The organism is Vibrio sp. TRT 1302 (assembly GCF_050113875.1).
GTDB lineage: Bacteria > Pseudomonadota > Gammaproteobacteria > Enterobacterales > Vibrionaceae > Vibrio.
The window spans coordinates 115,343-173,013 of the sequence record NZ_JBNJOF010000006.1 but is presented as its reverse complement, the minus strand read 5'-3'; the positions used below and the strand labels follow the sequence as shown (position 1 = coordinate 173,013).

At 44.6% G+C, this 57,671-nt stretch carries 53 protein-coding genes (2 of these 53 running past the window's edge); 20 read left to right on the top strand and 33 right to left on the bottom strand.

The window, feature by feature from the left end:
* The 3 genes from ettA to ACQEXP_RS10915 form a co-directional block, all read left to right on the top strand.
* Positions 1 to 19 carry the 3' portion of an energy-dependent translational throttle protein EttA gene (gene ettA / locus ACQEXP_RS10925; protein WP_269377369.1) on the top strand. It extends 1,649 nt beyond the left edge of the window, so only the last 19 of its 1,668 coding nucleotides appear in the window; the start codon falls outside the window, past its left edge; its stop codon occupies positions 17 to 19.
* 169 nt (positions 20 to 188) lie between these two features.
* Positions 189 to 560 (top strand): PilZ domain-containing protein, encoded by a 372-nt coding sequence (locus ACQEXP_RS10920; protein ID WP_269377370.1) that lies wholly within the window; start codon positions 189 to 191, stop codon positions 558 to 560.
* 12 nt (positions 561 to 572) lie between these two features.
* Positions 573 to 1,577 carry a peptidoglycan DD-metalloendopeptidase family protein gene (locus ACQEXP_RS10915; RefSeq protein WP_426969838.1) on the top strand — a complete coding sequence of 335 codons (1,005 nt, stop codon included), beginning with the start codon at positions 573 to 575 and terminating at the stop codon, positions 1,575 to 1,577.
* A gap of 49 nt (positions 1,578 to 1,626) precedes the next feature.
* On the opposite strand, the gene tyrA is transcribed toward ACQEXP_RS10915, so the two are convergent.
* Positions 1,627 to 2,754, bottom strand: a complete 1,128-nt coding sequence (gene tyrA / locus ACQEXP_RS10910; RefSeq protein WP_269377372.1) for a bifunctional chorismate mutase/prephenate dehydrogenase — start codon at positions 2,752 to 2,754, stop codon at positions 1,627 to 1,629.
* Between the two features lie 24 nt (positions 2,755 to 2,778).
* Positions 2,779 to 3,852, bottom strand: coding sequence for a 3-deoxy-7-phosphoheptulonate synthase (locus ACQEXP_RS10905; RefSeq protein WP_138971369.1), 1,074 nt, complete (start codon positions 3,850 to 3,852; stop codon positions 2,779 to 2,781).
* A gap of 240 nt (positions 3,853 to 4,092) precedes the next feature.
* On the opposite strand from ACQEXP_RS10905, the gene ACQEXP_RS10900 reads away from it, so the two are divergent.
* Both ACQEXP_RS10900 and btsR read left to right on the top strand, forming a co-directional pair.
* A complete protein-coding gene (locus ACQEXP_RS10900) occupies positions 4,093 to 5,769 on the top strand; it encodes a LytS/YhcK type 5TM receptor domain-containing protein (protein WP_426969836.1) in 1,677 nt (558 codons plus the stop codon).
* Positions 5,770 to 5,778: 9 nt separating this feature from the next.
* The gene (btsR, locus tag ACQEXP_RS10895; RefSeq protein WP_269377374.1) at positions 5,779 to 6,498 is read left to right on the top strand and encodes a two-component system response regulator BtsR; all 720 of its coding nucleotides are present in this window, start codon (positions 5,779 to 5,781) and stop codon (positions 6,496 to 6,498) included.
* A 41-nt stretch (positions 6,499 to 6,539) separates the two neighbouring features.
* On the opposite strand, the gene nagZ is transcribed toward btsR, so the two are convergent.
* Positions 6,540 to 7,526, bottom strand: coding sequence for a beta-N-acetylhexosaminidase (gene nagZ / locus ACQEXP_RS10890; protein ID WP_426969834.1), 987 nt, complete (start codon positions 7,524 to 7,526; stop codon positions 6,540 to 6,542).
* A gap of 99 nt (positions 7,527 to 7,625) precedes the next feature.
* Here nagZ and ACQEXP_RS10885 point away from each other — a divergent pair, with 99 nt between their 5' ends.
* Both ACQEXP_RS10885 and murQ read left to right on the top strand, forming a co-directional pair.
* A complete protein-coding gene (locus tag ACQEXP_RS10885; protein ID WP_426969832.1) occupies positions 7,626 to 8,741 on the top strand; it encodes an anhydro-N-acetylmuramic acid kinase in 1,116 nt (371 codons plus the stop codon).
* Positions 8,742 to 8,749: 8 nt separating this feature from the next.
* The gene (gene murQ, locus ACQEXP_RS10880) at positions 8,750 to 9,676 is read left to right on the top strand and encodes an N-acetylmuramic acid 6-phosphate etherase (protein ID WP_269377377.1); all 927 of its coding nucleotides are present in this window, start codon (positions 8,750 to 8,752) and stop codon (positions 9,674 to 9,676) included.
* Between the two features lie 61 nt (positions 9,677 to 9,737).
* Here the strand turns inward: murQ and ACQEXP_RS10875 are convergent, their stop codons facing one another.
* Positions 9,738 to 10,079: a DUF2799 domain-containing protein gene (locus ACQEXP_RS10875; RefSeq protein ID WP_269377379.1), complete on the bottom strand. Its 342-nt coding sequence runs from the start codon at positions 10,077 to 10,079 to the stop codon at positions 9,738 to 9,740.
* A 205-nt stretch (positions 10,080 to 10,284) separates the two neighbouring features.
* Here ACQEXP_RS10875 and ACQEXP_RS10870 point away from each other — a divergent pair, with 205 nt between their 5' ends.
* Positions 10,285 to 11,769: a carbon starvation CstA family protein gene (locus ACQEXP_RS10870; protein ID WP_269377380.1), complete on the top strand. Its 1,485-nt coding sequence runs from the start codon at positions 10,285 to 10,287 to the stop codon at positions 11,767 to 11,769.
* Positions 11,770 to 11,875: 106 nt separating this feature from the next.
* Here ACQEXP_RS10870 and ispH read toward each other — a convergent pair whose 3' ends face one another.
* The 6 genes from ispH to murJ form a co-directional block, all read right to left on the bottom strand.
* Entirely contained in the window at positions 11,876 to 12,841 is a 966-nt protein-coding gene (ispH, locus tag ACQEXP_RS10865) for a 4-hydroxy-3-methylbut-2-enyl diphosphate reductase (protein WP_426969830.1), read from the bottom strand.
* Between the two features lie 24 nt (positions 12,842 to 12,865).
* The gene (gene fkpB / locus ACQEXP_RS10860) at positions 12,866 to 13,297 is read right to left on the bottom strand and encodes an FKBP-type peptidyl-prolyl cis-trans isomerase (protein ID WP_138972108.1); all 432 of its coding nucleotides are present in this window, start codon (positions 13,295 to 13,297) and stop codon (positions 12,866 to 12,868) included.
* Positions 13,298 to 13,438: 141 nt separating this feature from the next.
* Complete coding sequence (lspA, locus tag ACQEXP_RS10855) at positions 13,439 to 13,948, bottom strand: signal peptidase II (RefSeq protein WP_426969829.1); 510 nt, start codon at positions 13,946 to 13,948, stop codon at positions 13,439 to 13,441.
* 74 nt (positions 13,949 to 14,022) lie between these two features.
* Positions 14,023 to 16,851 (bottom strand): isoleucine--tRNA ligase, encoded by a 2,829-nt coding sequence (gene ileS, locus ACQEXP_RS10850; protein WP_426969827.1) that lies wholly within the window; start codon positions 16,849 to 16,851, stop codon positions 14,023 to 14,025.
* A gap of 55 nt (positions 16,852 to 16,906) precedes the next feature.
* Positions 16,907 to 17,851, bottom strand: a complete 945-nt coding sequence (gene ribF, locus ACQEXP_RS10845; protein WP_426969825.1) for a bifunctional riboflavin kinase/FAD synthetase — start codon at positions 17,849 to 17,851, stop codon at positions 16,907 to 16,909.
* A gap of 85 nt (positions 17,852 to 17,936) precedes the next feature.
* Complete coding sequence (murJ, locus tag ACQEXP_RS10840; protein WP_269377388.1) at positions 17,937 to 19,505, bottom strand: murein biosynthesis integral membrane protein MurJ; 1,569 nt, start codon at positions 19,503 to 19,505, stop codon at positions 17,937 to 17,939.
* Positions 19,506 to 19,752: 247 nt separating this feature from the next.
* On the opposite strand from murJ, the gene rpsT reads away from it, so the two are divergent.
* Complete coding sequence (gene rpsT / locus ACQEXP_RS10835) at positions 19,753 to 20,013, top strand: 30S ribosomal protein S20 (protein WP_004744855.1); 261 nt, start codon at positions 19,753 to 19,755, stop codon at positions 20,011 to 20,013.
* A 77-nt stretch (positions 20,014 to 20,090) separates the two neighbouring features.
* On the opposite strand, the gene ACQEXP_RS10830 is transcribed toward rpsT, so the two are convergent.
* Both ACQEXP_RS10830 and nhaR read right to left on the bottom strand, forming a co-directional pair.
* A complete protein-coding gene (locus ACQEXP_RS10830) occupies positions 20,091 to 20,408 on the bottom strand; it encodes an ArsR/SmtB family transcription factor (protein ID WP_269377542.1) in 318 nt (105 codons plus the stop codon).
* Positions 20,409 to 20,583: 175 nt separating this feature from the next.
* Positions 20,584 to 21,474, bottom strand: a complete 891-nt coding sequence (gene nhaR, locus ACQEXP_RS10825) for a transcriptional activator NhaR (RefSeq protein WP_269377390.1) — start codon at positions 21,472 to 21,474, stop codon at positions 20,584 to 20,586.
* Between the two features lie 410 nt (positions 21,475 to 21,884).
* Here nhaR and ACQEXP_RS10820 point away from each other — a divergent pair, with 410 nt between their 5' ends.
* Together ACQEXP_RS10820 and ACQEXP_RS10815 are read left to right on the top strand one after the other, a co-directional pair.
* On the top strand, positions 21,885 to 23,030 hold the full coding sequence (locus tag ACQEXP_RS10820; protein WP_426969823.1) for a Na/Pi symporter: 1,146 nt from the start codon (positions 21,885 to 21,887) through the stop codon (positions 23,028 to 23,030).
* Positions 23,031 to 23,152: 122 nt separating this feature from the next.
* Entirely contained in the window at positions 23,153 to 24,301 is a 1,149-nt protein-coding gene (locus tag ACQEXP_RS10815; RefSeq protein ID WP_426969821.1) for a flavohemoglobin expression-modulating QEGLA motif protein, read from the top strand.
* Positions 24,302 to 24,363: 62 nt separating this feature from the next.
* On the opposite strand, the gene ACQEXP_RS10810 is transcribed toward ACQEXP_RS10815, so the two are convergent.
* Genes ACQEXP_RS10810 through rppH form a run of 5 tightly spaced genes read right to left on the bottom strand, consistent with a single transcriptional unit; the run spans position 24,364 to position 29,672 of the window.
* Positions 24,364 to 25,215 (bottom strand): thymidylate synthase, encoded by an 852-nt coding sequence (locus tag ACQEXP_RS10810; protein ID WP_138972116.1) that lies wholly within the window; start codon positions 25,213 to 25,215, stop codon positions 24,364 to 24,366.
* Positions 25,216 to 25,224: 9 nt separating this feature from the next.
* The gene (gene lgt / locus ACQEXP_RS10805) at positions 25,225 to 26,046 is read right to left on the bottom strand and encodes a prolipoprotein diacylglyceryl transferase (protein WP_426969820.1); all 822 of its coding nucleotides are present in this window, start codon (positions 26,044 to 26,046) and stop codon (positions 25,225 to 25,227) included.
* A 58-nt stretch (positions 26,047 to 26,104) separates the two neighbouring features.
* The gene (locus ACQEXP_RS10800) at positions 26,105 to 26,869 is read right to left on the bottom strand and encodes a sulfite exporter TauE/SafE family protein (RefSeq protein WP_419723652.1); all 765 of its coding nucleotides are present in this window, start codon (positions 26,867 to 26,869) and stop codon (positions 26,105 to 26,107) included.
* A 35-nt stretch (positions 26,870 to 26,904) separates the two neighbouring features.
* Positions 26,905 to 29,151, bottom strand: a complete 2,247-nt coding sequence (gene ptsP, locus ACQEXP_RS10795; protein ID WP_426969818.1) for a phosphoenolpyruvate--protein phosphotransferase — start codon at positions 29,149 to 29,151, stop codon at positions 26,905 to 26,907.
* A 2-nt stretch (positions 29,152 to 29,153) separates the two neighbouring features.
* The gene (gene rppH / locus ACQEXP_RS10790; protein ID WP_138972120.1) at positions 29,154 to 29,672 is read right to left on the bottom strand and encodes an RNA pyrophosphohydrolase; all 519 of its coding nucleotides are present in this window, start codon (positions 29,670 to 29,672) and stop codon (positions 29,154 to 29,156) included.
* Between the two features lie 632 nt (positions 29,673 to 30,304).
* Between rppH and mutH the strand changes: the two genes are divergently transcribed.
* Positions 30,305 to 30,970: a DNA mismatch repair endonuclease MutH gene (mutH, locus tag ACQEXP_RS10785; protein WP_269377399.1), complete on the top strand. Its 666-nt coding sequence runs from the start codon at positions 30,305 to 30,307 to the stop codon at positions 30,968 to 30,970.
* Here mutH and ACQEXP_RS10780 read toward each other — a convergent pair.
* The gene (locus tag ACQEXP_RS10780; RefSeq protein WP_426969816.1) at positions 30,967 to 31,278 is read right to left on the bottom strand and encodes a DUF6482 family protein; all 312 of its coding nucleotides are present in this window, start codon (positions 31,276 to 31,278) and stop codon (positions 30,967 to 30,969) included. The two genes, mutH and ACQEXP_RS10780, sit on opposite strands and share 4 nt — an antisense overlap.
* Positions 31,279 to 31,406: 128 nt before the next feature.
* On the opposite strand from ACQEXP_RS10780, the gene ACQEXP_RS10775 reads away from it, so the two are divergent.
* Positions 31,407 to 32,441 carry an NADP(H)-dependent aldo-keto reductase gene (locus ACQEXP_RS10775; protein WP_426969814.1) on the top strand — a complete coding sequence of 345 codons (1,035 nt, stop codon included), beginning with the start codon at positions 31,407 to 31,409 and terminating at the stop codon, positions 32,439 to 32,441.
* Positions 32,442 to 32,478: 37 nt separating this feature from the next.
* On the opposite strand, the gene ACQEXP_RS10770 is transcribed toward ACQEXP_RS10775, so the two are convergent.
* The 5 genes from ACQEXP_RS10770 to brnQ all read right to left on the bottom strand — a co-directional run bounded on the left by ACQEXP_RS10770 (position 32,479) and on the right by brnQ (position 39,004).
* On the bottom strand, positions 32,479 to 32,730 hold the full coding sequence (locus tag ACQEXP_RS10770; protein ID WP_138972123.1) for a DUF1127 domain-containing protein: 252 nt from the start codon (positions 32,728 to 32,730) through the stop codon (positions 32,479 to 32,481).
* Between the two features lie 502 nt (positions 32,731 to 33,232).
* Positions 33,233 to 34,567, bottom strand: a complete 1,335-nt coding sequence (vpsR, locus tag ACQEXP_RS10765) for a cyclic-di-GMP-binding transcriptional regulator VpsR (protein WP_269377402.1) — start codon at positions 34,565 to 34,567, stop codon at positions 33,233 to 33,235.
* A gap of 307 nt (positions 34,568 to 34,874) precedes the next feature.
* Positions 34,875 to 36,392 carry a lysine--tRNA ligase gene (gene lysS, locus ACQEXP_RS10760; RefSeq protein ID WP_426969812.1) on the bottom strand — a complete coding sequence of 506 codons (1,518 nt, stop codon included), beginning with the start codon at positions 36,390 to 36,392 and terminating at the stop codon, positions 34,875 to 34,877.
* A gap of 38 nt (positions 36,393 to 36,430) precedes the next feature.
* Positions 36,431 to 37,529, bottom strand: a protein-coding gene (gene prfB / locus ACQEXP_RS10755) for a peptide chain release factor 2 (protein ID WP_138972126.1) whose coding sequence is annotated in 2 segments (ribosomal slippage) — positions 36,431 to 37,453 and positions 37,455 to 37,529 — 1,098 coding nt in all. Because the reading frame shifts where the segments join, the coding sequence is not laid out codon by codon here.
* 161 nt (positions 37,530 to 37,690) lie between these two features.
* On the bottom strand, positions 37,691 to 39,004 hold the full coding sequence (gene brnQ / locus ACQEXP_RS10750; RefSeq protein WP_138972127.1) for a branched-chain amino acid transport system II carrier protein: 1,314 nt from the start codon (positions 39,002 to 39,004) through the stop codon (positions 37,691 to 37,693).
* Between the two features lie 307 nt (positions 39,005 to 39,311).
* On the opposite strand from brnQ, the gene ACQEXP_RS10745 reads away from it, so the two are divergent.
* Positions 39,312 to 40,028: a tRNA1(Val) (adenine(37)-N6)-methyltransferase gene (locus ACQEXP_RS10745; protein ID WP_426969852.1), complete on the top strand. Its 717-nt coding sequence runs from the start codon at positions 39,312 to 39,314 to the stop codon at positions 40,026 to 40,028.
* 89 nt (positions 40,029 to 40,117) lie between these two features.
* A complete protein-coding gene (gene srmB / locus ACQEXP_RS10740; protein WP_426969810.1) occupies positions 40,118 to 41,353 on the top strand; it encodes an ATP-dependent RNA helicase SrmB in 1,236 nt (411 codons plus the stop codon).
* Positions 41,354 to 41,537: 184 nt separating this feature from the next.
* Here srmB and prfC read toward each other — a convergent pair whose 3' ends face one another.
* The gene (gene prfC / locus ACQEXP_RS10735) at positions 41,538 to 43,127 is read right to left on the bottom strand and encodes a peptide chain release factor 3 (RefSeq protein WP_269377407.1); all 1,590 of its coding nucleotides are present in this window, start codon (positions 43,125 to 43,127) and stop codon (positions 41,538 to 41,540) included.
* 211 nt (positions 43,128 to 43,338) lie between these two features.
* Here prfC and ACQEXP_RS10730 point away from each other — a divergent pair, with 211 nt between their 5' ends.
* Positions 43,339 to 45,390: a putative bifunctional diguanylate cyclase/phosphodiesterase gene (locus ACQEXP_RS10730; RefSeq protein WP_426969808.1), complete on the top strand. Its 2,052-nt coding sequence runs from the start codon at positions 43,339 to 43,341 to the stop codon at positions 45,388 to 45,390.
* A gap of 7 nt (positions 45,391 to 45,397) precedes the next feature.
* On the opposite strand, the gene rimI is transcribed toward ACQEXP_RS10730, so the two are convergent.
* Entirely contained in the window at positions 45,398 to 45,841 is a 444-nt protein-coding gene (rimI, locus tag ACQEXP_RS10725) for a ribosomal protein S18-alanine N-acetyltransferase (RefSeq protein ID WP_426969806.1), read from the bottom strand.
* Positions 45,842 to 45,843: 2 nt separating this feature from the next.
* Positions 45,844 to 46,242 (bottom strand): DNA polymerase III subunit psi, encoded by a 399-nt coding sequence (locus tag ACQEXP_RS10720; protein WP_426969805.1) that lies wholly within the window; start codon positions 46,240 to 46,242, stop codon positions 45,844 to 45,846.
* A 55-nt stretch (positions 46,243 to 46,297) separates the two neighbouring features.
* Here ACQEXP_RS10720 and ACQEXP_RS10715 point away from each other — a divergent pair, with 55 nt between their 5' ends.
* Positions 46,298 to 46,747, top strand: a complete 450-nt coding sequence (locus tag ACQEXP_RS10715; RefSeq protein WP_426969803.1) for a hypothetical protein — start codon at positions 46,298 to 46,300, stop codon at positions 46,745 to 46,747.
* Positions 46,748 to 46,805: 58 nt separating this feature from the next.
* Here the strand turns inward: ACQEXP_RS10715 and glmM are convergent, their stop codons facing one another.
* The 4 genes from glmM to rlmE all read right to left on the bottom strand — a co-directional run bounded on the left by glmM (position 46,806) and on the right by rlmE (position 51,776).
* Positions 46,806 to 48,146 (bottom strand): phosphoglucosamine mutase, encoded by a 1,341-nt coding sequence (glmM, locus tag ACQEXP_RS10710; RefSeq protein WP_269377414.1) that lies wholly within the window; start codon positions 48,144 to 48,146, stop codon positions 46,806 to 46,808.
* A gap of 30 nt (positions 48,147 to 48,176) precedes the next feature.
* Positions 48,177 to 49,007 (bottom strand): dihydropteroate synthase, encoded by an 831-nt coding sequence (gene folP, locus ACQEXP_RS10705; protein WP_269377415.1) that lies wholly within the window; start codon positions 49,005 to 49,007, stop codon positions 48,177 to 48,179.
* A gap of 66 nt (positions 49,008 to 49,073) precedes the next feature.
* The gene (gene ftsH / locus ACQEXP_RS10700; protein ID WP_269377416.1) at positions 49,074 to 51,038 is read right to left on the bottom strand and encodes an ATP-dependent zinc metalloprotease FtsH; all 1,965 of its coding nucleotides are present in this window, start codon (positions 51,036 to 51,038) and stop codon (positions 49,074 to 49,076) included.
* 108 nt (positions 51,039 to 51,146) lie between these two features.
* Positions 51,147 to 51,776 (bottom strand): 23S rRNA (uridine(2552)-2'-O)-methyltransferase RlmE, encoded by a 630-nt coding sequence (rlmE, locus tag ACQEXP_RS10695; RefSeq protein ID WP_138972137.1) that lies wholly within the window; start codon positions 51,774 to 51,776, stop codon positions 51,147 to 51,149.
* Positions 51,777 to 51,889: 113 nt separating this feature from the next.
* Here rlmE and yhbY point away from each other — a divergent pair, with 113 nt between their 5' ends.
* Complete coding sequence (yhbY, locus tag ACQEXP_RS10690) at positions 51,890 to 52,186, top strand: ribosome assembly RNA-binding protein YhbY (protein WP_138972138.1); 297 nt, start codon at positions 51,890 to 51,892, stop codon at positions 52,184 to 52,186.
* An 88-nt stretch (positions 52,187 to 52,274) separates the two neighbouring features.
* On the opposite strand, the gene greA is transcribed toward yhbY, so the two are convergent.
* Complete coding sequence (gene greA / locus ACQEXP_RS10685) at positions 52,275 to 52,748, bottom strand: transcription elongation factor GreA (RefSeq protein WP_138972139.1); 474 nt, start codon at positions 52,746 to 52,748, stop codon at positions 52,275 to 52,277.
* Positions 52,749 to 53,285: 537 nt separating this feature from the next.
* Between greA and ACQEXP_RS10680 the strand changes: the two genes are divergently transcribed.
* Together ACQEXP_RS10680 and dacB are read left to right on the top strand one after the other, a co-directional pair.
* Positions 53,286 to 54,305, top strand: coding sequence for a porin (locus ACQEXP_RS10680; RefSeq protein ID WP_426969800.1), 1,020 nt, complete (start codon positions 53,286 to 53,288; stop codon positions 54,303 to 54,305).
* A 104-nt stretch (positions 54,306 to 54,409) separates the two neighbouring features.
* On the top strand, positions 54,410 to 55,840 hold the full coding sequence (gene dacB, locus ACQEXP_RS10675) for a serine-type D-Ala-D-Ala carboxypeptidase (protein ID WP_426969798.1): 1,431 nt from the start codon (positions 54,410 to 54,412) through the stop codon (positions 55,838 to 55,840).
* On the opposite strand, the gene ACQEXP_RS10670 is transcribed toward dacB, so the two are convergent.
* Both ACQEXP_RS10670 and tyrS read right to left on the bottom strand, forming a co-directional pair.
* On the bottom strand, positions 55,819 to 56,664 hold the full coding sequence (locus ACQEXP_RS10670) for a magnesium transporter (RefSeq protein ID WP_269377543.1): 846 nt from the start codon (positions 56,662 to 56,664) through the stop codon (positions 55,819 to 55,821). The genes dacB and ACQEXP_RS10670 overlap by 22 nt on opposite strands.
* A 425-nt stretch (positions 56,665 to 57,089) precedes the next feature.
* Positions 57,090 to 57,671 carry the 3' end of a tyrosine--tRNA ligase gene (tyrS, locus tag ACQEXP_RS10665; RefSeq protein WP_269377421.1) on the bottom strand. 606 nt of this gene lie beyond the right edge of the window, so 582 of the gene's 1,188 nt are visible here — the last part of the coding sequence; its start codon lies beyond the right edge, outside the window; it ends in the stop codon at positions 57,090 to 57,092.

Sequence of the window (57,671 nt, the reverse complement as noted above, 5' to 3'; positions counted from 1 at the left end):
CAAGCGTATTGCTAAATAATGTGATACCGCTTGAAATTTGTGCAAAGGCCGCTAATATAGCGGCCTTTATTATATAGCTCACAATACGGATAATTGTCCGTGTTGCGATCGCGAAGAATGCGAACAAGCGCGCATAGTGGCCACTTTAGTTTTGATACTCTTACGAGTTGCAATTAAGAGAGAAAATTATGATCGAACGCCGTCGTTTTTCGCGTATTGTTTACCAAGCTCAAGCAGTACTGACACAAGAGTCCGTTGAGGTAATCGCCCTTGTCAGCGATCTTTCGCTACACGGTTTATTGCTTACCAGTGAACAATCGGATTTACTCGATGCAGGTAAACAAGTTGATGTTGAATTTTCGCTTCCAGGAAGTGATGTTACGATCCAACTTGTAGGGAATATTGTTGGTCTTAATAACAATGTGATTCGTCTGAGCATTGATCACATTGATATTGAAAGTATCGGGCATTTGAAGCGGTTGGTCGAACTAAACGTAGGTGATGATGAGCTCTTACATCGAGACATCGAACACTTATCTGATTTAGGTGAGTACACCTAGCCTAACTAGCTTATGTCAAAAAAAATTACTATTTCTATCCCTGACTCCTCAGGGGTACAACACTTCTATATCTCAAGAAAAAACTTCATTATTTCCTCTATGCTGCTGATCGGTACGCTAGGTTCTGGTGGAGTTTATTTCTGGCAACAACAGCAGAAAACGCAGCAAAACTACAATGCTCTGCTCGATCAACTCAGCTCAGTAGAACAAGCCAAAAACGAACTCGAGATGCTCTACGAAGAGCAAGTGGACACCACCCATTCACTGTCTCAAGAGTTGGAAGATAAGCGTAACCAGATTCAAGTCCTCGGTAAACGAGTCTTTGACGTAGAGTCTGTATTGGGACTCGCAGATGAAACACTTAGCGATGAACAGAATCTTGAAGACCGTCTTGATGCCGCAGCGGTTGACTCAGCCGTACGTGCGACCATGTTCCGCATGATCCCAAATGATTCTCCGCTCAACTACCAGCGCATATCTTCTTCATATGGCAGACGTACGAACCCAATTACAGGCAAACGTCATACTCATACGGGCATCGACCTGACATGTAAACGCGGCGAAGAGATTTATGCTCCAGCTGATGGTGTTGTAGAAACCGTGCGCCCGAGTTCAAAAGGATTTGGTAACTTTCTCACCGTTCGACACTCATTTGGTTTTATGAGCTCTTATGCTCACCTCGCCAAGTTTAAAGTTCGCAGTGGTCAGTTTGTGAGTAAAGGGGATCTGATCGCCACTTGTGGTAACTCGGGTAACTCTACAGGGCCGCACTTGCATTACGAAGTACGCTTTTTAGGACGAGCACTCAATCCGCAATACACGATGGATTGGACGCCAGAGAACTTTAACTATCTTTTCGAAAAAGAGAACGGAGTCAAATGGGCACCACTGGTAAAAATCATCGATGAAACAGTGCGATTACAAGTCAATCTGACCAATACACCGTATAGTGATAACTCGGTGAGCACGGTGAAAAACGAACAGGCTTCACAAGCAGAACCTGTGGTGATTCAATAATTGCGATCAAAAAGAGCGACTGAACGTCGCTCTTTTTACATCCCTACCCCTATCCTCTGTGGATGGAGTCATTGGCTTGCTTCAACAAGTTTTGGCTCTCCTCAAGGAACTGCTGCGAGTAGTCTCCGAACCAGTCACTGACTTTGTCAAAGCTCTCAACAAATGCCTGTTTGTCCTTGCCATCAAGAATCTCCAAAGCTTCACCAAAACAACGGTGAAAGCGCTTGATCATGTCGATATTCTCTTGAGAAGAGAGAATGATGTCACCGTACAAATTCGGATCTTGACCAAATAGTCGCCCAACCATAGCAAGTTCTAAACGGTAGATAGGTGAACTCAGCTTGAGTAGCTTATCGATATTGGGGTTTTCACGGCTAAGGTGAAGACCGTAGGCAAATGAAGTAAAGTGGCGTAGTGCCTGAATCAAGGTCATACCATGATCATGCTCACTCGCATCAATCTGACATAAGCTCGCGCCCCAAATAGAAAACTGTTGCAGCAACCATTGGTAGCTCTCTTCGCCTCGCCCATCACAGTAAACAATCACCTGCTTAGCCAAACTTGGAACATCAGGACCAAACATTGGGTGGAGACCAACCACCGGCCCTTGATGCACATTAAGCATCGCTTGTAGTGGCTTAGACTTAATCGAGGTTAAATCGCACAAAATACAATCTTTAGGTAACTGACCCAGTTTCTCAATCACACCTTCGGTAAGATGAATGGGAACCGTCACCACAACCATCCCAGCATTTTCAAGCATTTCATCAGCTCGATCCCAGTCTTTGCTCCCTAGCACTTTAACGTCGTAACCCGAAAGCTTAAACATACGACCAAACAAGCCACCAAGCTGACCGTGACCACCAACAATCACCACAGAGCGAAGCTCAGGATTAAGGCATTTGAAACCAGAATCTTTCTCACTGGCATAAGATTCACGCATTGTGCGACGAAGAATATCTTCAATGAGTTGAGGTGGCACGCCTTTCTTTTCTGCTTCTTGACGACGTGAAGCCAGCATTGCCGCTTCACGATCTGGGGCATAGATAGGTAAGCCGTGTTTACTTTTCACTTCACCGACTTTCTCGACTAACGCAAGTCGCTGGGCTAACAAATCCAAAATCTGTTTATCTACTGCGTCAATCTGATCACGCAACTCATTCAATTCAACGGCCATTGATGTTCCTTGTGCTCTTCTACATTAGCCTTTCAAACGATTTTCTAGGAAAGGGACTAGCTCTTCATGTGCATGGCGTAATAGTGCCTCAGTTGTATCCCAATTGATACAAGCGTCGGTGATAGAAACACCATATTGCATCTCACTTAACGGAATATCAGATGACTGATTGCCCTCGTTAATATGACTTTCGATCATTAGGCCAATAATCGATTTGTTCCCTTCACGAATTTGGTGGATCACATCTTCTGCAACCAAAGGCTGACGGCGGAAATCTTTACGTGAGTTGGCGTGGCTACAGTCCACCATCAGTGAGGCTTCCAAACCATGCTTGGCCATATCCTGCTCACACTCTGTCACAGAAACTGAATCGTAATTGGTCTGCTTACCACCACGTAGGATCACATGACCATTTGGGTTGCCTTGAGTCGTCAGTAAAGCAACCTGACCTTCACGGTTAATCCCCATAAAGCGGTGGCTTGAAGAAGCGGCTTGCATCGCGTTAATTGCCGTTGCTAGGCTACCATCTGTACCATTTTTAAAACCAATTGGCATGGAAAGACCACTCGCCATTTCACGGTGAGTTTGCGATTCAGTGGTGCGGGCACCAATCGCAGCCCAGCTGAAGGTATCTGCCAGGTATTGTGGGCTGATTGGATCCAGAGCTTCAGTTGCTAATGGAATATTCATTTCAGCAAGGTCGACAAGTAGCTCACGGCCAACATGAAGACCGTGCTCAATGTCAAACGAGCCATCTAGATGTGGGTCATTGATCAAACCTTTCCAGCCAACTGTTGTACGTGGTTTTTCGAAGTAAACACGCATTACAATATACAGTTGGTCACTCAGTTGTTCTGAAAGTGCTTTAAGACGCTTAGCGTATTCCTTCGCAGCATCGATATCGTGGATTGAACATGGTCCGCATACAACAAGTAGACGGTGGTCTTTCTTGTGGATGATATTCGCGATGGTTTGACGTGATTCTTGAATAGCACGACGAGCTTTGTCACTAAGAGGCAATTTTGCCTTGAGCTCTTCTGGCGTAATCAGAACCTGTTCATCACTAATATTGATATTGCTCAATTCACTTTTTTGCATAACTCAAACCTGTATATTTATTTTTACACCAAGATTCATCCGTATCACTTGGCCTTGAATAACTATAAAATAACAGCCCAAATTCAGATTGCAATATGTAAACTAAAAAAAACACCAATGTAAATTTATATTTACACCAAAGGTTTTGACTGGTTTTAGCGAAGAATGATGAGATAAGCATGTTTTCTCTGCGGTTTGTTATCTAGAATAAGGGATAAATCCACACCTAATTTTATTACTATGGATCTGATTCTTTCCTTACTACAGCAGATGTGTGTCTATTTAGTGCTGGCTTACATGCTTAGTAAGACCCCTATTTTCCTGCCATTGCTGAACATATCCAACCGACTTAGCCACAAGCTGAGCGTCTACGTACTGTTCTCTCTATTCTGCATTATGGGGACTTACTTTGGTTTGCAGATCAATGATGCCATTGCCAACACCCGAGCGATAGGCGCGGTAATGGGTGGACTCTTTGGTGGGCCTATTGTGGGTTTTTTTGTAGGACTAACCGGAGGCTTACACCGCTACTCACTCGGAGGCTTCACCGACTTGGCTTGTGCAATATCAACCACTGCCGAAGGATTGATTGGTGGCTTACTGCATATCTACCTGCTCCGTAAAGGAAAGTCTGAACAACTCTTTAATCCAAGTGTGGTTTTTGCCGTTACCTTAGTGGCAGAAATCGTCCAGATGCTGATCATCCTGATCGTCGCTAAACCTTTCGATCAAGCGTATAACTTGGTCTCTGCTATTGCAGCTCCGATGATCATCGCTAACTCAGTCGGCGCCGCCTTGTTTATGAGTATTCTGCATGACAGAAAAACCATCTTCGAAGAGTATTCAGCCACGTTTTCACGGCGTGCACTCAACATAGCTGAACGTTCTGTGGGTATTCTGGCATTAGGATTTAACAGCCACAATGCAGAGAAAATAGCTCGAATCATCTACGAAGAAACCAACGTTGGTGCTGTCTCTATTACCGACGATGAAAAGATTCTAGCCTTCGTAGGCATCGGGGATGATCACCATAAACCAAATACCCCGATCTCTTCACAAAGCACATTAGATGCGATTCAACAAAATGACATTATCTACCTCGACGGTAAGGAAAAGCCTTATCAGTGTTCTTTATCGTCTGAATGTAAGCTTGGTTCGGCGCTCATTATTCCCTTACGTGCAGGAGAAAGAGTGATTGGAACCATCAAGTTGTACGAACCCAAGCGAAAACTGTTTTCTACCATCAATATGTCGATGGCAGAAGGGATTGCTCAATTACTCTCAAGCCAAATTCTATTTGGTGACTACCAACAGAAACAAACCTTGTTATCTCAAGCGGAAATCAAGCTACTCCATGCACAAGTAAACCCGCATTTCTTGTTCAATGCTCTCAATACTATCAGCGCAGTTATTCGTCGAGATCCCGCGAAAGCAAGAGAGCTTATTCAGCATCTTTCGCATTTCTTCCGTAGCAATCTCAAGCAAGATATCGAAACCGTTACCCTCAAAGAAGAACTTGCCCATGTGAACGCCTACCTGACCATCGAAAAAGCGCGTTTTACCGACAGGCTTGAGGTGACGATAGACATCGAAGAAAGTTTACTCAGTCGCAAAGTACCAACATTTACCCTTCAGCCACTAGTAGAAAACGCCATCAAACATGGGATATCAAATTTGCTAACCGGAGGCGTTGTTCGCGTCTACAGTCAGATCGAGCAAGAGGGTTACCGTATCGTTGTTGAAGATAACGCGGGCAGTTACTCTCCCCCCGCTGATGACCATCTAGGATTAGGCATGCAAATCGTAGACAAACGTCTCACGAATAAATTTGGTCGTGCTTCGGCTCTCACTATTGAAGTAGAACCGGACAGACTTACGCGAATGAGCTTTATCATTCCCAACGAACACTCTCATTAAGGGAACACCATGCTTTCAGCATTAGTCATAGATGACGAACTCTTTGCTCGCGAAGAACTGACAGAGTTGTTAGAAGAAACTGGGCATATTCAAGTTATCGAACAAGCCAGCAACGCAATCGAAGGGTTAAAAAAAATCAATCAACTTAAACCTGACGTGGTGTTTCTCGATATCCAAATGCCACAAATAACGGGAATTGAGCTGCTGGCGATGCTCGACCCCGAAACGATGCCGAAAGTCGTGTTTGTTACGGCTTATGATGAGTTTGCTGTTCAGGCATTTGAGGATAATGCCTTTGACTATCTGCTGAAGCCAGTTGATACCCAAAGGCTGACTAAGACAGTTAACCGACTACTGAAAACACAACGAGTCAATAAGGAGCAAATTGCCGCTATCGCTCCTCCTTGTTTGGATCAGGTGCCGTGTATAGGGCTCAACAGAATCGTTATTATTCCGACTAAGGATGTCGAGTTTGCTTATAGTGACATTAGTGGTGTTCATGTTCAGACCCATGAACAGAAAGCGACGTCTCAGTTAACACTTAAAGTGTTAGAAGAGAAAACACCTCTTGTTCGCTGTCATCGACAGTTTCTCGTCAACATCTGTGCGATTAAAGAAATTAAACTACTGGAAAATGGCTTGGCCGAAATTATCACTGTCAGTAATCACCCTCTTCCTGTGAGTCGTCGTTATCTTAAAACCCTCAAAGAGAAACTCGGTTTTCACTGATTGAGCAATCAATAAAAGAGCCGCAATCGCGGCTCTTTCAATTAGGATTCTAAAATACGTTTCATCGCATCTGACGCTTTTCGCCACTGCTCACTGCGTTGCAGATCTTCCAAGGTAAAACTTTGCGTCTTCAACAGATTGACCGCTTCAGGCGTTTCCATAATAGGCAGATTGTCTAACACCTCTATCTGACCTTGTCGATTATTGCATAACAACAGCATGTCACAGCCTGCGACCAGTGCTTGATGAGACCGCTCTGCAGGGCCCCCCATAATCGCCGCACCTTCCATGTTTAAGTCATCAGAAAAAACGATGCCTTTAAAGCCTAGTTGGTGACGCAGTACTTGTTTCAGCCAGTATTCAGAACCACTCGCTGGCTGGTCATCGTAATGGGGAAAAACAACATGAGCAGGCATCATTGCATCAAGAACTCCGGCTTCGATTTGCGCTTTAAATATCGCCATATCCTGTTCGAAAATGTTATCGCGATAATCAAATGGGGTTTCTAAATGTGAGTCAGCAACCACACCACCATGACCTGGGAAGTGCTTGCCGGTTGTCGCCATTCCTACAGATTTCATTCCTTTCATGTAAGCGAGACTGTGGCGAACTATGGTATCCATATCCTCACCAAACGAACGGTCTCCGATCGCTTTACACTCATGCCCCTGATCCAACACAGGCGCAAAACTAAGATCGATATCATGGGCCACCAGCTCAACAGCCATTAGCCAACCACCTTGCTGAGCTAACTGCTCACTGTTTTCAAACTGGGCATATCTCTGCGCCGCGGGAATTCGGGAGAACCCCTCTCTAAAGCGCTGTACTCGTCCACCTTCTTGATCAACACCAATCAGAATGGGTCTCTTAGCCGCGTGACGAATAGCTTTATTTAACGCCAATAATTGCGCACTATCATGGTAGTTTCGAGAAAACAGAATCACACCACCTACGGTTGGGTGCTCAAGAATTTCTTTATCTTCTGCAGTCAGTTCACAACCAGCCACATCGATCCATAACGGTCCCATAATTTCTCCACATCCAGCTGAATTTCGCTATGCTCCCGAGGTTATTAGGATTATTCTCTGTTTACAACGGTTAAACTTCACTGTTAGCGAAAATTGAGCATGACCACAAAAGAGTTATACATTGGCATTATGTCAGGCACTAGCCTTGATGGAATCGATACTGCACTGGTCGAAATTGACGATAGTCATATTCGCCTGTTGGAAAGCCATGACCATGCCATTCCAGAACCACTCAAACAACGAATCCTAAATGTCTCACTGGGTCAATCAACTACGCTTCCAGAAATTGGTCACATAGATCATCAACTCGGCAAACTTTATGCGGAAGCAGTACAGGCGCTGTTGGCTAAAAGCGGACGAACATCAAAAGAAATCACTGCCATCGGCAATCATGGTCAAACCGTCTTCCACCAACCTAACGGGGACGCCCCTTTTACCATTCAGCTTGGTGACGCCAATATCATTGCGGCCCTAACGCAGATAGATACAATCGCCGATTTTCGACGCAAAGATATTGCTCTGGGTGGTCAAGGCGCCCCTCTAGTTCCAGCCTTCCACCAATCCATTTTTCAATCGAACGGCTCAAGCGTTGTGGTGCTTAATATCGGCGGCATTGCCAACGTTTCGGTGTTAAGACCGAATCACCCCGTTATTGGTTACGACACAGGCCCTGGCAATATGTTGATGGACGCGTGGTGTTATAAACATCAAGGTATCGCATTTGATAAAGATGCTCAGCTTGCTAATCAAGGCAAAATTGATACTGACCTACTATCAGAGCTCCTTGATGAACCTTACCTCACACTCCCTGCGCCTAAAAGCACCGGACGCGAACTGTTCAACTTGCCTTGGTTAGAAAAGATCCTCACCCGTTACTCAACTAAGGTTGCCGATGTGCAAAGAACCTTGTGTGAATTCACCGCGCAGACTATTGCTAATGAAGTCAAAAAATTCAAACTAGGTGATACGCCAGAGTTATTAACCTGTGGTGGCGGCGCTCATAACCCACTACTGATGCAACGCTTAGCCGATCTATTGCCAGATTGGCAAGTGATGCTAACCGATGACAAAGGCGTCGACAGTAATAATATGGAAGCGATGGCCTTTGCTTGGCTGGCCTATCGCCGCATTCACAATTTGCCAAGCAATCTGCCTGAAGTCACCGGAGCCTCCAAACTGGCTAGCCTTGGTGTGATGTACTTTGCTGATAAATAAGGACAACTATGACTAATGATGCGCTTATCGCTGCACTTTCACATTTAGTTTCTGAAGGGCGTAATCCTGAGACCATGGATATCGACCTCTTGCCTTCAAGTGAAATCGTCAAGCGAATCAATCAACAGGACCAGCAGGTTCCTCTGGCGGTCGAAAAAGTGTTACCTGAAATCGCTCAAGCCGTCGATAAAATCACAGAGGCATTTAAGAGCGGAGGGCGTTTGATCTACATGGGGGCAGGAACCAGTGGTCGTTTGGGTGTTTTAGACGCCTCAGAGTGCCCTCCTACTTTTGGCGTATCCGATCAGATGGTGATTGGACTTATCGCAGGTGGACCAGAGGCGATTTTAAAAGCGAAAGAAGGCGCGGAAGACTCCTTTACCTTAGGCATCGAAGACCTTAAAGCGATCAATTTTGCTCAAAATGACGTGGTGGTTGGTATTGCTGCCAGCGGCAGAACGCCCTACGTGATCGGAGCGCTCGAATACGCGAACCAAATCGGCGCAACCACCGTTGCCCTGTCCTGTAATCCTGACTCTCCCATCGCCGATATAGCACAAATAGCGATTAGCCCAATTGTGGGGCCAGAAGCCCTTACCGGATCGACACGATTAAAATCCGGAACAGCGCAAAAACTTGTGCTGAATATGCTAACGACAGCATCAATGATTCGTTTAGGTAAGAGCTATCAGAACCTAATGGTTGATGTGAAAGCGACCAACAAGAAGCTAGTTGCGCGCGCTGCACGTATCGTTATGCAGGCAACTGACTGTGATAACAGTGAAGCGATTGCAACGCTAGAACAAACTCACTATGACGTTAAAGTAGCCATTCTGATGATTCTAACTGGAATGGACGTTGCTCAAGCGAAAAGTAAACTCGATAAGCAAGACGGTTTTTTGCGCAAAGCGGTTCAGCTTCACCGGAACGATTAACTGAATAACTAGGGGAGCAGAGGCTAACTTGCTCCCCTCTGTTACACGCAATTAAAAATGGCTAGTTCTGGTATTCATTCCAGCCACGCTGCCATTCCATGCGAAACTTTTGCGCACTCTCTGTACCTTCACACACACCTTCGTAATATTGACCAGACAATCCTATCTGATAGGCGAAATCTGGGTTGCAGTATTGGCCGATACCTTCCGAGTAACCCGTTTCATAATCTGCCTGCTTAACTGCGCCTAAACTTGTCAGCTCTTTATAAGAACGCTGAGTGTGACCACTGACTCCATCTTGAAAACCAATTTGATACCAGTCTCCTTGTTTTGCGAGTTGTTCAGGGCTACTCGCACACGCAGTCAGAATAGTCATTGCGGCTACGACAATTATCTTTCTCATTGTTTTTCCTTGGCTTTATCTCCAGTTATTAATCAAACCACTAAACTTCAACAATTGCCACTCACTGACAGAAAAAACCACTTAATAGCTCAGAAAACCACTCATTTTTCTATACGACCACTCACTTCAGAAGCGAATGATGATTGCCCGAGAAAGACTTAGTATGCATGGTGAGCTTAATTAATTTCACTAAGGAACAAGTGCTATGTTGTGGTTTCTAACCTGTGTCGCGGCCCTGATAGGTGGCTACTTTATCTACGGCGCATTCGTAGAGAAGATTTTTGGTATTAACGAAAAACGTCAAACCCCTGCGCATACTATGCAAGATGGTGTTGACTACGTTCCAATGTCGACGAAAAAAGTCTACTTGGTTCAACTACTGAATATTGCTGGTGTGGGTCCTATCTTTGGTCCAATCATGGGTGCCCTTTACGGACCTGCAGCAATGCTATGGATTGTCGTCGGCTGTATTTTTGCTGGTGCGGTACATGACTACTTCTCAGGTATGCTATCTGTACGCAATGGTGGTGCTTCAGTGCCGACCATCACAGGCCGCTACCTAGGCAATGGCGCAAAACACTTTATGAACATCTTTGCCATTGTTCTTCTGTTGCTAGTGGGCGTGGTATTTGTTTCAGCACCAGCGGGAATGATCACGAACCTAATTAACGATCAAACTAGCCTGAACGTTAGTATGACCACCATGGTTATCGCGATTTTCGCTTACTACATCATCGCGACAATTGTTCCTGTTGATAAAATCATTGGCCGCTTCTACCCACTATTTGGCGCCCTACTTATCTTCATGTCGGTCGGCCTAATGACAGCGATTGCTTTCTCTAGCGAACACACTGTAATGGGTGATTTCCAAGTCAGCGATATGCTAGCTAACCTTAACCCAAATGATATGCCTTTATGGCCTGCGCTATTCATCACTATCGCATGTGGTGCAATTTCAGGCTTCCATGCAACCCAGTCTCCACTGATGGCTCGCTGTATGGAAAATGAAAAGAATGGTCGCTTCGTCTTCTACGGTGCAATGATCGGTGAAGGTGTCATCGCGCTAATCTGGTGTGCGATCGCTCTATCTTTCTTTGGCTCACTAGAATCACTCTCTGAAGCGGTGAAAAACGGTGGTCCTGGTAACGTTGTTTACAGCGCATCATTTGGCCTACTCGGTGTCTTTGGTGGTGTAATCGCTTTCCTAGGTGTTGTCATCCTACCTATCACTTCTGGTGATACTGCATTCCGCTCTAGCCGTTTGATCCTAGCTGAATACTTCAACATGGAGCAAAAAACACTACGTAACCGACTATTGATGGCAGTTCCACTATTCGTTATCGGTGGCATCCTGACTCAAGTAGATTTCGGCATTATCTGGCGTTACTTCGGTTTTGCTAACCAAACGACCGCGGTCATGATGCTATGGACTGCATCCGCATACCTACTACGCCATAACAAGCTGCACTGGATTACCACTATCCCTGCCATGTTCATGACGACAGTGTGTGTTACCTTTATTCTCAATAACAGTTCACTAGGTTTCGGTCTGCCAATTCAAATTTCAACGATTTCTGGCGTACTGTTTGCTCTAGCCGTTACCGCTTACGTGATTAAGACATCCAAAGGTAAAGGTGAAACCGACCTTGCTGACGAAGAGAAACCACAAGCCGTCACAGAAACTGCGTAGCTCAAAACAAAAACGTAATGAAAACTAAGGCTCCTTCGGGAGCCTTTGCTATTGCAGAGCACGTAAAAAAGCCAGCTTTAACGCTGGCTTTTTGTTGTTCTGATCATTAATCGATTTGCTTAATCTGTAGCTCTTTCGGTACTTCAAAGAACATATTCTCTTCACGTCCTTGAATCTCTTCTACCGAGCGAGTACCGACCAACTCTTTTATTCGGTCTAGGATTTGGTTGACCAACTCCTCTGGAGCAGAAGCACCCGCAGTCACCCCTACTTTCGTTTTGCCTTCAAACCATTCTGGCTTGATGTCTTCCGTACAGTCAGTGAGGTAGCCCGGCGTTCCCAACTTTTCTGCCAGTTCTTTAAGGCGAGTAGAATTTGAAGAGTTTTTAGACCCGACGACAATCATAACATCCACATCCTCTGCCATTTCGCGAACCGCGTCCTGACGATTTTGCGTTGCATAACAGATGTCATCTTTGCGCGGCCCCTGAATGTCAGGGAAGACACGACGCAGCTCGTCAATGACATCTGCGGTCTCATCCACTGATAGCGTTGTTTGGCTCACGTAGTGCAGGTGGCTTGGATCACGCACCTTATCTTTAAGAGCGATGACATCCGCTGGCGTTTCCACCAAATACATACCGCCTTTATCACTGGCGTATTGGCCCATTGTACCTTCAACTTCAGGATGTCCAGCATGGCCAATCAGCACGACTTCCATATGCTTGCGACTCGCACGAGCTACTTCCATGTGCACTTTAGTCACTAAGGGGCAGGTTGCGTCAAAAACGGTGAGAGCACGCTCTTTAGCCTCTTTACGTACTGCTTGAGACACACCATGAGCAGAAAAAATAACGATATTGTCATCTGGAACTTCATGCAGCTCTTCAACAAAGATCGCACCACGCTGCTTGAGGCCTTCCACGACAAAACGGTTGTGAACCACCTCATGGCGTACGTAGATTGGTGGTTGGTACATTTCTAATGCACGTTCAACAATGCTGATCGCACGATCAACACCGGCACAAAAACCGCGAGGGTTGGCTAATAGAATTTTCATTTCATTGCTCATGGCGTTGTTTTCTTCTTTGGGCGGTTATTCTACTGACAAAATCTCAACTTCAAAAGTCACATCCTGTCCTGCTAGCGGATGGTTGAAATCGACGGTCACAGAGTCGCCAGCTATTTCGGTAATAATGCCAGGAATTTCCATCCCGTCTGGACCAGAAAAAGCCATGATGGTGCCCACTTCCACTTCCGCGTCACCAACAAACTTAGCACGGTCCATATGATGAATATTGTCTGGATTTGGCAAACCAAACGCGTCTTGAGCTTTAAGCTCAATGGCCTTTTGGTCACCTGAGTTTAGACCCAGCAAACACTGTTCAAAGTTTTCACTAAGGCTACCATCACCAATCACTAGTTTGGCTGGTTTGCCCATGTTGTGGGTGCTGTCGGCAACAGACCCGTCTTTCATTTTGATCGTAAAGTGCAAAGTTACTGCTGAATCTTGGGCGATTGTAGTCACGTTACTGCTTCCTTGGTGTCGTTATTGTTTTAATAGATGTGTCGCCGTCAAATTGGCGCTCGGATTCAAACTAGACGGGTATACTAAAAAGCGCCATCGTAATCAACCGACAGCGCTTAGGGTTATTCAATTCATCACGAATTAAGCTTTGGCGTCTTCTTTTTTACGAAAGCCATCTAAGATAATCATCGCAGCACCAATACAGATAGTAGTATCAGCCAGATTGAATGCTGGCCAATGATAATTACCCCAGTAAAAGTCGAGGTAATCGACCACAAAACCATGGACGACACGATCGAAAACGTTACCTACCGCACCACCAATAATCATAGCGTAGGCGATATTGTTCCACTTTTCGGCCGCTGGAAGTTTACTCATCCAGTAAGTCAGCATTGCGGTGACTGCGAATGCAATCCCAGTAAATAGCCAACGTTGCCAGCCAGCCTGATCGCTCAGGAAGCTAAACGCAGCGCCGTAATTATGAACATAAAGGAAATTGAAGAAAGGCAGTACCTCTATTCGATTTGCCCATCCATAACCCATATTATCCATCACGAACAGTTTAATACCGATGTCCGCAAGGAAGATAACCAACGCTAGCCATAGCCAACGTACACCTGATTGTTTAAGAGTTAATGTTTGCTCGCTCATACAGTTCCTAAAAGTAGCCCCAGTAAATACTGGGGCTATATAATTTCTGAAAAGTTCAGTTACGCTACTGCGAATTATGCAAATTTACGTACTTCGCCTTCACCATCTACGTTCGATACACAACGACCACAGATCTTCTCATGGCCTTCGATCGTACCAACGTCTGGAGTATGGTGCCAACAGCGGTCACACTTCTCGTTTTCAGTCGCTTTAACTTCAACAAACAGACCTTCAACATCGGTCTCTTGTGCTGCTTGAGATTTTTCACTTAGAGACTTAACTACTGCGGTTGATGTCAGTAGTGCAAAACGCAGTTCGTCTTCTAACTTACCTAGCTTAGCCAGTAGTGCATCGTCGGCATATAGCGTTACTTCAGCTTGTAGAGAGCCACCGATAGTCTTATCTTTACGAGCGTCTTCTAGCAGCTTGTTCACGCTACCACGAATCACCTGAATCTCAGCCCAGAACTCGTTGTTCAGCTCTTCACCTTCAGTCAGTCCAAACAGACCGTCGAACCATTCACCAGTGAAAACAAACTTATCGCGTTCACCTGGCATTTCATTCCAGATTTCATCCGCTGTAAACGACATGATAGGAGCCATCCAACGTACCAACGCTTCTACGATGTAGTAAAGCGCCGTCTGACAGCTACGTTGAGCGTGTCCGCCACGTTTTGCTGTGTACTGACGGTCTTTGATTACGTCTAGGTAGAATGAACCCATCTCAATCGAACAGAAATGCATCAAGCGCTGAGTCACTGCGTGAGTGTTGTACTCGCCGTATGCTTTAACAATTTCTTCCTGAGCCGCTAGCGCGCGACCGACAGCCCAACGATCAAGTGCAACCATTTCTTCTGCAGGAACAATATCCGTTGCAGGGTTGAAACCACTTAGGTTTGCAAGGAAGAAACGTGCTGTGTTACGGATACGACGGTACGCATCAGCAGAACGCTTAAGAATTTCGTCAGAAACCGCAACTTCGCCAGTGTAGTCGGTTGATGCCACCCATAGACGCAGAATATCTGCACCTAGCTTATTCGTGACATCTTTTGGTGCGACTACGTTACCAATCGATTTAGACATCTTACGACCGTGACCATCGACAACGAAGCCGTGCGTTAACACTTGCTTGTATGGCGCTTCACCTTTCATCGCAATAGATGAAATCAAAGACGACTGGAACCAACCACGGTGTTGGTCTGAACCTTCAAGGTAAAGATCTGCACTGTTGCCGTTGTACTCTTCACGAGCGTCAACCACTGAATAGTGAGTAACACCTGAATCGAACCAAACGTCTAGAGTATCAAGTACTTTCTCGTATTTATCAGCGTCACCACCAAGTAGATCTGAAATTTCTAGATCCCACCAAGCTTGGATACCTTTTTCTTCAACAAGTTGAGCAACTTTCTCAACCAGTTCAATTGTGTTCGGATGAAGCTCTGCGGTTTCTTTGTGAACGAATAGAGCGATCGGCACACCCCAAGTACGTTGGCGTGAGATACACCACTCAGGACGACCTTCGATCATACCTTCGATACGACTTTGACCCCACTCAGGCATCCACTCCACACCTTTGATTGACTCTAGTGCTTTAGCACGTAGACCTGCTTGGTCCATCGATACAAACCACTGCGGTGTTGCGCGGAAGATGATTGGAGTCTTATGACGCCAACAGTGTGGGTAGCTGTGCTCATAAGCGTGGTGATGAAGAAGCGCGCCTTTTTCTTTTAGCGTTTCAACGACTGCATCGTTCGCTTTGAATACGTGTTGACCAGCAAACAACTCAGTGTCTGGTAGGTAAACGCCGTTTGAACCTACAGGGTTAGCCACTTCTAGGTTGTATTGGTTACCTACTGCGAAGTCTTCTTGACCGTGACCTGGCGCAGTATGAACAACACCTGTACCCGAATCAGTAGTGACGTGATCACCTAAGATTGCTGGCACAGTAAAGTCATAGAATGGGTGATTGAACTGAAGCAGTTCAAGATCGCTACCCTTAGCAAAACCTAGGTTGTGGAAGTGCTCAATACCAGCACGGTCCATGACATCTTTCGCTAATTCAGACGCAACGATGATGCGCTCTTTAGACTCACCTTCAATTTGGACAAGTACATACTCTAGATCACCGCGTAAACATACTGCGCGGTTTGCTGGCAGCGTCCACGGTGTGGTCGTCCAGATAACAATTGAGATATCGCCTTCGCCTTCATGACCTTCAATAAGGTTAAACTTCGATAGAAGAGCCGCAGCGTCTGTCGCTTTGAAGCGAACATCAATCGAAGGAGAGACTTTGTCTTTGTACTCTACTTCAGCTTCAGCAAGTGCCGAACCACAGTCCGTACACCAGTGAACTGGCTTGAAGCCTTTCAGTAGGTGACCATTGTCAGCGATTTTACCTAATGCGCGGATGATATTTGCTTCGGTAGCAAAATCCATCGTGCGGTAAGGCTTGTCCCACTCACCCATGATACCTAGACGCTTGAAGCTCTCTTTTTGACCTTCAACCTGACCTTGAGCGTATTTACGACACTCTTCACGGAACTCTGCCGCAGAGATCTTTTGGCCTGGTTTGCCTTTTTTCTTCTCTACCATTAGTTCAATTGGTAGGCCGTGACAGTCCCAACCTGGAATGTACGGTGCATCAAAACCAGAAAGTGTTTTGGATTTAATAATAATGTCTTTAAGAATCTTGTTTAGTGCGTGGCCAATGTGAATGTCACCATTCGCGTATGGAGGACCATCGTGTAGAACGAAAGATTTTTTGCCTTTCTTCGCTTTACGGATTTCACCGTAAAGGTCTTCTTTGTACCAACGCTCAAGCATCTCTGGCTCACGATTGGCCAGATTGCCGCGCATCGGAAACCCTGTTTCAGGAAGGTTCAGGGTATCTTTATACTCACTCATCGATTCTTAATTCCGTTGTGTTGGGTGACAGTTAGACATTATGCCAAGCAGCGAACTAAACCGCTTGGTCTTTACGCTGACGCAGCCACACCCTTGCTGCTTCAGCATCCAATTCAATTTGTTGTTTCAAAGCTTCGAATGATTCAAATTTATGCTCATCTCGAATCTTATCTAAAAGTACTATTTCCAACTGTTTGCCATATAAATTGGCTTTAAAGTCGAATAAATGTACTTCTAGTTGCTGACGTACACCGTTAACCGTCGGTCGGTTACCAATGTTCGCCACACCTCCGATAGGCCCTTCATCAAGACCTAATGCCTCAACGGTATAAACACCTGACACTGGAGATACGCAACGCTTTAGTGGGATATTTGCCGTAGGGAAACCAATGGTTCTACCCAACTTACGGCCATGAGAGACTCGACCACTAATACTATAATGACGTCCTAACATTTGCGCAGCTTCATCAAGCTTATCTTGCGCTAATGCCCGACGTATTGCTGTGCTGCTAACCCGCAACTCAGCTAAGCGAAAGCTCTGTGTGCTGACCACTTCAAAGCCGTACTTTTTTCCTGCTTCTTGCAGCATCGCAAAGTTCCCTTTACGACCATGACCGAAGCAGAAATCATCGCCTACGACGAGAAACTTAACACCCAAACGCGCTACCAACAAGTCACTAATAAATGCCTCAGGGGTTTGATTGGCGAACTTATGGTTAAAGTTTACACAAAGCAACCTTTCAATATTCAATTTACTCAGTTGAACAAACTTATCTCTGAGGCGTGTCAGTCTCGCTGGTGCTTTATCTTTAGCAAACAGTTCCAATGGCTGAGGGTCGAATGTCATTACCGTCGAGGGCAGACCTAATTCCTTAGCCTGTTCAGACACTTGTCGTAATACTTCCTGATGTCCAAGATGAACACCATCGAAGTTTCCGATCGTCAATACACACCCTTGATGGTGGGGTTTGATATTGTGAATACCTCGAATCAATTCCATTGGGGACTGCTAAAAACCTATCTATTGGGTATAAATACTGTCTAAAAGAGTAAACATTGCGTGAAACTGACGGATTATATACTAATCAGGTTCGCTCTGTCGCTGCTTTTAAGTCTTTTAAACGTACACCCATAACCAGAAGTGTCACCAAATAAACGCCTGCACCTAAACCAATCAGCAGAGACAGCCACATCACGCGATGAGCTAAACTCCAGCTCAGCCAAACACTCATCTCTTCCAACTGCCACATGATCGCTGTGACCATTAAGCCACCAGCAATAATTAGCTTGCCAACAAAAATGAGTGTTTTGCGTGTTAACTGGTATACACCTGCTATGTGCAAACCTCTATATAGTAGAGTCATGTTGACCAAAGCCGATAGTGCTGTCGCAATAGCCAGACCGACGTAGCCATAGAAGTAAGCGAAGATGGCATTGAAGACCATGTTCGTTACCATTGCGATAATGCCGTACTTCACTGGCGTTTTTGTATCTTGGCGAGAATAGTAGCCAGGGGCGAGAACTTTAATCAGCATAAAGTTGAGTAAACCAGACGCATAAGCCATCAATGACATCGAGGCAAACTCGACATCTTGTGGCGTAAATTCCCCTCGCATGAACAGCACCATCAACATAGGTTTTGCTAACACCATCAAGCCCAACATCGCTGGAATACCCAATAATGTCACCATACGTACGCCCCAGTCCATTGTCTGGGCAAAGCCTTCGTTGTGAGCATCGACGTGCTTACGTGACAGTGCGGGTAGAATGACTGTCGCAATGGCGATACCAAATAAGCCAAGAGGAAATTCAAGCAAACGGTCAGAGTAATAAAGCCAACTGATCGAACCCGTTTGAAGAAAGCTGGCGATAAAAGTGTCAAACAGCAGGTTTATCTGACTCACAGACACACCAAATAGCGCTGGAATCATTAAAGTGCGGATTTTGACCACACCAGGATCTCGCCATCCCCACTGAGGTTTAACCATCACTCCTGCTTTTATCAAAAATGGGATTTGAAAAAGGAACTGCACTAAACCACCGAGGAACACACCAATCGCCAAACCAATTTCTGGTTGTTCTAACTGAGGTGACACAAACCACGCTGACAAAATGATCATCACGTTGAGAAACACGGGAGTGAACGAAGAGACAGCGAATTTGCCCATCGTATTTAATATGGCTCCTGACAGAGCAACAAACGTGATGAACCATAAATATGGAAAGGTAATTTTGAGCATAAGACTGGCAAGTTCGAACTTTTCTGCCGACGGGCCGCCATTCATCCAATCTAAAAACCAGCCAAAACCAAATAGAGCGGTCACGACTCCCGAACCTAAGACACCAAACAATGTCACTATCGAGACTAGAACCCCTAAGGTACCTGCAGCCCTCGCAATAAGTTGGCGAGTTTTATCCATATCTCCAGCAGCATGATACTCAGTCAGAACAGGAACAAATGCCTGAGAGAATGCACCTTCAGCAAATAAACGCCTGAGGAAGTTGGGAATTTTGTTCGCAAAGAAGAAAACATCAGCGCTTGCACCCGCCCCCATCAGGTTGGCAACAACAACATCTCGCACTAAGCCAAGTACGCGAGAAATCAGGGTCATGGCACTCACTATCATGCCAGACTTGAGTAGGCGTTTACTCACAATTACCTCGGGAATCAAAAATTTCGCTCTACTTTACACTAGGAATGTCATAACCAGAGCAGATTAGTATTAGCATTGAAAAAAAAATACTGTTAGAATCCCCGCCATCTTAACCGTGAAGACCTTTCAATCCAAAATTTGTTTGGCTCGATTGGTTTTTGCACAAATTATTTGACATTTAAGAGCAAATAGGGGATATTCCTCGCCCTTAAATTGTCACTGAACTAAGTTTTTGGGAGTTAGACCCTTGGCAAATAGTAAATCTGCTAAGAAGCGCGCTATCCAGGCTGAGAAACGTCGTCAGCACAACGCTAGCCGTCGCTCAATGATGCGTACTTACATGAAGAAAACTGTTGCTGCTATCGAAGCAGGCGACAAAGCTGCTGCAACTGAAGCTTTTGCTGCAGTTACACCAATCCTAGACCGCATGGCTACTAAAGGCCTTATTCACAAGAATAAAGCTGCACGTCATAAGTCTCGTTTCGCTGCTGCAATCAAAGCTCTTTAATAGAACTCTGATTATACAGTGAAAGAAAAAACCGGCCTTGGCCGGTTTTTTTATATCTGCTGTTTGTAAATGAGCAATTACTTGCTCATCACCTCTTCTGAATTATCACAGTAAAGCTCGTGTAGTAACTGAATCATAGACTTCACTTCTTCACTGCTTAATGTGTAATAAACCGTTTGAGCTTCTTTTCGAGTATGAACCAGTCCATCTCTTCTTAACCAAGCCAAATGTTGCGACAACGCTGACTGACTCAATTCCAGTTTGCAGCACAACTCTCCAACTGATAACTCTTGGTTATGCAGCAGGCACAAAATCTGAAGACGTCGTTCATTCGCCATCGCCTTGAGTAGCACCACTGCCTTTGCAGAGTTTTTTTCCATCTCTTGTAAATCCATCACCAATGACCTCTTGATACAAGCATAACTTTGACAAACATTTTCAGCCTTACAGAAATAGCTAACCTTTCTGTACTAACCAGATTCACACGATTAATAATTATGTTTAAGCGAATCATTCAAATATTAATTCAACTGAGAAAAATAATCTATTCAGTTGAATTAACCATCTGGTTTAATTGAATAAACTCGTAAAATCTACATCACAAACATTCTTTACAGCAGGGTGTTGAATCATCCTTTCAGCGAATATCACATAATACTCTTCTTTCAGTTCATCAATATGACCTATCAACTGCAGTGGTAGATCACTTTCTACTTCTTTAACGTAAATAGACGGAGCTAAGAAGATGACATCGTGATGATAACGGGCAAATGCCTTCATTAATGCCACATCATCAAACTCACCAAGAATATTAGGTTGAAGACCCTGACGATCAAACCACTGTAATACTTTACGTCCCATCGCCGTACGGCTACCAGGAATGAGCAATTTACGCTGCTCTAATACAGCAGGAAAACTGACACTATCCACATTACCTGAACAGAAGAAACTCATATTGCATTCACCAAGTTTCTTACTATAGAGGCCAGGACTTTGACTCGAGTCAACCGGACAATCAGATAAAATCATGTCCAACTTATGTTGGGAAAGCTGTTCAAGCAGCATTTCATGAGTCGACTCAAAACACCGTAAATGGATGCTGTTGTCATCAGGCACAGTGGTTAACAAAATTTTGCTCACCAAGCGTTTAGAAAGCGCATCAGCCACACCAACATCAAAGAGTATATTGGCACGTTGGCTGTAATTAACGATGTCGAGCATTTCATAACTTAGGCCAAACATTCTATCGGCATACTTAAATACCAATTGGCCAAGCTCTGTGGGTTCAATACTGCGACCATTGCGTTTCGTTAACTTGCCGTCCATTCGATCTTCAAGCGCTTTAATTTGTCCGGTAACCGTCTGCGGGGTCAAAAACAGAGCATCGGCCGCTTTTGTTACAGAACCTTGCTTGCAGACCATCCAGAAGTAATAGAGGTGGTTGTAATTTAAATGCGACATCGCGATGACTCTTTTAATTCGAATGGATAGGGTTATAACAAATGCTGAGCATGACAACAATAACTCGGAAAAACTTACATTTTTACAGATTACCGTATGTTTTACCGAACTTCTAAATTCAATTATTACAAACCAATGTAATAAATGAATCACCAAAAGGATTTTTTCTCCTTTTTTTATGATTTTTGTCACATTGAATAGTCACTAACAAATATGACAAAAATAACCTTAAAATCAGCACGTTACAGATATTGTAAAGTTCAAAATACAGCTGAATTCGTTTGTTATGATGAAAAACAAAGCGGTTACACGGAACTGTAATATTACTGAAATATTTCATCTCTACCATCAGCCTCAGTTTCAACAACAGACCAAAACAAAGACATTAACGGTCCACGGAGAAAATGATTATGAACCAAGCTACTACTACAGCGGCGCCAATTTCGAGCACTACTCGCTGGTTGCGCTGGGCTAACTTGGCATTCATGTTGTATCTGCTACTTCTAGCGGTATCGATGGTTGGCAGTGGTTTTAAATGGGCGACTGGCGATCAAGCCAAAGTTCTATTTGAATTTGCCTCTCACCCTGTAGCAGGTTTGATGATCGGCTTAGTCGCAACAGCACTGATCCAGTCTTCAAGTACAGTAACTTCAATTATCGTGGGCCTAGTTGCCGGCGGTCTTCCGGTAGAAACAGCTATCCCTATGGTGATGGGTGCGAATATCGGCACAACAGTAACCAATACGCTTGTTTCATTAGGACACGTTCGTTGCAAAGAAGAGTTTAAACGCGCTTTTGCCAGTGCAACTATTCACGACTTCTTTAACCTTCTTGCGGTTGCGATCTTCCTGCCTCTTGAAATGATGTTTGGCATTTTAGACAAGATTTCTCATTGGTTAGTTTCACCGTTCCTAGCAACGGGTGATATGAGCATCAAAGGTCTTAACTTCATCAAACCAATTACTAAGCCAGTTGTTAGCGCAGTAAAAGAACCGCTAAACACATTTGGTGACACAATTGGTGGTGTACTGCTTATCGTACTAGGTATCGCAACTATCTTCGTCGCAATTACTGTAATGGGTAAACTGATGAAGAGTCTAATGGTTGGCCGTGCACGTGAGATCCTAAAAAATGCGATTGGTCGTGGTCCAATTCACGGCATCATGTCTGGTTCAATTGTTACTGTGCTGGTTCAGTCTTCATCGACAACAACAAGCCTGATGGTTCCACTGGTTGGTACTGGTGTACTAAAAGTTCGTGATGTATACCCATTTACACTAGGTGCTAACATAGGTACTTGTATTACCGCTCTACTAGCAGCAACAGCAGTGTCGGGAGAGTTCGCAGTATTCGCTCTTCAAATTGCTCTGGTTCACTTAGTATTCAACATCATGGCAACAGTATTGATCTACGGAATTCCATTCCTACGTGAAATTCCTCTCAAAGGTGCCGACTTCATTTCTGATATGGCAGTTAAGAATAAAGCGGTCGTTGTAGGTTACTTACTATCCGTATTTATCTTGCTACCTGGTGTGATTCTGGCAATGACTGCATAATCAGCCAATACGATTTCTGAAAGGAGAGCTCAATGCTCTCCTTTTTTGTTATTTAAGGATCGGTTTTCATTGGTAAAAAATCATCAGCTGATACACACTGAAGAAAAACAGCGACGTACACCATGATGGACCATAAAGAAAACGACCAACTACTAGCCGTGGCAGGGCAAATAGATCAACAACTGTCATCACTCGTTGAAGATATCGATATCTTAAGCAGCGTCACGCCACAAAATTATGCCGAAGAGAGGCAGCGTTTTTTCGACAATCGATTTTCTGTCGAACCGAACTTTGTCTATAAAGAGCAGACGTTTGATGTTCATCAAGCCAAGCGAGATCTTTACTCTCTTCCTATCGAAAATATCGATAATGAAAAACTCCGTTCACTCTATGCAGAAGTGATTCAATCCTATGCCGATAAGCTTGATCAGCTCAGTTCTATTGGTTGTGCAGACTTCTTGTATAACTCGCTACGCTATTTTGGTGAGCCAAGCAGTAAGGACGTGCGAAACGCGCATTTCTTGCTACATCTGCCCATTGACGAAGATACTTCTCCACGCCACAACAGTGAAGAGATTGCAGCGTTTATGCAGCAGTTTTGCCTCCAGCATGGCTATTCAGGGGAGATCGAAATCAACGATAGCATGATCGCTAATGCATTAGTGTCGGGCACCAAAGTAAAAATTAATGCTTCGGCAAGCATCTCTGCGAATGAACTTCACGCCCTCGCCCACCATGAATTGGGTGTCCATCTGTTAACCACCTTGAATGGTCAAGCACAACCGCTGAAGTTGCTGAGTCTAGGTTGTCCTGTCAATACGACCACTCAAGAAGGGCTGGCTATCTTATGTGAGTTTCTTTCTGGTCACTTTAGTCTACAACGCCTCCGAACATTGGCACTTCGTGTTGTCGCGGTTGAATCTATGATCGTTGACCGCGATTTTAGAAATACCTTTATGCTACTTAAAGAGCAGTATAAAGCGGACGATATGACGGCATTTACGATTACAAGCCGTGTATACCGTGGCGGAGGTTATACCAAAGATTACCTCTATCTCAGAGGATTTAGAGAGATTCTCAACGCCTATGAGCAACTCGGTGATGATTTTAATTTACTGCTGGCAGGTAAAACGGAGATACGCTATTTCTCGACCATAAAATCTTTGGTCGAGGACGGTATTCTTATTCCTCCGAAGTTTATTAGTCCGGCTATCGCGAATCCTGCGCTTACGGATCCTATCTACAAGTTTGTCGCCAACGCGCTGAAATAAACATCTGAAAAACAAAAAAGGGCTCTTGGAGCCCTTTTCTCATTATTCAACATTAAACCGTGTTACACCGAAAACGGATATTGAATGGGATCATGGTATTCATAACCTTCAACCCAAAAATCATCCAGTGTCACCCAAGTTTCTAAATCTTCTAGAGACTTAATCTCAGGGTTAATATGGAAGCTCGGCGCTTTTAGTGGCTCACGCTTTAGCTGCACATCGCGCATCAACTCCAATTGGTCTTCGTAGATATGAGCGTTAACAATTTTATGATACGCCTGACCCGGCTTCTTGCCGGTAATTTGCGCCATAATGGCTAAAAAGACGTATACCTGAACCATATTGAAATTAAGTCCAAGTGGCACATCACAGGAGCGTTGAGTACTGTTTAAATAAAGCGTATCACCCAGTAACGAGAAGTGATGGCTGTACATACAAGGACGCAAGCAGCCCATATGGAACTCACCAGGGTTGTAGAAGTTTAGAATTTCGCCGCGATCATCAACACCACGAGTCAGATCATCTACAATTTTACGCAATTGGTCGATATGACCACCATCGGGTTTGGCCCATGCTCGCCCCTGAACACCGTAAACGCGCCCCATATCATCGTCACCTTTACGATAAGGGTTGTTTAGCCAAGCTTCATTCAGATTCGCGTTTGCATCCCACGTTTTCGTACCTAGTTTGCGAAAGTCCTCAGCGTTATCGTAACCACGAATATAGCCAAGCAACTCAGCAACGGCGGCCTTCCAGAAGCTTTTTCGCGTTGTCACCAATGGAAACTGGTTATTTGCCACGTTGTACGTTAGATCCGCATTGATAACTGTCAGGCAACGTTTGCCAGTACGTTCGTTTTCAATCCACTCACCTTGGTCAACGATTCGCTGACAGAGATCTAAATACTGTTTCACACCAATTCCTTACTTCGCTTGTTGTGGTAATTCATCTTTGTAATGGCCACGTTTATACGCCCAAACCATCATCAGAATCCCGATAATCACCATAGGTAGTGAGAGGATTTGTCCCATTGAGATAAATCCACCAAATAGACCCAAGTGAGCATCCGGTTCGCGCACGTATTCTACAAGGAAACGGAAGGATCCGTAACCCGCGAGAAACAATCCAGACACCGAACCGAGCGGGCGAGGTTTTTTGATAAACCAGTTTAAGATAAAGAACAGCACCACACCTTCCAATGCCATCTCATAAAGCTGAGACGGATGGCGAGGCAAAGGACCACCATTAGGGAAAACAAACGCCCATGGCACATCTGTTACACGTCCCCACAGTTCGCTATTCATAAAGTTACCCAAACGTCCCATACCTAAACCAAATGGCACTAACGGCGCGATAAAGTCAGCAACACCAAAAAAGGTACGGCCATTTTTCTTTGCGTACCAGAACATGGCGCTAATCACACCAAGGAGACCACCGTGAAACGACATTCCACCCGTCCAGACCTTAAATAAATAAAGTGGGTCTTGAAGGAAAAGATCAAAGTTATAGAAAATTACATAGCCAACACGACCACCGATCACAACCCCTAAGAAACCGGCAAATAGCAAGTCAGATACCTGCTCTCGTGTCCAGCCACTATCGGCTTTATCTGCTCGTCTATTGGCAAGCCAGAGCGCAAAAGCAAAGCCGACTAAATACATCAATCCATACCAACGGATAGATAGCGGTCCAATGGAGACAAGCACTGGATCAATATTTGGAAAAGTTAGATATCCCTGAGACATAGGATTAATACTCTTTATGAAGTTCAGATAATTTCGAAACGTATAAGATGAGAGCGCGTTATAGCAACATAGTTCCGGCAACAAACATTAAAAATAGTGCAAAGATTTTTTTCAATGTAGGTGTAGGTAATGAGGTAGCAAGCTTAGCACCAATGCGCGTGGTGAGCATAGAGGTGGATGCAATTGCGATTAAAGCAGGTAAATAAACGTAACCAATGCTATACGCTGGCAAATCCTCAATCTTGTAACCATGGAGAATAAAGCCCACCATTCCTGAAATGGCGATAAGGCAACCACACACTGACGACGACCCTACCGCTTTGCGCATTTCGATACCATGGCGGTTTAAAAATGGAACAGAGAGAGAACCGCCACCGATACCAGCGAGACTCGAAATAACACCAATACCCGTGCCATAAAACATAGTGGCAGTGCTGCCAGGCATGCTCTTAGATGCTTTACCATGAATAGAAAACAACATCTGGATAGCCAGTAACAATACGATAACCCCGAAGACTCTCGGTAAGTGTTGAGACGGAATCCACTCGGCAACATTCGCGCCTAAAAACCCGCCAACAACCACGCCAGGCATCAACCACTTGACCACGAACATATCGACATTACCAAGTCTAAAATGATTGAGTGCAGATGAACCAGAGGTGGCAATAATACTCGCTAATGATGTAGCCAGAGCAATGTGCATACTAATATTCGCGTCGATACCGGCCGCTGGGAGCATAAACAATAAGGCTGGAACAACAATGAGCCCTCCACCAATCCCCAACAAACCAGCCATGACGCCAACCACGGCACCGAGAGCCATAAAAGACAAAAGTAATTCTATCGACACATTGAACCCTATTTGTTACCTGCTCGGATAAAGCCCGCGAAGCCCTTATCCTCAAAAAATGACTGCATCATAGTATAAATGTTATGACCATAAGGTTGCATCAGAGCTTTGTCAGCCAGTTGTTGCAATTCTCCAGTTTCGGTATGGCGCAACAAGTACTTCACCTTAGCAACGTTTGAGGTATTCATACTGAGACTTCGGTAACCTAAACCGACCATCAATAACGCTCCAATTGGGTCACCGGCGAGCTCACCACAGATACAGACTGGAATATTTAATTCCTGACAGGTCGAATGAATGTGCTTGAGAGCCATGATCACCGAAGGGTGCATTGACTCATAAACATCCGCTACACGAGAGTTGTTGCGGTCAACCGCTAGCAGATACTGAGTTAAGTCATTAGTACCGATAGAAACAAAGTCGACTTTATTGGCAATCAACGGCAGCAGATAGATCATCGATGGAACTTCGATCATCACTCCGATTTGTGGCATGCGAATGCGTTCATCTAACAGCACCGCTTCTTGGTGAGCGCGTTCTATTATAGCAATCGCATCATCAAGCTCTTGAGCCCCAGAAACCATAGGTAACAAGATACTTAAATTCTGATGAGTGGCACTCGCACGCATCATTGCGCGAATCTGCATCAAGAAAATATCGGGATGATCCAACGTAAAACGGATCCCTCGCCAGCCTAAAAATGGGTTGTCTTCCTCAATGGGTAGATATGGCAATGCCTTGTCTCCACCCACATCCAAGGTACGCATCACGACACGTTTATCTGGATAGGTGTCTAACACAGCTTGATACTGCTGAGTCTGCTCTTCTTCTGACGGAAACCTGTGTTGAAGTAAGAAAGAAATCTCGGTTCGATAAAGCCCTACGCCGTCGACACCTTGGTTAATCGCAATATTGGCATCAGCACTCAAACCCGCATTCAACATCACCTCAATTCGCTCCCCATCTTTGGTAAAAGCGGGTTCTTCGATGCGTTGATTAACCTTGTTAGCCAATTCACGCTCTTCGTTAGCTAAAGCTCGGTACTCGCGTAGTAATTGTTTGTTTGGCGAAATCAGTATTTTGCCGCTGTAACCATCGACGACACCCAATTTGCCTTTTATCGCTTTAGGGTTAAGGTTAGCCCCCATAACCGCGGGAATGCCTAATGCGCGGGAAAGAATCGCAGCGTGAGAGTTGGCCGCGCCCTCCAGTGAGATAACCGCGAGTAACTTATCTTTGGGAATCGAAGCGAGCAAACTTGCCGTCAACTCCCTCACGACTAAAATAACGGGTTTATCAATGACCGTTCTATCTTGATCCGTGTTGTACAAGAAGAACAATAACCGTTGCCCCAATTCGCGGATGTCCTGAGCTCGTTCTCTGAGATAAACATCTGACATACGAGCAAAACGGTTAGAGTAGGATTCGACCACTTGACGCAATGCCCAGTCCGCTCGATCCCCTTTCTGAATCTGCGCCTTTAAATCTTTGCGCAGCATAGGATCATTCAGCAGGTGGGTAAACAGATCGAAGATCGCTAACGCATCTTTATTAATCTCGCTATCAAGTCGCTTTCGCATTCGGCGAAAATCATTCAACGCCTCTTCGATCGCCAACAGTAACCACTCTTGTTCGCGCTCAATATCCAACGTCGATGCAGGATAAACATTCGTCAGATCAGGCTGGGTGTCATCCCACCAAAAATCACCTATCGCCACCCCTGATGAAGCTGGTACACCACGTATTGCTTGCTGTTTTTTCTCAAGACGCCAATGTCCCTGAGTTTGGGCATGGGCAATGATAACCGCAAGCTGAGCCGCCAGCGTGACTAAGAATGACTCCTCCATCTCATTAAATAAGCGAGGCGTTTTTTGCTGAACCACCAATACTCCGAGAACTTGCTTACGGTAGATAATTGGCGTGCCAAGGAAGCTTTGATAAATCTCTTCACCAAGCTCGGAAAAGTACTTGAAATCGGGGTGTTTTGAGGCTTCAGCAATGTTAAGAGGTTCAGCACTACGCTTAACCAAACCAACGAGACCTTCACTAAAGCGAATATGGATTTTGTCGCCTTTGAAACGCAGGCCTTGAGTCGCCATTAACTCTAAGCGCTGCATCTCTTCGTTAGCGAGATAGACAGTGCAACACTCAGTGCTCATCGCACTGCATGTTTGTTTAACCAAGATATCTAAAGCCTGATGAACTTCATCGACTTTAGAAACTTGTTCAACTATTTCCCTTAGTTGAGAAAGCATGTCTATCCTCTTTTGTGTTTACGTTTGCCTTTCACTCTGCGTTCTTTAAATGGCATTGCCATTGATGCAAACTCTTTCATTGCCCGACGATAAACATCGCGCTTAAAAGAAACCACTTGTCTGACTGGATACCAATAACTTACCCAACGCCAACCATCAAATTCAGGGGAACTACCACGTTGCATGTTGATCCTTGATTCATCACAATCTAAACGCAGTAGAAACCATTTCTGTTTTTGGCCGATACAAACAGGCTTAGAATCCCAACGAACTAGCCGCTTAGGTAACTTGTACCTCAGCCAATGACGACTCGTTGCTACGATTTTTACGTCTTTTTTGCTAAGACCAACCTCTTCATATAACTCCCTGTACATTGCTTGTTCAGGGGTTTCACCTTCATCAATCCCTCCCTGAGGGAATTGCCAAGAGTGTTGTCCGTATCGTTTTGCCCAGAAGACCTGACCATGGCTGTTACAGATTACAATACCCACATTTAAGCGGTAACCATCGCCATCTATCACTGGCCAACCTCTAATAAATTCTTAATTACAGTGATTTTTCCACATATCCCCAATATGAGCAAACTTACTAGTGTGACTAACACACAAAATATTGCTTCGGACACCAAAAATGGATAACTTTTAATCAAACCAAAGGTTACTCACACAGTTGTGAGACATAGCCCACATTTATTCACCTTTTCTGTGTATAAGTATGTGAAGAATCAATGAGAAAGTGATCAATAAGCATACAGCGTGAGAAGAAAGCACATAAAAAACACGAAAAGAACAGAAACAAACAAAACAAAAACAACAACTTAATCAGAATCACCAAATGTCATAAAGGCCTATCGTTAGAGCAATTCATCCTCATGTTCAGATCGGTCAAAGATCCACCAGCAGTGCATTTATCCACACCACGATCATCAAGAGTCACCATGCGAGCAAAAACTCAAGCTATTTTGTCTGCCTAAACCCCTGTTAATTCATACATGCCTGCAAAAATTTCACCTTTTTTCGTCATCACCTGTGGATAACTAGTTGAGCGTTGATCTTTTCGCCAATTTTTCGAACTGTTCGATCTTTGCTTGTTGGTCGTAATTTGAAAGTAATTCGCTACAATAAGCACATTGAACCAACCGCCACCAACCGATATGAAATCAGAGCCTAAGTCCGAGCAAGAGTTACTCTCCAGAGCCTGCGATATTGCGGGAATGTCCTTTCAAGAGTTAGCGGCAGAAGCCGACATTGATGTGCCACCCGATCTTCGTCGAGATAAAGGATGGGTTGGACAACTATTGGAGTGGCATCTAGGAGCAACCGCGGGCAGCAAGCCACAGCAAGATTTTGAACAACTGGGAATTGAACTAAAAACAATTCCGATCAGCTATACCGGAAAACCACTCGAAACAACTTTTGTTTGTGTCGCTCCACTCATCGGTGTTCACGGCCTAACGTGGGAAACCAGCCACGTGCGTAATAAACTGTCACGCGTGCTTTGGGTTCCAGTAGAAGGAGAACGCGAAATCCCCCTATCGGAAAGGCGAGTGGGCTCTCCTCTCATATGGTCACCAACAGAGGAAGAAGAACAGCAACTGCGAACTGACTGGGAAGAATTAATGGAAATGATCGTGCTCGGTCGCGTTGAACAAATCACCGCACGTCACGGAGAAGTGCTACAACTTCGCCCGAAAGCAGCAAACAGTCGTGTTCTAACTGAGGCCTATGGTGCCACTGGAAAGCCAATCAAAACCCTGCCGCGAGGTTTTTATTTAAGAACCCAATTTACGGCAAAGATTTTGGAGAACAACTTCATTTAGTGAGTTGTGAGCAATATCTCTTGATCATGATACAAAGGGCCATCACCTAAACCACATTCATCATAAGTATTGTGTAAACGAAGATATGCCCTCTCCACTCCCAAACGACTAAGTTCATCTTTGACTTGTTCTAGTGAGTCAAAGTGAACGGGGTCATCGTCGATTCTGACGGGTTCGAGTTTGTGCTTATATTCAACTGCGAGCAAGTATTGAGATAGGTCTGAACAGCCTATAACAAACACCTTAGGTGGTTGGTAACTTTCTTTGTGTTCACCATGAATCCACTTATGTAACTGAGTTTTTTGCATTCTTCACCTCCAGTATTCAATAGTAGTCAACTTGCGCAATTTTGCGAATTTGTTAGCTGTCCCCTTTTCTATTGATACTCGATTCCCCTATAGTGGGATCATATCTCTCTTTACAACAAGGAAGGTCGATGCAATACAACAAGCTACCTCACTCCACATTGGAGATTAGTAAGATCTGTCTTGGCACGATGACATTTGGTGAACAAAACACCGAGCAAGAAGCATTCAGCCAGCTGGATTATGCATTGGAACGTGGTGTGAACTTCATTGATACCGCTGAAATGTATCCTGTCCCACCACAAGGCCAATCACAGGGTCTAACGGAGCAATTCATTGGTAATTGGTTAGCTAAATCCGGAAAAAGAGAAAAAGTCGTCCTCGCGACAAAAGTCGCAGGCCCGCGTAATGTTCCCTACATCCGCGAAAATATGAGCTTAGATCGTCGCAATATCCACTTAGCCATCGACGAAAGCTTAAAACGTCTGCAAACCGACTATGTTGATCTTTACCAACTGCATTGGCCACAACGAAAAACTAATTGTTTTGGTCAACTGAATTACCCTTATCCTGACACACAGGAAGAGGTAACGCTAATTGAGACACTTGAAGCGCTAGCTGAGCTAATTAAGGCTGGGAAAATTCGCTATATCGGCGTATCTAATGAAACGCCTTGGGGTGTGATGACATTGCTGAGGCTAGCGGAAAAGCATGAGCTTCCGCGAATCGTATCAATTCAAAACCCTTACAACTTGCTCAATCGTAGTTTCGAAGTTGGCTTATCAGAAATCAGCCATTATGAAGGTGTTCAGCTTCTCGCCTACTCACCATTGGCCTTCGGTTGCTTAAGTGGAAAATACCTAAATGGACATAAACCAGAAGGTGCTCGCTGTTCTTTGTTCGAACGCTTTGTCCGCTATTTTACTCCACAAGGTATTGAAGCCACTCAAGCATACGTAAATCTAGCGAGAGATCATGGCTTAGATCCTGCTCAAATGGCGTTAGCTTTTGTTAATCAAAGACCTTTTGTCGCAGCCAATATCATTGGTGCGACAAACTTGGATCAGCTTAAATCAAATATTGATAGTTTAGATGTCGTTTTAACTGATGAGTTGCTTCAAGGTATTCAAGAGATTGGGACGACTTACTCCAATCCTTGTCCATAGTGTTTAGTCGGGCAGGCGAAGCCACCTGCCCTTTTAATTACGTCGGTATTCGCGCACTTAGCACACGACGAAGATGACGAATGCGGCGTTCGGCCTTAACGCTGTCTGGCTCAGAAAAGCCGATTGGGCGTCCATCTAGCTCAAGACCAATATCACGTAATAAATGCTCATTATTCCATGGAATATCGAACGCACTGCGACGTAATTTTCGTTTCCATTGCTTCTCTTCACGACGTAGATCAGCCTTAACCAATAGTGTTGCTAGTTTTAGATATACAGAATGACTCATGAGTTTTCTCCAGTTGAGTATGGTAGCTGGGAAAAGATCAACGAATCGATAAAGATCAATAGGGTGTTTTAATTCGCTGCTTTTCCGCAGCCAATTAAAAAATGTGGATACGGACTAATTACATTAGGTCAGTTAGTTTTCGATCGGCGCCAAACGCACTGCACTTGGAGTCAGCCATCTTAGCGATGGTTAGATCGATAGAGACACAAATAAATGATTTAACAGTGATATGTTTCATTGTGTGCCTCCTAGCTAATGTAATAATCCAAAGTTTGATAGGTATGAGCTCTAGCTCATGGTTAAATTCTAACCATGAAGGTTATAAATTCAACCCTTTTTTGTCGATAAGATTAAAACAATTTTTTAACCCAAAAATAACCAAAATGGATAGTTAGATATAATATATTCAACTTGGTTATATCTATATGACAGAGCATTATGCGTGCCAAATAAAAAAGCCACACTCGGGAAGAGCATGGCTTTTTATTTACAAAACAAACAATTAGACAGTAACGTCAGAGATCAGGTTATGTTTGTTCAACAAACGATACATTGTTGCACGTGATACACCGAGCTCTTTGGCTGCCATAGACACTTGCCCTGCATGCGATTCAAGAACCAAAAGTAGTGCATCTCTCTCGCTACGCTCACGAATGCTCTTGAGGCTACGGCGGCTATCACTGCGCTTTGGTAAATCGAGATGAACTTCATCTAACATCACGGTATCCGACATTAGCACCACTCGTTTAATCTGGTTCATGAGTTCACGAACGTTACCAGGCCAATGGTAGCGAGTTAATGCTCGGGTTGCTTCTTCAGTGAAGCTGCGGGCCTGAGCATTGTACTCTTTCGAGTACTCCTGCAAGAAATGGCGAGCCAAAATAGCAACGTCCCCTGCACGCTCTTTCAGGCTAGGGACATTAATGCGTAATACATTGATATAGTGATAAAGCTCTTCGTTGAAGTCACCATCAATCAATGCTTTTTCGATATCTGCTGAGTTAGCGGCTAAAACACGCACATCAACCTCTTTACGGCCTGATGCTGTATCAACCATACCTTCTTGAAGGAATCTGAGCAGATTGAACTGCTGAGATTTAGGTAAAGTCAAAATATCATTAAGGAGGATGGTTCCTCCGTGCGCTTTTTCAAGAATCGAGGGTTCACTTAAATCATCACGATTGATACCAAATAGATCGCTCTCAATACGGCGCTCTGACATCGCTCGACAGTTCACAGAGATGAATTCTTTGTTTGCTCGGGCAGACGTTCGATGAACAGCTCGAGCCACCGTCTCTTTTCCTGTACCACTCTCACCATATATAAGAATGCTGACATCAGTTGGACCAATGCGTTTAATCTGATCACGAAGACGTTTTACTGGGATAGAATCACCAATCATTCCCATGTCACTTTGATTGCCATAATGAGGCCATACTTTCTTCTCTAGCTTGAGCATTCCAAGCTGGTGTCCGATTGTACTAAGAAGCTGCGCATCTGGAATTGGTGCAGTAAAAAAGTCGATACAGAAGTTAACAATGAACTGACAGATAGTATCTGAACTCAATTGAGACTCTCTGATAAACGCTAACCAGCGAACTTGCTTATGTTTGCTCACTAGGTTTGCTATACCGTTAAGACTAAACTCATCATGGCTTAGATCGACGATGCCAATACAAGGGCCTGTTTCAGTAAACAGCGCATCGGCCTTTCGTAAATCTCCACACTGAGTACATCTCCAACCTACCTGCTCTAACACTGAAAGCCACGGTTCGTAGGTCCCTCCCACTACGACCAAAGAACCCGGAACGGAATCCATTCGGAATTGACTACCCATGAAGCATATTCCTTATTATTGATAATATGAATACAATGTGTGCCTAGGCACATATAAATCTATTTGGTTACATTATAGAGACTCTGGCAGAGAATCTGTCTCAATAATAAGACTAGAGGTTGAATCGCCCTTTTTCCATACGTTGTGAGAGTAGATTCAAACTATTTTACCGCCATAAATAAAATTTCATTATCTTACCGAATGACATCCTTTCTTTATCACTGAATAACTTAGCGATAGAAAATCACCAAACTAACGATAGAAATAAAAAAACCACCCGAAGGTGGCTTTTTTAACTAATTGGTACTTACGCTTGAGGACGCATCGCAGGGAATAAGATTACGTCACGGATCGTATGAGTATTAGTAAATAGCATCGCCAGACGGTCGATACCAATACCTTGACCAGCTGTTGGTGGTAGGCCGTGCTCAAGAGCAGTGATGTAGTCTGCATCGTAGTACATAGCTTCATCGTCACCAGCATCTTTTGCATTTACCTGAGCTTTAAAACGCTCATCTTGGTCTTGTGCATCGTTAAGCTCAGAGAAGCCGTTTGCTACTTCACGACCACCAATGAAGAACTCAAAACGGTCAGTAAAGAACGGGTTATCATCACTACGACGAGCCAACGGAGAAATGTCCGCTGGGTAACCAGTAATGAAGGTAGGTTGAATTAGCTGAGGTTCTGCTGTTTCACCAAAGATCTCTTCAAGCAGCTGACCACATGTCCAGAACGTTTCCACTTCAACGTGAACAGACTTAGCAATCGCAACCATCTTGTCGCGATCTTGAAGATCCGCTTCCGTTAGAGCTTGAATGTCTGCATGCTCAGGGTTGTAGTGTTTGATCGCTTCAAACATGCTCATACGAGCGTATTTACCACCAAACTCAACCGTTTCATCACCGTAAGGCATTGATGTCGAACCTAGCACGTCCATCGCAACCGTACTTAGCATCTCTTCAGTCAGATCCATTAGATCTTTGTAATCAGAGTATGCTTGGTAGAATTCCATCATAGTGAATTCTGGGTTATGACGTGGAGATAGACCTTCGTTACGGAAGTTACGGTTGATCTCGAATACGCGATCAAAACCACCAACCACTAAACGCTTTAGGTATAGTTCAGGCGCAACACGCAAGTACATGTCGATGTCGAGTGCATTGTGGTGAGTAACGAATGGACGAGCCGTCGCACCACCAGGAATAACATGCATCATTGGTGTTTCAACTTCTAAGTAACCTTTTGAGCTCATAAAGTTACGAATCGCTGAAACCAATTTAGAACGAATGATGAATGCTTCACGAGAGTCTTGGTTAACGATAAGATCAACGTAACGCTGACGGTAACGCATCTCTTGGTCAGTCAGACCGTGGAACTTCTCTGGAAGTGGACGAAGTGCCTTAGTTAGCAATTCGTATTCTTCCATGTTCACGTAAAGATCACCTTTACCAGATTTATGTAGCGCACCTTTAACACCAACGATATCGCCGATATCAAGACCTTGGTATTTGTCTTTTAGAACTTTTTGAACGTCTTTATCTGCGTATGCTTGAATACGGCCAGACGTTTCTTGAATCACTAGGAACGGACCACGCTTAGCCATGATACGGCCTGCAACCGCGACGACATGGTTTAGCTCTTCTAGCTCTTCCTTCGTCTTTTCACCGAACTCTTTTTGAAGGTCGCCCGCTAGCGCGTCACGACGGAAGTCGTTTGGGTGGCCGTTTGCTTTACAGCTCTTACGGATCTCGTCCAATTTAGAGCGGCGTTCTGCAATCAGCTTGTTTTCTTCTTGTACGTTGTCGTTTTGAACAGCATCAGTCATTTTCGATGTATCCTGTTTCGTAAGTGTCGGTGAAAAGCTTAAAGACCTGATTTCAGGCTAGCTTCAATAAATTTATCTAAATCGCCGTCAAGAACCGCTTGAGTATTACGGTTTTCAACGCCAGTACGTAAATCTTTAATGCGAGAATCATCCAATACGTAAGAACGGATTTGACTCCCCCAACCAATGTCAGATTTAGCGTCTTCGTTCGCTTGTTTTTCCGCATTTTGCTTTTGAATCTCAAGTTCAAAAAGCTTTGCGCGAAGCTGCTTCATTGCTTGGTCTTTGTTCTTATGTTGAGAACGGTCATTCTGACACTGCACAACCGTATTGGTTGGTACGTGAGTAATACGTACCGCAGATTCTGTCGTGTTAACGTGCTGACCACCAGCACCAGATGCACGGTAAACATCAATACGCAGATCAGCAGGGTTAATGTCGATCTGGATGTTGTCATCAATCTCAGGATAAATAAACGCAGAAGCAAACGAAGTATGACGGCGACCACTTGAATCAAATGGCGATTTACGAACTAAACGGTGAACACCTGTCTCGGTACGTAACCAACCATAAGCATACTCACCAGAAATCTTAACCGTCGCGCCTTTTAGACCAGCGACTTCGCCTTCTGATACTTCAATAACCTCAGTTTTAAAGCCTTTAGCTTCAGCCCAACGCAAGTACATGCGCAGCATCATTGAAGTCCAATCTTGCGCTTCTGTACCACCAGAGCCTGATTGTAAATCAATGTAGCAATCCGAAGCGTCATGGTCTCCAGAGAACATGCGACGGAATTCTAGCTTTTCTAACTTAGATTCAAGCTCAGCAAGTTCAGGCTCGATCTCATCAAACGTTTCTTGATCTTCTTCTTCTACAGCCAGCTCTAGTAGCCCTTCAACATCTTCCACACCTTGAATGAGAAGATCGATAGTTTCTACAACCGCTTCCAATGATGAACGCTCTTTACCTAGTGCTTGAGCACGTTCAGGTTCGTTCCATACATCTGGCTGTTCTAATTCTGCGTTGACTTCTTCTAGACGCTCTTGTTTTGCGTCATAGTCAAAGATACCCCCTCAGGATATTCGTGCGCTCAGACACATCCTTTAGGCGGTTTTTAATAGGATTGATTTCAAACATGTTTGCTCAACATTTATGAGTAGAATTTAACCGAGGAATTGTACTCAAAAGTGTGATGAAGATACAGGAATTTTTTATCGCTGCATAAAAACTCAAATGCAAAAAAAATCCCCTGTCACGCCTTACGCGACAGGGGATTGTTAACTAGATAAGATGAGAAATTATGCGTTCTCTTCCGCCAATACTGGCTGTTCAACTTTGCCAACAAATAGCATTGCAACCATAGCGACAACCGTTGGTAGTAACCAACCCATGCCGATATCAAATAACGGCAACATGTTTAGTGCTGATACATCAACACCCGCAACCTTGGCAGCGTCGATCAATGCAAACAGTAAAGAGACAAGGATCACCACACGGTATGCCGCTTTAGGGTTTGGTAATTTCTTACGAAGGAAAGTCAGTGCAACCAAAGCAATAGCAACTGGGTATAGTGCGAATAGAACCGGTACCGACAGAGCGATCAGTTGTGAAAGACCCACATTAGCAACCACCGCACATGCTACACCATTGATAATAACCCAAGTCTTGTATGAAATTGGCGTCAGTGAACTAAAGTAATCTGAACACGCTGACACAAGACCAATCGCCGTTGTCAAACACGCTAACAATACAATCACAGAAAGCACAAGCTGACCGTAAGGACCAAACAGAGACTGCACATAGAGGCTCAAGATCACGCCACCGTTATCTGCACCTGATGCAACCGTTGCACTTGTCGCACCAAGATAGAACAGAGATACGTACACAAATGTCAGGCCAGCCGCAGCAATACAAGCTGCACTGATCAAGTACTTAGACGTTGCTTTTTGCTCTGTAATGCCTTTCTGGCGAAGTGCATCAACAATCAATACACCGAACATTAATGAGCCGAAGGTATCCATGGTGTTGTAACCTTCAAGGAAACCTTTTTGCAACGGATGAGTCAGATATTCGCCCTGAGCCGCGATCAATTGACCTTGTGGATCAATGAATACCGCAACAGCCAATACGATCAGACCTAGGAACAATACCGGTGTTAGAACTTTTCCAATCACATCAATCAGCTTGCCTTGTGACCATGCAAAAAACATAGCAACAGCAAAGAAAAGGATTGAAAATAGAGTCAGATGAGACTGCGCCGCGTCAGCGAAGAAAGGTTTCACCGCCATTTCGTATGCAACCAAACCTGTACGTGGTGCCGCGAATGCTGGGCCAATGATGATAAAAATCAACACAGCCATAATCATGGCTCCGCGTTGCGGAAGATCCTTGGTCAGATGCTCCCACGAGCCTCCTGCAACAGCAATAGCAACGATAGTAATAAGAGGTAGACCTACTGCAGTTAGAAGAAAGCCTGACATTGCAGGAATAACGTTTTCACCAGCCAATTGACCAGCTAGAGGTGGAAAGATGATGTTGCCTGCACCCAAAAAGAAAGCGAATAGCATAAAGCCTACCGCAAGAATATCTGTTAATTTTAAAGTCTGATTCACTGTCGACCCTTTACTTATAATCTAATGAATGTTGTGTTTGTTGGATGGTCAATAATTGCCGTCCACTCTTTAAATTAAGGCGCGCATAATGACGAAAACCTCATCAACTCGCAACCCAAAGGCGAAAAACACCATATAAATTTATAATTACAAGCAAAATGCAGCACATATCACTACATCAAACAAATTGAGCAGTCGTATAAACTAACCAAAAACTGTTACACACCCAGAACAAACAGCACAATAAACCAAACAAATTATTAACAACAGATCAATTAACTCAAAAAACAACCAATTCCCGATAAAGATAAAATCAATGAATAAAACCAAAAGCTTTGAGTTCAAACAATTTAAAATTGATGGCGGCTATTCTGGCATGCCAGTAAGTACCGATGGTGTCTTACTTGGTGCGTGGATGGATCTTACCGAGTGCGCATCACTGCTCGATGTGGGCACGGGAACAGGTCTACTCAGTTTGATGTGCGCTCAGCGTAAACCGACATTGTCTATTGAAGCGATCGACATAGAGAAAAATGCCATTGCAGCCGCAAATTTTAACTTCTTGTCTTCGCCTTGGTCTGATCGAATAACACTCCATTATAACGATGTTCTCAAACATCAATTTGCTCATAAATTCGATGCCATCATCTGTAATCCTCCTTACTTTAATAGTGGAGAACAAGCCGCAAATAGCGCTCGGGCCTTGGCGAGACACACCGACAGCTTAAATCACACTCACCTCCTTGAACGCTGTTGGTCACTGCTGACCCCGAAAGGTTGTGCCAGTTTTGTTCTACCTATCGTTGAAGGTGAACAATTTATCGCTATCGCACTATCGCTCGGTTGGTCTGTAAAAAGATGCTGCTCTATCAAACCAACCGCCAACAAACCAGTAAGCCGATTATTATTTGAACTGAGTAAACAATCCGTTGCGACCCAATATCAAAACCTGACAATTCATCAAGCTACTGGCTATTCCAGTGAATTTATTGACCTAACCAAAGACTTTTATCTCAAGATGTAAAAAATAAGGTGTGATCCTTGTCACCGATCACTCTATAATATGTCCCCTTAAATTATTGCTCACACCAACTCGCTTGTGGAGACATCATAGTGATCAGAAATTTTGCTGAATTAGAGTTAGATCCTAATCTACTCCTCGCAATTGAAGAAATGGGTTATGACCGCCCGACACAAATTCAGGCTGAAGCGATCCCACAAGCTTTAGATGGCCGTGACGTATTGGCTTCTGCACCTACTGGTACAGGAAAAACAGCAGCATTTGTGCTGCCTGCATTGCAGTTTTTGCAAGATTTTCCGCGTCGTAAACCAGGGCCCGCGCGTGTTCTTATCCTGACCCCAACCCGTGAATTGGCAATGCAGGTAGCCGATCAAGCACGTGCGCTAGCAAAGCACACAAGCCTCAACATATTTACCATTACTGGTGGTGTTCAATACCAAGAGCACGCTGATATTCTTGCAACAACTCAAGATATCGTGGTTGCGACACCAGGTCGTTTGATGGAATACATCGAGTCTGAGCGCTTTGATTGTCGCGCGATCGAATGGTTAATTCTCGATGAAGCGGATCGCATGTTAGACATGGGCTTTGGTCCAACCGTTGATCGTCTCTCATCAGAATGTCGTTGGCGTAAACAGACCCTACTTTTCTCTGCCACATTAGAAGGCAAAGGTGTTGAGGGCTTCACTGCCGATCTACTTAATGACCCAGCAGAAGTTGATGCCGAACCATCGCGTCGCGAACGTAAGAAGATTTCTCAGTGGTACCACCGCGCAGACGATATGTCGCACAAACTGGATCTGCTGAAGAAGATCCTTACTGAGCAAGCAGAACGCTCCATCGTCTTCTTGAAAACACGTGAACGTCTCGCCGAGCTGCGTGTTGAGCTGGAAAAAGCACAAATCGCTTGTGCTTGGATCCAAGGCGAAATGCCACAAGATCGTCGTAACAATGCCATCAGTCGCTTCCGCGACGGAACGGTAAACGTATTACTTGCAACGGACGTTGCCGCTCGTGGTATCGACCTTCCAGATGTGAGTCACGTCATCAACTTCGACATGCCACGCAGTGCTGATGTTTACTTACACCGTATTGGCCGTACTGCCCGTGCAGGTAAGAAAGGCAACGCGGTTTCTCTAGTAGAAGCTCATGACCAACCAATGATGGATCGTGTAGCGCGTTACGTTAAAGAAGAGATCAAAGAGCGTTTCATTAAAGAGATGCGTCCTAAACACAAAAAACCTGTGTTTAAGAAAAAGAACAAAAAGAAAGACGACAAGAAAAAAACTGCCACTAAGGGCAAGAAGAAAGTCGGAAAGAAAAAGTAATAGAATCGAGAGAAGTTTAAAGGGTTGGCACTTAGTGCCAACCCTTTTTTTAACTCAAACAGTTTAGCTCAGAAAAGACCTAACGCCTCACTCACATCTCGATTCTAGAAATCCGATGTGAACTAAAAAAATACCGCCCATACAGGCGGTACTTTAATAACTAAACCTTCAACGATGAACAGTATCAGTGTTCGCGTGTTGCGCGGAACTCCACGTCTGGGAAACGCTCTTTCGCCAAATTCAGATTGACCATAGTTGGGGCGATGTAAGTCAGGTTGTCACCACCATCAAGTGCTAAGTTTGACTGGTTCTTACGCTGGAATTCATCCAGTTTCTTCCCGTCTGTACACTCAATCCAACGTGCTGTTGCTACGTTAACGCCTTCATAAATCGCTTCAACGTTGTATTCTGCTTTTAAGCGAGCAACAACAACATCAAACTGCAGCACACCAACCGCACCAACGATAAGATCGTTGTTTTGTAGTGGACGGAAAACCTGTACCGCTCCTTCTTCTGAAAGCTGAACAAGTCCCTTTAGCAACTGCTTTTGCTTCAATGGATCTTTCAAGCGGATACGACGGAAGAGTTCTGGAGCAAAGTTGGGAATACCAGAGAACTTAAGTGATTCACCTTGAGTGAAGGTATCACCAATCTGGATAGTACCGTGGTTGTGAAGACCAATGATGTCACCCGCATAGGCATCTTCTGCACGTGAACGGTCACCTGCCATAAAGGTCACCGCATCAGAAATATTCACCTGCTTGCCAATACGTACATGGTTCATCTTCATACCTTGCTTGTAGGTACCAGATACAATACGCATGAACGCGATACGGTCGCGGTGCTTAGGATCCATGTTTGCCTGAATCTTAAATACGAAACCAGTGAAGTTCTCTTCATTTGCTTTCACTTCACGTTCATTAGCCTGACGTGACATCGGAGCTGGTGCCCATTCAGTTAAGCCATCCAACATGTGGTCAACACCAAAGTTACCTAGCGCGGTACCAAAATAGACTGGCGTCAATTCACCGGCCAAGAATAGCTCTTTGTCAAATTCAGGGCATGCGCCGATAACCAACTCGAGCTCTTCACGTAGCTGCTCTGCAAGATCGCTACCAACGGCTTCATCAAGTTCTGGATTCTCCAACCCTTTAATGATGCGAGACTCTTGGATGGTATGGCCCTGACCCGTGCTATACAAAATGGTCTCATCGCGATGGATATGGTAGACACCTTTGAACTCTTTACCGCAACCAATTGGCCATGAGATCGGTGCACAAGACATCTTGAGTTCACTTTCAACTTCGTCTAGCAGATCCATTGGATCGCGGATATCACGGTCCAATTTATTCATGAAAGTAACGATAGGCGTATCACGTAAACGTGTTACTTCCATCAGTTTGCGAGTACGGTCCTCGACACCTTTCGCAGCGTCGATTACCATCAAACATGAATCAACGGCAGTAAGCGTGCGATAGGTATCTTCCGAGAAGTCTTCGTGTCCCGGTGTATCGAGTAGGTTAACGAGGCACTCATTGTAAGGAAACTGCATAACAGAGGTTGTTACCGAGATGCCACGCTCTTTTTCCATTTCCATCCAGTCGGACTTAGCGTGTTGAGCAGAACCGCGACCTTTAACTGTACCCGCTGTTTGGATCGCGCGTCCGAACAATAGTACTTTTTCTGTAATAGTTGTTTTACCCGCATCTGGGTGCGAGATGATTGCGAAAGTTCTACGCTTAGAAACTTCGCCAAGAAAAGGTGTATTTGACATGAGAGAGTCTTCTTCTGTCTATAAGCTAAAGAGGGCTATTACTCTAGCCCTAGCGGTTCGATTCAATTTTGCGCGGTATTTTCTCTTATATTGAACTGGGGAGCAACTTCATCAATGAAAATGAGCAAAAAAGCACTTCAAATTAGTTACAAATTAAAATATCAATAAATATGAGCTATAACTAAAGGAGTAGAGGGAACTGATCTGAACTATGGCTAAAAGCAAAAAAATTAACTCATTAGCTTTTCGGCAAGCAAAAACCGTTTTCTTAGTATCGGTGATATTGGGGATCTGTTTTAGCTTGTACCATATTTTGGTGGATTTGCATCAGGAGCAGAAGCGGATTCAAGAGCATTATCAGTTCAAGTTGCTGCAAAATTACTCCAATGCGAGTCAAGCGGCTTATCATTTGAACCAACTGCTTGCGGAACAAGTAGCTTCCAGCCTGATGATGGATAATGCCGTATATAAAGTCCAAATTGTCGATGACTTTGGCGACACCCTAACTCAGAAAGAGCGCAATATTTCTCTGCAAAGCACCTTCACAGAAGCGCTATCCAGTTACCTAACACCCACGACTCCCGTTTTTACTACAGAACTACATCAACCGAACTCTCATGTTGTGGTAGGGTCATTAAGCTTCTCGGTCAATGGGGCTTACATTGCAAAAAACTTTATTGCAAAGACAACGCAAATTCTACTGTTTGACCTGTTCCGTAACATCTTGCTGACCTCTATCTTGCTGATGTTCTTCTATCAGAAATTGTCTAAGCCTCTCGTGACACTTATTGATTGGGTCAGATCACTCCAAGACAACAAGAGTGACCTCCCTCCTCCAACTCAGTATCGCGATGATGAGCTAGGTCAACTTGCTCAAACTTTCCATACACTTTGGAAGGACAGAGAAGCGGCCGAGGTTAAACTCAATCAACTCGCTTATTACGATTCATTAACTGGCCTTGCTAACCGCAGCCTGCTGTTACAGCTTTTGAGTAAAGCCATCGACGATGCCAATAGCAGTAAACAAGCAGGGACACTGTTTTACCTCGACTTAGATCGCTTTAAGACTATCAATGACTCTCTGGGACATACCATAGGTGACAACCTTATCAAAGCCATCTCAAAACGTATTGAAGCTTGGTTGAAGACGGACTTCACGGCTGCGAGAATCGGCGGGGATGAGTTTGCTCTGCTGTTACCACACACAAATGCAGAAAAGGCTCACGAACTGGCTCAGCAATTACTGGCACTCGTATCTAATCCTTATTCCATTGATGATCACCAACTTTACTGCACCGTTAGTGTTGGTATCGCCGTTTTCCCTTCGGTGGGCAGCACGAATATCGACGTTTTGCGTCAAGCCGATACAGCACTCTACCGTGCCAAAGTCGCAGGCCGTAACAAATACATGTTTTACGAACCAGAGATGCAAGCGCAGGTCGAGTCGTTTCTGGAAATCGAAAAAGGATTGCATGAAGCGATCAATAAAGGGCAACTGGAACTCTATTACCAACCACAGGTTGATGATAAGCACCATATCGTTGGGGTCGAAGCGTTGATCCGCTGGAACCACCCAGAAAAAGGGTTGTTACCCCCTGGGGTGTTTATGCCGATAGCAGAAGAAACTGGACAAATATTGCAAATCGGTAACTGGATTATCGAACAGGCTTGCTATCAGTATGCCTCTTGGAAAAAGCAGAATATTCTGCCTGAGACATTCCGCCGATTAGCCATCAATATCAGCCCTTTGCAGTTCTCACAAAACTCCTTTGTAGAGCACATCGTCGACTCTCTGACACAAGCTGGCATCAGTGGTGAGCATATTGAGTTGGAAATCACTGAGAATTTACTGCTAGAAAATGTCGATGCTGCGATTCAAAAAATGACGGAGCTTAAAGAGCACAACTTAAAGACATCGATCGATGATTTTGGCACGGGTTACTCATCTCTGCGCTACCTGAAACACCTATCCGTCGACGTCCTTAAAATAGATCGCTCATTCGTCACCCAACTACACTTAGATGAGAGTGATCAAGCAATAGTCGATACCATCATCATGACGGCTCAAAGATTAAAACTGGAAGTCATTGCAGAAGGTGTCGAAGACGCTTATGAGTTACAAGCGCTCAAACAGTTGGGCTGTGCTCAGTTTCAAGGCTATTTGTTTGATAAACCCCTCCCCGTAGCAGAGCTGACAGAGCGCTTCGAGAGAAACCACTATCCAATCGACGAACCGACTCCCGTAAAAGCCGTACAAAAGTAATGAGGGACTAAAAGAAGATGTAGCTCATGATAATTGCATCTTCTTTGCCTGATGCTGTTGGGTAGTAATTGCGGCGACGGTCCACTTCGTTAAACCCGATAGACTCATACAAGCCAAAAGCATTGTGGTTGCTTTCTCTTACCTCTAACCATGCACTGTCAGCCTGTGCTTGTTCGCACATATCGAGAAAAGCTTCCATGAGTTGTTTGCCAAATCCTTTCCCTTGATAAGCAGGAGAAACGGCAATATTCAGCAAAGTGACTTCACCTACAATGTTTTGCGCATAAAAATAGCCAACAACCTGATTATCATCGCACAGCACATGGTGGCAACCACCGCGACTATTAATATCTCGAACCATGTTTTCTGACCATGGATGAGAGTGTGCCTGACGTTCAATGTTCCAGACTTGATCTAAATGTTCTGGCAGTAATGGGGAGATTTTTAACATGGCTATTTGTACGAACAGATTTGTTGCCACAGCGCTCGACGCTGATCGTTATTACCATCAATATCACTGAGCAAAGGAGAAGATAACACCTTCCCTTGCACATCAGGCTGTACTTCACAGCCCGCAAACCAAGCCCACTCTAACTGGTGGTCCGGTAACTGACTCATTTGGTGAGGAAAGATGTGTTGTGCTTGTTCCAAGTTTAGATTGATGCTTTTCAATACCCTTTCAAACAAAATTGCTGTCTCATTTTTCGGATATTGGGGTGAGATCAGCACAAGTTGACAAGACTCTTGCAAAACAATGCGAGGGGCTTGATAGCCTTGCAGTCGTTCTGGATGGGTCAGCTCATAGCACTGAATACCCATCTCTTGTAAATACTCTAGCTCGTGTTGTGGCATAAGGATTCGTCACTGGTTTGAACGAGGCAATCGTAACATAAAACAAAGAGGCACTATGAAACATTTCATCACCCTTTTGCTTTCCTCACTGATTATCCTTATCGCTCCACAAACTTTCGCGCAAAGCAGCGATGACTGGGTAATGATCAGCGATAAAGTGGTCAACTACAAATCTGAAACAGATACGGTAGAACCCCTTGCGTACGTTAGCCAGCGTAACTTTAGCAAACTAAAGATTAAAGTCGTCCAAGGTACCGTTAACTTAAAGAATGTCGTAGTGACTATGTCTGATGGTAGTAGAAAAGAACTTCAATCTATGGGTACTTTAACCAAAGGTATGTCAACCAGAGTCTGGACTCTGCCTGGCGGAAAAGATGCCAAGTTTAAGAAACTTGAGATGACATACGATAGCTGGGGAAGTACGACTCTAAGTGCAGTCGGCCTCAGTAAGAAAGCAAAGATCGAAGTTTGGGGTAAAAAGCGTACCGAAGAAGATGAAGAATAACGTCCTGCGATAAACAAACGCCACCGATATCGGTGGCGTTTTTGCATTGGGTTTGTCGTTAGAAGCTCGCTTTCACTGCCGCGGCAATTTTAAGTGCCGAAGATTGAACCAGTTGTGCATCCTCGCCTTCAACCATCACTCGGATCAAAGGCTCTGTGCCTGATTTACGCAATAAGACTCGACCTTTTTCGCCAAGCTCAGCTTCAACTTCAGCCGTCGCTTGCTTGACTGCATCGGCATCTAGTGGATTAGAATCGCCTTGGAATCGAACATTTTCCAGTACCTGAGGGTACAATGTCATTCCCTGAGATAAGTCATGTAGCGACATATCGCTGCCCACAACTGACGCTAATACCTGTAGCGCCGCAACAATAGCGTCTCCCGTCGTGACCTTATCTAACAAGATAACGTGACCCGAGTTTTCTGCACCGATTTTCCATCCTTTTGCAAGAAGTTGCTCCATCACATAACGATCACCAACAGCCGCGCGAACAAATGGAATACCCAGTTGTTTTAGGCCATTTTCCATACCAAGGTTAGTCATTAGCGTACCAACAACACCACCCTTTAGCTCACCACGACGCATGGCATCACGAGCGATGATATACGCGATTTGGTCACCATCCACTTTATTGCCTAAATGGTCGACCATGATGATACGATCGCCATCACCATCAAAAGCCAGACCAAGTGCCGCACCTTCCTCTACAACTCGCTTTTGCAGAGCACGTACATCCGTCGCACCAACTTCATGGTTGATGTTCGTACCATTGGGTTCGATGCCCATCGCCACAACATCAGCACCTAACTCGCTAAATACTGCCGGTGCAATATGGTAAGTTGCACCATGAGCACAATCGACAACGATTTTAAGACCCGCCAAACTTAACTCTGATGGGAAGGTGCTTTTACAAAATTCGATGTAACGGCCCGCAGCATCGTTTAAACGAGATGCTTTACCTAGCAGGGCTGATTCAACACATTCAATATCTTTATCAAGTTCGGCTTCAATCGCTAACTCGATATCATCAGGTAACTTGGTACCTTCAGAAGAGAAAAACTTAATACCGTTATCGTAATACGGGTTGTGAGATGCAGAAATCACAATCCCCGCTTCTGCGCGGAAAGTTTGCGTCAGGTATGCCACAGCAGGCGTTGGCATTGGACCCGTAAAGGTTGCTTTCAGTCCCGCAGCGGCTAAACCCGCCTCTAAAGCGGATTCAAGCATATAGCCAGAAATACGTGTATCTTTGCCAATAATGACCTTCTTCGTCCCCTGTTTAGCCAGTACACGGCCCGCAGCCCATCCAAGTTTAAGGACAAAGTCTGGTGTAATCGGATATTGGCCAACTTTGCCACGTACACCATCGGTACCAAAATAGCGTCTCTTATCAGACATAGTGAATCCTTTTTATAATCATTTTTCTGCTCAGTGGTTTTGACTAACCATTGAGACAATCTTCATAGCATCAAGCGTTTGTTCAAAATCGTGGACACGGATGATTTGTGCGCCTTTCATGGCTGCGATTGTAGCGCAACTGACACTCGCTGCAATACACTCATCAGGTGCTTTATCAAGCAACTTAAACAACATGGATTTACGCGACATTCCCGCTAGAATCGGCAAACCAAATTGATGGAACTGTTCTAAATGCGCCAACATATGATAGTTGTGCTGTAAAGTTTTGCCAAAACCAAAACCAGGATCGAGAATAAGCTGACTACGCTGAATCCCGACCTTTTCACACGCTTCTATACGCTCTTGCAAAAACTCGCCCACTTCTTTAAGTAAATCTTCGTAGTGAGGATTCGACTGCATTGTCCGTGGCTGACCTTGCATATGCATTAGACAAATTGGCAACCCAGATTGAGCCGCGACATCTAGCGCCCCTGGCTCTTGTAAAGCACGAACATCATTGATGATATCCGCACCGGCTTCAATCGCTTGGCGCATTACTTCAGCTTTGCTGGTATCGATAGAAATCCAGACATCGTGATGCTTTCTAATCGCTCGAATAACCGGAATAACACGTTGCAACTCTTCTTCCAACGCGACATCAGGTGCACCAGGGCGCGTCGATTCACCACCGATATCGATGATGGTGACCCCTGCTTCAATCATTCGCTGCGCCTGAGCGAGCGCATTATCTAGTGAGTGGTATCTACCGCCGTCAGAAAAGGAATCAGGGGTGACGTTTAGAATTCCCATGACCTGCGGTTGCGACAGGTCCAGCGATTTATTGTTTGCTTTCAGAATCATACTTGGGCTCTTGACCTTTAAATACAAAAACCCCGAGTTGCCTCGGGGTTTCTTTTAAAAGCTTAGTTACTCAGAGTCTTTTTTCTCTGCTGCTTCTGCTGATGATGTTTCTTGAGAAGTCGTCGGCTCTTCTGCTTTTACTTCAGAATCTTGTGCTTCACTTTTCTCTTCAGGTTCAGACTTTTCTTCTTGCTTGCTATTGGCGTTACTTCCCCAACCTGCAGGCTCACGAATTTCTGTCTTGCGTTCCATCAGATCATCAATTTGACCAGCATCGATAGTTTCGTACTTCATCAGTGCGTCTTTCATCGCATGCATAATATCCATGTTCTCTTCAAGGATCTTACGCGCTCGATCGTAGTTACGGTCAATGATCTTACGGACTTCGTCATCAATGAGTTTCGCAGTATCGTCAGACATATGTTTCGTCTGAGTAACGCTGCGACCAAGGAATACCTCACCTTCTTCTTCTGCGTAAAGAAGTGGACCAAGTTTCTCGGAGAAGCCCCATTGAGTCACCATTTTACGCGCGATATCAGTCGCACGTTCGATATCGTTAGAAGCACCCGTAGAGACCTTATCGACACCGTAGATCAGCTCTTCAGCCAAACGACCACCATACAGACTTGAAACCATTGACTCCAAGTGTTGACGCGACATGCTGACGCGATCTTGCTCTGGTAAGTACATAGTGACACCAAGCGCACGACCACGTGGAATGATAGAAACTTTGTACACTGGGTCATGTTCAGGAACCAAGCGACCAACAATTGCGTGACCCGCTTCGTGATAAGCCGTTGATTCTTTCGTTTCTTCAGACATCACCATTGAACGACGCTCTGCACCCATCATGATTTTGTCTTTAGCCAGTTCAAACTCAACCATTGAGACATTGCGCTTATTACCACGAGCGGCAAATAGCGCGGCTTCGTTTACTAGGTTGGCAAGGTCTGCACCCGAGAAGCCTGGTGTACCACGTGCGATAAGAGAAGGCTCTACGTCACCAGCAAGTGGGACTTTACGCATGTGAACTTTAAGGATCTGCTCACGACCACGTACATCTGGAAGACCAACGACAACCTGACGGTCAAAACGACCAGGACGAAGAAGTGCAGGGTCGAGTACGTCTGGACGGTTAGTCGCCGCAATCACGATAATACCTTCGTTGCCTTCAAAGCCATCCATTTCAACCAGCATTTGGTTTAGTGTCTGTTCACGCTCATCGTGACCACCACCAACACCAGCACCACGTTGACGACCTACCGCATCAATCTCATCGATAAAGATAATACACGGCGCAGCTTTCTTCGCTTGTTCGAACATGTCACGTACGCGCGACGCACCCACACCAACGAACATTTCAACGAAATCAGAACCAGAAATAGTAAAGAATGGAACTTTGGCCTCACCCGCAATCGCTTTAGCAAGTAGGGTCTTACCTGTACCAGGAGGACCAACCATCAGAACACCCGTTGGGATCTTACCACCAAGCTTTTGGAAGCGGCTTGGATCACGAAGATAATCAACCAGTTCTTTGACGTCTTCTTTTGCTTCATCACAGCCAGCAACATCACCAAACGTGGTTTTGATTTGCTCTTCGCTCATCATTCGAGCTTTGCTCTTACCGAAAGACATCGCGCCTTTGCCGCCACCGCCTTGCATCTGGCGCATGAAGAAAATCCATACACCAATCAGTAAGATCATTGGGAACCATGAAATGAAGATAGTACCTAGCAGGCTTTGCTCTTCTGGAGGTGTACCTTGTACTTTCACATTTTGATTAATTAGGTCATCAAGTAGCTTTTGGTCGTAGACTGGCATGTAAGTAACATAACGCGCGCCGCCGCCACGACGAGTGAAAGAAATTTCACCGTCTTTAAAAGTTGCTTCCTGAATCTGGCCTTGGCCAACTTCCTGTACAAATGTGGTGTAATCCACCGCTCTGCCATTGCTTTCTCCAGGGCCAAAGCTCTGGAAAACCGACATCAAGACGACGGCGATAACAAGCCACAGAATTAAATTTTTTGCCATGTCACTCAAGGTGTAAGCCTCTCGATAACTAATTGTAATTAAAGGTAGGGTACTACAGTTTATAACCTGTAGCTATAGTGTTAACCTGCCCAGCAAGGGGCAAAATAGTTAACCTTTGTAACCAGTGGCTACAACAAAGACTTCTCGTGAGCGAGCTCGCGATGAGTCTGGTTTTCTGACTTTGACGACTTTAAAAGTATCGCGGACTTCTTTCACAAACTGATCGAAGCCTTCCCCCTGGAAAACCTTTACAACAAAGCTACCATTAGGGGCTAGAACTTGTCGACACATATCTAAAGCCAATTCAACTAAATACATTGCTCTTGGCTGGTCCACAGAGTTATTACCAGCAATATTCGGAGCCATGTCAGACATCACAACGTCAACCATTGATGGTTGGATTCTGTCCAGCAGTGCTTCTAGTACGGCTTCTTCACGGAAGTCACCTTGGAGGAAGCTTACCCCTGCAATAGGATCCATAGGTAACAGGTCACAAGCAATAATTTGCCCCTCCTCACCTACAATCTTAGCAGCATATTGCGACCACCCACCGGGTGCTGCACCTAAATCGACCACAGTCATACCAGGTTTTAGTAATTTATCTTTGGTTTGGATCTCTTCCATTTTGAAATAAGCGCGTGAACGATAGCCTTTTTTTCGCGCTTCGTTGGCGTACTTATCATCAAAATGTTCTTTCAACCAGCGACCCGAGCTGGCCGAATGTTTTTGTTTACTCATTCGATACCTAACAGATAGAGGGAGCAACTAACCCAATAAATTATAGTCTTCACGGTTAGATGGCGTTAAAATGGTATTTTTCAACCCTTATAGTAAAGAAAATTGGCCGCGTAATGAACCTAAGCACTAAACAAAAGCAGCATCTCAAAGGCCTAGCGCACAGTCTAAAACCTGTTGTGCTTATGGGCGCAAATGGACTTACTGAAGCTGTTCTGGCGGAAATTGAAATTGCTCTAAATCACCATGAGCTAATCAAAATCAAAGTAGCCTCTGAAGACCGTGAGACTAAAGGTCTGATCATTGATGCTATTGTACGTGAAACTGGCGCAGAAAAAGTACAAGTAATTGGTAAAACTCTTATCCTGTACCGTCAAACTGAAGATCGCAAAATCGAGCTTCCACGTAAATAATTGCTAGCCAATAGCAACATCAAAAAAGGTCGCGACTGCGACCTTTTTGCTATCTCTGTTCTAAAGAAATGCTCTCACATCTCTGAACTTAGATATATTCAACTTTATCGATTTCGAAATCACGGTCGCCGCCTGGTGTAGAAATAACGACTTCGTCACCTTCCATCTTACCAATCAAACCGCGTGCAATCGGTGAACTTACAGAGATACGACCTGCTTTAATATCCGCTTCGTCTTCACCGACGATTTGGTAAGTTTTCTCTGCTTCAGTATCACAATCGATCAAAGTCACCGTCGAGCCGAAGATGACCTTGCCAGTATTGTCCATCTTAGTCACATCAATTACCTGTGCGACTGACAGTTTGTATTCGATATCACGAATCTGAGCCTCACAGATACCCTGCTCTTCACGTGCAGCATGGTACTCAGCGTTTTCTTTAAGATCTCCAAGCTCACGAGCTTCAGCAATCGCTTCAGAAATCTTTGGGCGAAGCTTCAATAGTCTTTCTAATTCTTCACGTAGCTTCTGTTCGCCACGCAACGTCATTGGGACTTTTTCCATTATGTACCTCATTCCAAAGCTATCTTTGGACAAAACAAAACTACCTAATCCACACTGGACTAGGTAGTGAGTTAACTAATCAATTTCTCTTAGTGTAAACAAACTTGGAGACTAAATCATCTTAAATCCATCGCTCTAAAAAAACAGCGCTTACAGTACGATTTACTGATTATTTTTCGTTATCTAAAAACACTCAAATACCCCACCAGTTAATAAAAAAAACTAAAACTTTTCTTAATGACAACAAATTCAACAATAAGAAAAAACCCTTAATAATCATAATTTTGATATTTTTTAACCCAAAATAAAACAGTGTTCAAAAAGGTGTTTTATATCGTTTTACTACCAGCAGGCGGAACTTTAGCGGTACAACAATGCTCACCAATTACTCGCTCGGTGAATACCAAGTGCAAAGTATTTATGACAGAAGTCTTACATATGAGCATTGATTCATTGTGGCAATAGTAAGAGGATTGACTCAAGTGAGTCATCACTCGCATAACAACTATTTATGGACAGTAAATTAGGACTAATAAGATGAACAAAACTCTGATTGCTCTAGCAGTTTCAGCTGCAGCAGTGGCAACTGGCGCAAATGCGGCAGAAATCTACAGCCAAGACGGTAACTCTATCGAAATGGGCGGCCGTGCTGAAGCGCGTCTATCTCTTAAAGATGGCAAAGCAGAAGACAGAACTCGCGTACGTCTAAACTTCCTTGGTAAAGCTCAGATCACTGACGGCCTATACGGTGTAGGTTTCTACGAAGGTGAGTTCACTACTGCTGACAACACTGTAATTGTTGATGGTAAAGTAACTAAAGCTGACGACATCGATCACCGCTACACATACGCTGGTCTAGGTGGCGCATTTGGTGAAATCACTTACGGTAAAAACGACGGTGCACTAGGTGTAATCACTGACTTTACTGATATCATGGCTTACCACGGTAACTCAGCAGCATACAAAATCGCTGTCGCTGACCGTACAGACAACATGCTATCTTACAAAGGTCAATTTGCTGACCTAGGTGTTAAAGCGAGCTACCGTTTTGCTGACCGTAAGGATGATACCCAAGGTGGTTACACTGACAACAACACTGACGGTTACTCTCTATCTGCAATCTACGCAATCGGCGACACTGGTGTTAAGCTAGGTGGTGGCTATGCAGACCAAAACACTGGCAACAACAAATCTTCTGATCAGTACATGCTAGCAGCGTCTTTCGCAATCAACGACCTATACCTAGCAGGTACTTTTGTTGATGGTCAAGATAAAGACGGCAGCACTAAGACTGACAACACTGGTTACGAATTCGCAGCGGCTTACACTATGGGCCAAACTGTATTCACAACGACATACAACTACCTAGAAGGCAAAACTTCAGGCACTAAAGAAGAAGCTGCAGATAACATCGCAATTGACGCAACTTACTACTTCAAGCCTAACTTCCGTGGTTACGTATCGTACAACTTCAACCTACTTGATGACAGCAAGTCTTACATCTCTAAAGCAGATGCAGAAGACGAGCTAGCTCTAGGTCTACGTTACGACTTCTAATTTCCTGACCTTAAGTCAAGAATCTAAGACGCCCGCTCTATAGCGGGCGTTTTTTTTACTCGCTATACTCTTCTTCTGGCTCACGACTTGCGATACCCATTACTATGCAACGCTCAATTTTTTTCTCATCCCTACTATGGGTTTTAGGTCTATTTTCTTCGCAAGTATCGGCTTATGCTCCATTAAACGAGTTGCCCTCTGGTAGCCGAGCGGCATTGCGTATTGAAAGCTTACAGAGCCAAGAGAGTTACCAACGTTCAGCAAACCAAGATCAACTGTTTCCACCAGCCAGCACATTAAAAATAGTGACCGCTCTTGCTACAAAACTAGAATTAGGTGATCAGTTTCGCTACCACACCGCGATAGAACAAGCAGGTAAGGATGTTGTGATTCGTTTTAGTGGAGATCCAACCTTTACCACAGACAATCTAAAACAACTCTTATCTCAGGCTCGTAGCAAAGGCATAAAGCGAATCGAAGGGGATCTGTGGTTAGATAATAGTGCTTTTACAGGTTATGAACGTGCGGTTGGCTGGCCTTGGGACATTCTTGGCGTTTGCTATAGCGCGCCAGCGAGCGCTATCTCACTTGACGGAAATTGTGTTCAGGCTTCTATATACACTCAGCAAGACGGCAAAACTCGGGTCTATGTGCCCGAACATCAACCTATTTATGTCACCACACAAGCAAAAACCGTTTCTAAAGCTGAACAAGAGAGCGCTCAGTGCGATTTAGAGCTGCTCTCTTCACCAGACAACCACTATCAGTTGCAAGGGTGCCTACAAAGCCGTAGCCAACCTCTACCGCTCAAATTCGCCGTTCAAGATCCTGCTCTTTACACACAGCGTATACTCCATACATTGCTCAGTCAGCTAAACATTGAACTGATTGGCAACATCAAAGTGGGGGCACCTCAGCGACAAGGTCAAACGTTAGCAATCCATCAATCTGCTCCACTCCCTGAATTGCTCGAAACAATGCTCAAACAGTCAGATAACCTGATTGCCGACAACTTAACGAAGACTCTTGGTAGCAAGTTCTTTGTTCAATCAGGCAGTTTTGGTAATGGCACCGAAGCAATCAAACAGATCCTCTTCGCTAAAACCGGCATCGACTTACAACAAACGCCAATGGCAGACGGCTCAGGCTTATCACGTAACAATCGCTTTACCAGCCAAAATATGGCCGCCGTTTTACGTTATATCTGGAAACATGATGATCAACTTGGACTGATCGACTTAATGCCAAAGGCAGGAACTAACGGCACGCTAAAATATCGCCGAAGTATGCGCCAGGAACCGATCAAAGGTGAGTTGATTGCCAAGAGTGGTTCCCTTTACGGAAGCTACAATATGGCGGGTTACGGTCTAGATAATAACGGTAAACCTAGCACCTTGTTTGTTCAGTTTGTCGCTGACTATCATCCACCAAAAACAAAGAGCGACGCTCAACCGACCGTCGCTCCTATCACTAAGTTTGAAACATTGTTCTATCAAGATGTGGTGAAGTTTAGTCAGGCAATGCCCAAAAAGTAGTTCACAACCGTAAAGTAGATCCACATCCCCGAGATATCAACAATAGAGGCGAGAACTGGGCTGACCAACACCGCGGGGTCCAGTTTAAATGCCCTTGCTAATATCGGTAACAAACCACCCAAAGTGGTCGACATGGTCACCTGAATAAACAGCGCAACAGCGATTGCTAACGCGATAGTGTTGAGTTCAAAACCACCAGTGCCACTAGCATCACTAAAAAACAACACACGGCAAACGATCACTAAAGCAATCGCGAACGCTAAACACAGTGCAACACGGCTCTCTTTCCAAAATACCGCCAGCCATTGACGTTTTTTCAGCTCTCCTGTCGCCAAAGCTCGAATGACGAGTGTCGCTGCCTGTGTACCTGTATTACCACCAGCAGCAGCAATAACGGGCATATAGATCGCCAGAAGAACCAGTTGGCTCAAGGTATCTTCATAGTGAGAGATGATTAGGCCAGAAACAATGCCCAATAGCGCTAGGGCAATAATCCAACCTATTCTCTGTTTAACGTGTCCCATCACTGAAGTGTCGAGATAGCTACTCGATGTTTCCACTTCAGAGTGAATAAATCCAAGTTGGTGCGCATAGTGTCGCGCCAACTTGTCATGCCCATCCAATTCCAGAGCCGAAATCAATCGCTGCACATAACCCACTGAGCAGTGATGTAAGATAGCGACCGCTTCTTCAACAGGCATTACCGTTAGCAGGTGCACCTGTTGCTGTTGCTCGTACTGCAAAAATGCATTGCGAGCTGCACCGATCTCTTCACGAGAAAAGTGCGGAGTGTTTTCAATGTAAGTATTGCTCATTACCGTCATGGCGAATCTCCCGATTGGCAGTAGGTAACGACCATCAAACACAGTGATGTACAAGCACAAGACGCCATCTCGCCAGCCCAAAGAAGCTAGAGAGATACTGTGTTGATTCTAGAATTTAGAGGAGAAAAACGTGAGGATACAGTTCAATAGAAAGGATGCTCTACCACTTAGGTAGAGGCGTGAGACGACAATACCGAAGCGGTTTATTTTTCCCCTCTCATACTAGGAGGATGGTCGATATTGTTCATAAAAGTCTCCGAATAAGCTGCCATACTGGCAACGTGCGCATAGTACCAGAGTCATCAAAGAAAATCAGTCAATTTTAAACAAAAATGCATAACATTTGAGCAGGCTATAAGTTTGATAACAAACATAAAAAAAGCGCCTAAAAAGGCGCTTTAATTCACGGTAATTTCAGGCAGTGACTATTTAATTGTCACGCGAGCGAACTTACGTTTACCAACTTGGAAGACATAAGTCCCTGCTTCAGGTGCAAACTTGGCGTCTGCCACTTTTTCGCCATCCATCTTAGCCGCACCTTGCTTAACCATACGCATTGCTTCTGAAGTTGAAGCGCACAGTGCCGCTTCTTTCAGTAAGTTGCTAACTGGCAGGCCAGCTTCAAACTCAAACTCTGGCATCTCATCAGGAATTTGGTTTTTCGCAAAACGGTTGACGAACTCTTGCTCAGCCGCATCTGCATCTTCTTGGCTATGGAAGCGAGCGATGATCTCTTTTGCCAGAGCAACTTTCACATCACGTGGGTTTTTACCCGCTTCAACACCCGCTTTCAGTTCGCTGATTTCTTCAAGAGGACGGAAAGAGAGCAGCTCGTAGTAGTTCCACATCAATTCATCAGAAATCGACATGATCTTACCGAACATCTCACTTGGTGCTTCGCTAATACCAATGTAGTTGTGCGCAGACTTAGACATCTTCTTCTCGCCGTCTAGACCAACAAGAAGAGGCATTGTTAAGACAACCTGCGGCTTTTGACCATGTGCTTT

Excerpts from the sequence above, each read along its gene's own strand:
- ACQEXP_RS10875 (WP_269377379.1), bottom strand. The coding sequence starts at position 10,079 with ATGAGAAAGATAATTGTCGTAGCCGCAATGACTATTCTGACTGCGTGT.
- ribF (WP_426969825.1), bottom strand. The coding sequence starts at position 17,851 with ATGGAATTGATTCGAGGTATTCACAATATCAAACCCCACCATCAAGGG.
- ACQEXP_RS10905 (WP_138971369.1), bottom strand. The coding sequence starts at position 3,852 with ATGCAAAAAAGTGAATTGAGCAATATCAATATTAGTGATGAACAGGTT.
- ACQEXP_RS10885 (WP_426969832.1), top strand. The coding sequence starts at position 7,626 with ATGACCACAAAAGAGTTATACATTGGCATTATGTCAGGCACTAGCCTT.
- greA (WP_138972139.1), bottom strand. The coding sequence starts at position 52,748 with ATGGAAAAAGTCCCAATGACGTTGCGTGGCGAACAGAAGCTACGTGAA.
- tyrA (WP_269377372.1), bottom strand. The coding sequence starts at position 2,754 with ATGGCCGTTGAATTGAATGAGTTGCGTGATCAGATTGACGCAGTAGAT.
- nagZ (WP_426969834.1), bottom strand. The coding sequence starts at position 7,526 with ATGGGACCGTTATGGATCGATGTGGCTGGTTGTGAACTGACTGCAGAA.
- mutH (WP_269377399.1), top strand. The coding sequence starts at position 30,305 with ATGAAATCAGAGCCTAAGTCCGAGCAAGAGTTACTCTCCAGAGCCTGC.
- vpsR (WP_269377402.1), bottom strand. The coding sequence starts at position 34,567 with ATGGGTAGTCAATTCCGAATGGATTCCGTTCCGGGTTCTTTGGTCGTA.
- nhaR (WP_269377390.1), bottom strand. The coding sequence starts at position 21,474 with ATGTCGCATTTAAATTACAACCACCTCTATTACTTCTGGATGGTCTGC.
- btsR (WP_269377374.1), top strand. The coding sequence starts at position 5,779 with ATGCTTTCAGCATTAGTCATAGATGACGAACTCTTTGCTCGCGAAGAA.
- yhbY (WP_138972138.1), top strand. The coding sequence starts at position 51,890 with ATGAACCTAAGCACTAAACAAAAGCAGCATCTCAAAGGCCTAGCGCAC.
- ACQEXP_RS10830 (WP_269377542.1), bottom strand. The coding sequence starts at position 20,408 with ATGGATTTACAAGAGATGGAAAAAAACTCTGCAAAGGCAGTGGTGCTA.
- murQ (WP_269377377.1), top strand. The coding sequence starts at position 8,750 with ATGACTAATGATGCGCTTATCGCTGCACTTTCACATTTAGTTTCTGAA.
- ACQEXP_RS10715 (WP_426969803.1), top strand. The coding sequence starts at position 46,298 with ATGAAACATTTCATCACCCTTTTGCTTTCCTCACTGATTATCCTTATC.
- ACQEXP_RS10730 (WP_426969808.1), top strand. The coding sequence starts at position 43,339 with ATGGCTAAAAGCAAAAAAATTAACTCATTAGCTTTTCGGCAAGCAAAA.
- ACQEXP_RS10815 (WP_426969821.1), top strand. The coding sequence starts at position 23,153 with ATGATGGACCATAAAGAAAACGACCAACTACTAGCCGTGGCAGGGCAA.
- ileS (WP_426969827.1), bottom strand. The coding sequence starts at position 16,851 with ATGAGTGAGTATAAAGATACCCTGAACCTTCCTGAAACAGGGTTTCCG.
- ACQEXP_RS10780 (WP_426969816.1), bottom strand. The coding sequence starts at position 31,278 with ATGCAAAAAACTCAGTTACATAAGTGGATTCATGGTGAACACAAAGAA.
- folP (WP_269377415.1), bottom strand. The coding sequence starts at position 49,007 with ATGATTCTGAAAGCAAACAATAAATCGCTGGACCTGTCGCAACCGCAG.
- ftsH (WP_269377416.1), bottom strand. The coding sequence starts at position 51,038 with ATGGCAAAAAATTTAATTCTGTGGCTTGTTATCGCCGTCGTCTTGATG.
- ACQEXP_RS10720 (WP_426969805.1), bottom strand. The coding sequence starts at position 46,242 with ATGCCACAACACGAGCTAGAGTATTTACAAGAGATGGGTATTCAGTGC.
- ACQEXP_RS10680 (WP_426969800.1), top strand. The coding sequence starts at position 53,286 with ATGAACAAAACTCTGATTGCTCTAGCAGTTTCAGCTGCAGCAGTGGCA.
- lysS (WP_426969812.1), bottom strand. The coding sequence starts at position 36,392 with ATGACTGATGCTGTTCAAAACGACAACGTACAAGAAGAAAACAAGCTG.
- rimI (WP_426969806.1), bottom strand. The coding sequence starts at position 45,841 with ATGTTAAAAATCTCCCCATTACTGCCAGAACATTTAGATCAAGTCTGG.
- ACQEXP_RS10820 (WP_426969823.1), top strand. The coding sequence starts at position 21,885 with ATGAACCAAGCTACTACTACAGCGGCGCCAATTTCGAGCACTACTCGC.
- ptsP (WP_426969818.1), bottom strand. The coding sequence starts at position 29,151 with ATGCTTTCTCAACTAAGGGAAATAGTTGAACAAGTTTCTAAAGTCGAT.
- ACQEXP_RS10670 (WP_269377543.1), bottom strand. The coding sequence starts at position 56,664 with ATGACGGTAATGAGCAATACTTACATTGAAAACACTCCGCACTTTTCT.
- ACQEXP_RS10915 (WP_426969838.1), top strand. The coding sequence starts at position 573 with ATGTCAAAAAAAATTACTATTTCTATCCCTGACTCCTCAGGGGTACAA.
- ACQEXP_RS10770 (WP_138972123.1), bottom strand. The coding sequence starts at position 32,730 with ATGAGTCATTCTGTATATCTAAAACTAGCAACACTATTGGTTAAGGCT.
- rlmE (WP_138972137.1), bottom strand. The coding sequence starts at position 51,776 with ATGAGTAAACAAAAACATTCGGCCAGCTCGGGTCGCTGGTTGAAAGAA.
- ACQEXP_RS10775 (WP_426969814.1), top strand. The coding sequence starts at position 31,407 with ATGCAATACAACAAGCTACCTCACTCCACATTGGAGATTAGTAAGATC.
- ACQEXP_RS10920 (WP_269377370.1), top strand. The coding sequence starts at position 189 with ATGATCGAACGCCGTCGTTTTTCGCGTATTGTTTACCAAGCTCAAGCA.
- dacB (WP_426969798.1), top strand. The coding sequence starts at position 54,410 with ATGCAACGCTCAATTTTTTTCTCATCCCTACTATGGGTTTTAGGTCTA.
- ispH (WP_426969830.1), bottom strand. The coding sequence starts at position 12,841 with ATGAGCAATGAAATGAAAATTCTATTAGCCAACCCTCGCGGTTTTTGT.
- lgt (WP_426969820.1), bottom strand. The coding sequence starts at position 26,046 with ATGTCTCAGGGATATCTAACTTTTCCAAATATTGATCCAGTGCTTGTC.
- glmM (WP_269377414.1), bottom strand. The coding sequence starts at position 48,146 with ATGTCTGATAAGAGACGCTATTTTGGTACCGATGGTGTACGTGGCAAA.
- ACQEXP_RS10800 (WP_419723652.1), bottom strand. The coding sequence starts at position 26,869 with ATGGCTCTCGGTGCCGTGGTTGGCGTCATGGCTGGTTTGTTGGGGATT.
- prfC (WP_269377407.1), bottom strand. The coding sequence starts at position 43,127 with ATGTCAAATACACCTTTTCTTGGCGAAGTTTCTAAGCGTAGAACTTTC.
- lspA (WP_426969829.1), bottom strand. The coding sequence starts at position 13,948 with ATGAGCGAGCAAACATTAACTCTTAAACAATCAGGTGTACGTTGGCTA.
- ACQEXP_RS10900 (WP_426969836.1), top strand. The coding sequence starts at position 4,093 with ATGGATCTGATTCTTTCCTTACTACAGCAGATGTGTGTCTATTTAGTG.
- ACQEXP_RS10870 (WP_269377380.1), top strand. The coding sequence starts at position 10,285 with ATGTTGTGGTTTCTAACCTGTGTCGCGGCCCTGATAGGTGGCTACTTT.